Below are 56,373 nucleotides of genomic sequence, written 5' to 3'. Positions count from 1 at the left end.
GTCGATCAGCGCAAGCAGTTGCCGAACTACCTGCTGGACGCGGCCGGCATCTCGATCGAACGCATGCCGATGCTCAATGTGATCTTCGATCGCATGGCGGCATCGTGCACGGACAGCCTGCAGCCGATGGCCGGCACGCCCTGCTACTTCTCGGTCAACGGCATCACCAACGACCGCGTCGGCGACATTATCAAGGACTACGAAGGCAATGCGGTCGCCGCCGTGCTCTATGCCGAGCAGTGGGATTCGCGCGTCATTATCATGCTCGACCGTGACTTCGTGTTCACGATGGTCGAGGCGATGTTCGGCTCCGATGGCGCCGAGCCCCCGCTCGATGTCGAACGCACTTTCTCGAACATCGAGATCCGCCTGGTCCAGGCGCTGTTCGATCGGTTCGCAAAGGCGCTGCAAGCCGCTTTCGCCGGCACCTCCAACGTCACCTTCCGCGTCGAGCGGGTCGAGACGGCGATGGCGTCGCTGGCGATCGGGCGCAGCGGCAACATGTCGATCTGCGCGAACATCATGCTGCAGGCGCTCTATCGCGGCGGCCAGATGTTCCTCATCATACCGCACTCCGCGCTCAACCCGCTCAGGCAAAAGCTTGCCCACGTCGTCGTCAGCGAGGGCGGCGCAGCCGATCCGCGCTGGCGCGAGCAGATGGAGAGCGAAGTTCACCGCACCGAGGTGACGCTGAGCGCTGTGCTCGACGAGAAGATGATCGCCCTCGAGGACGTCGTCAAATTCAAGGTGGGGCAGATCCTGGAGCTCGAGGCCACGCCGCGCACGCTGGCGCGGCTCGAGAGCAACAACCAGGTGCTGTTCTGGTGCCAGATCGGCCAGCTCGATGGCTACTACGCCATGCAGGTGGCAGATCCCGTCGATCAGAAGCGGGAGTTCGTCGATGATATCCTATCTCGTTGATGCGGTGCTGCTGATCGCGCTGGCCTTCACCAGCATGCGGGTGACCCGGATGCACCGCGAGCTCGCGAAGCTGCGCAGCTATCAGGGCGAATTCTCGACCATCGTTCACGAGACCGCCGGCGCCTTCGACACCGTGATTACCGCGGCGCACGATTCCACCGCAAATCTGGGCCGGCTTGCCAATGTGTTGAGCGCGAAGATCGATCAAGCCCACGAGGCGATCGCGGCACTCGATGCACGCACTGGGCTGCAGGGCGCCGTGACCGCGAATGGTCCTGAGGCCAACAAGCATTAGGGCCCGAAGCGGCCGAAGAGTTAGATCGGAGCGTTGCGACGCTCCGGGAGCGGAACTACCAAGAGGCGATACCAGATGGCGCAATCCTTCGACTACGAATCCGCAACCGCATCCGACGATGCCGAGACCTCTCCACTCGAGCGGCTGGCGGAGATTGCCGCCCGCACCGCCGAGGAGACCGGCAAGTTCGCCAATGTGGATGCCATCATGCGCATTCCCGTCACCATGCAGGTGGTGCTGGGATCGGCCACCATCCCGGTGGCGAATCTGATGAAGCTCGGCCGTGGCGCCGTCGTCCCGTTGGATCACCGCGTCGGCGAGCCCGTCGACGTCGTGGTCAACGGCCGCGTCGTTGCCCGCGGCGAAGTGGTCGTCGTCGAGGAAGACAATTCCCGCTTCGGCGTCTCGCTGACCGAGATTGTCGGACCGCTGGGGCAGGGTGATTCCTGACCATGGCGGCACCGGTCGCTCCCATCAAGCAGCGCGGCGTTGCCACGCTGGGCGGAACGGAAAAGGTCGCGGCGCTGCTGCTGGCCATGGGCCGCCAAGCGGCCGCCAGCGTGCTCGCGCAGTTCGAGCCGCAGGACATTCGCATCGTCACCAAGGCCGCGGCCGAGCTGCGGCCGATCACGGCCCAGGAGCTCGAGTCGATCGTTGAGGAGTTCGCCCAGCAATTCTCGATGGGCGCCAACATTCTCGGCACCCTCGGCGGCCTCGAAGCCGTGCTCGGCGACGTGCTTCCGGCCGACCAGGTCACGGCAATCATGTCGGACCTGCTCGGCAATTCGAGCCGATCGGTGTGGGACCGTGTCTCGTCGGTGTCGGAAAACTCGCTGGCGACCTACCTATCGAAGGAGCATCCGCAGACCGCGGCGCTGATCCTGTCCAAGGTCAAACCGTCCTGCGCCGCCAAGGTGATGAGCCAGCTGCCGTCGAGCCTGCGCAACGAATTGATGCGGCGGGTGCTCAGCCTCAAGCCGATCGTCGACGATGCGATGAAGGTCCTCGAGAAGACTCTGCACGAAGACCTGACGCTCAACTTCGCCCGCAACCTCGGCGCGGATACCTACGCCCGCGTCGCCGACATCATCAACAAGATGGAGCGCGGTCATATCGAAGACATGCTGAAGAGCCTGTCGGAGAAGCGGCCGAAATCGGCCGAAGTGCTGAAGGAGCTGCTGTTCACCTTCGACGACGTCATCAATCTGGCGCCGAAGGCGCGCACCATGATCTTCGACCAGGTGCCGACCGATCGCGTCGTCGTGGCGCTGAAGGGCACCGACAAGCATTTCCGCGAGTTGATCCTGTCGGCGGTCGCTTCGCGCGTTCGCCGCGTCGTCGAGTCCGAGCTCGCCATCGGCGAGCCGTCGAACCAGCGCGACGTGCTGGAGGCGCGCCGCGTGATCACCGATCTCGCGCTCGACCTCGCCGAGAAGGGTGAAATCGAGCTCAACCCCGATCAGGAGGACGAGCTGGTCTTCCGCTGACCGCTGAACGGGCATGGCAGAGACATCCGACCAGGAGAGCAAGACAGAAGAGCCGACCGAGAAGAAAGTCCGCGATGCGCTCGAACAGGGCAAGATTCCGGTCTCTCGGGAGGCATCCCTGTTCGCGTCCATCGCGGCGCTGATGGTGATTATGTCTTTCCTGATCGGCCAGGGCGTACAGCAGCTGACCCCGACCTTGAAGAGCTTTCTCGACGAGCCCGATGGCTTCCCTCTCAGCACCGGTGCGGACGCACAGAACCTGCTCACCGTGGTCGGCCTCGAGGCCCTGCGCTTCCTGGTGCCACCGGTCGTGATCCTGGCAGTGTTCGGGCTCGCAGCGTCGCTGCTGCAGAATGCGCCGCGCCTCGTGCTGGAGCGCATTCAGCCCGACTTCTCCCGGATTTCGCCGGCGAGCGGCTGGAGCCGAATCTTCGGAACTCAGGGTCTCGTGGAGTTCGCCAAGTCGATGTTCAAGCTCGTCTCGGTGACATCGGTCGTCTGCTTCGTATTGCGCTCGTCGGAGGCGAGGGCGTTCGAGGCGATGTACACCGATCCGGTCGCGTTGCCCGAGATGATCCTCACCATCGCGATGCGGATCGTGTCGGCGATCTGCATCGCGACGATCGTACTGGTCGCAATCGATCTCGCCTGGGCGCGCTTCCACTGGCGGCGCGAGCTGCGCATGACCAGGCAGGAGATCAAGGACGAGCACAAGCAGGCCGAAGGCGATCCGCTGATCAAGGCGCGCCTGCGTTCGCTCGCGCGCGACCGCTCGCGCCAACGCATGATCGCCTCCGTGCCGCGCGCGACGCTGGTGATCGCGAACCCAACGCATTTCGCGATCGCGTTGCGCTATAACCGCGACGAAAACCCGGCGCCGCTCGTGGTGGCCAAGGGCATAGACGTGATCGCGCTGAAGATTCGCGAGGTCGCCGAGCAAAGCAAGATCCCGGTGATCGAGAACAAGGCGCTCGCCCGCGCGCTCTACGAAGCGGTGCAGGTCGATCAGGTGATCCCGGCCGAATTCTTCCGCCCCGTCGCCGAGATCATCTATTTCCTGCAATCGAAGCAGGCGCCGCGGCCCGCGAAGGTTCAGTAGAATCCCTGGGATGGTGCTCCGCGCAACAGCTTGACGAAAGCTTAACGCTCTAGGGTTCTTTCCAATGAACCAAAATGGGGCCGTCGTGGGACCACTGTTTCTCTTCGAACTCGCATCGTCGCAGGCACGCTGGCTCGAGCTTCGTCAGTCGACCATTGCCACCAACGTTGCCAATGCCAATACGCCGGGCTTCAAGGCGCGCGATGTCGAACCGTTCAACAAGGTGCTCGATGCGGTGCCGGTAAGGCTGGCCACGACCTCGCCCGCCCACATGCAGCTGTCCCCCGCCGAAACCGACACGCGGGCCACCGCCAAGAAGGACAGCTGGGACGTCGTCCACTCCGGAAACTCCGTGAGCCTGGAGCAGGAAATGATCAAGGGTAGCGACGTCAATCGCGACTATTCGATGAATTCGGCGATCGTGCGCTCGTTCAATCGCATGGTCCTGACCAGCGCGAAGACCTGAGGTGAACCGACATGCTTGACCCTCTATCGGCTTCATTGACCGTCGCGAGCTCGGGGCTCGAGGCACAATCGACGCGCATGCGCGTCGTCTCAGAAAACCTCGCCAATGCGACCTCGACCGGGCGCAGCGCGGGGGCCGACCCCTATCAGCGCAAGACCATCACCTTCGATGCCGCGCTCGATCGGGCCTCCGGCACACAGCTGGCGAAAGTCAAGGAAATCGGGGTCGACACCACGCCGTATCGCGTCGAGTACGACCCGGGTCATCCCGCTGCCGACAAGGCCGGCTACGTCAAGATGCCCAACGTCAACATGATGATCGAGATGGCGGACATGCGCGAAGTCAATCGCTCCTATGAGGCCAATCTCCAGGTCGTGAAGCAGGTGAGATCGATGCTCGGCATGACCATCGATCTGCTGAGGAGCTGACAATGCTGGAAGCAATTTCATCCACCGCGATCACCGCAGGGCAGGCGGCCTCTCGCGCCAGCGAGACGCAGACCATCGCGCCTACGGGAACGTCCGCGGTTCAATCCGCCGACGATGTCGGCTTCGATTCCGTGATGAAGCAGGTGACCACGGACGCGATCGGGACGCTGAAGACGGGCGAGGCAGCGTCGATCTCGGCGATGCAAGGCAAGGAATCGACGCGAAGGGTCGTCGAGGCGCTGATGTCGGCCGAGCAGGCCTTGCAGACGGCGGTCGCGGTTCGCGACAAGGTCGTGCAGGCCTACCAGGAAGTCGTTCGGATGTCGATTTGATCTGAAGGAGTGACCTAAGTGAAATCGCTCGCCATCGCGGCAACGGGCATGAATGCCCAGCAGACCAACATCGAAGTCATCGCGAACAATATCGCCAACATCAACACCACGTCGTTCAAGCGCGCGCGTGCGGAATTCACCGATCTGTTCTACCAGATGGACCGCATGCAAGGCGTCGCAAACGTGAACGGCTCGTCGCCGATTCCGGAGGGCGCAAATCTCGGTCTTGGCGTCAAGTCGGCGGCGATCCGCAAGCTGCACATCCAGGGCGCGCTGACGCAGACCGGCAATCCGTATGATCTCGCGATCAATGGCCGGGGCTGGTTTCAGGTGCTGGGCCCGAACAACGAGGTGCAATACACCCGCGCAGGTTCGTTCAACACCAATGCCACCGGCCAGCTGGTGACGATGGACGGCTATCTGCTCGATCCCAACATCACGGTGCCGCAGGGCACGGTGCAGGTCACGGTCAATCAGACCGGGCAGGTGTTCGCCAAGCTGGATACGGAGGTCAATCCGCGCCAGATCGGCCAGCTCAACCTTGCCAATTTCGCCAACGAGGCAGGCCTCGAGCCGCTCGGCAGCAACCTTTATCGCGAGACCACAGCGTCGGGTGCGCCGGTGGTTGGCCTGCCCGGCGATGCCGGTTACGGCAAGATCAACCAGCAATATCTCGAAGCCTCGAACGTCGATCCCGTCAAGGAGATCACCGAATTGATCTCGGCACAGCGCGCCTACGAGATGAATGCCAAGGTCATCCAGGCGTCGGATGACATGGCCCAGACGGTATCGAAGGGTCTCAGTCGCTAGTTCGGTGTGTCCATGTTGAACAGGGTAGGCCTGATCGTACGCGCGTTGGCCGCCGCGCTGCTGGTTCTCGTCTTCACGCGGTGTGCCGCCGCAGACGAGAAGCGGCTTCCCGTGCCGGCGGTATCGATCCGCGCCGGCGAGCTGATCAGGGAGGACATGATCACCGAACGCAACTTTGATCAGAACGCGCTCGGTGTCGCGATGTTCGTCGAAGGGCGTCAGGTCCTCGTCGGCCGGATGGCGCGACGGGCGCTGTTGCCGGGCCAGCCGATCCCCACGAATTCAGTGGAGGATCCCTGGACCATCGCCCGCGGCGCCATGGTGAAGGTGGTTGTCGAAGACTCCGGCTTGTCGATTGTGACGTACGGATCGGCGATGCAATCCGGTGCGCCGGGTTCGCTCATCACCGTGCGAAACACTGACACGGGCGTGATCATCAGGGCCATCGTCCAGCCGGACGGCACTGTCAAGGTTGCTGACGGAACATGACCAGAGTCCTGATCGCGCTCCTGCTGATCTTCTCCGCCGCCGGCGCCCACGCTGCCGTCCGTATCAAGGACATCGCGGACATCAAGGGCCTGCGTGAGAACCAGATCGTAGGCTACGGCCTTGTGATCGGCCTCAACGGCACCGGCGACACTCTGCGCAACGCGCCGTTCACGGAACAATCGTTGCAGTCGATGCTCGAGAACATGGGCATCAATGTCCGCAACGAGACGAGCAGCACGACTAATCAGTCGCGGCCGACGACCCTGCGTACGCGCAATGTCGCAGCCGTGATGGTGACCGCGGACCTGCTGCCTTCGATCGGCCCGGGCGAACGGATGGACGTCACGGTGTCGTCGCTGGGCGATGCGACCTCGCTGCTCGGCGGCACGCTGGTAATGACGTCGCTGCGCGCGGCCGATGGTGCGGTCTACGCGGTGGCGCAAGGTGCGGTCACCGTCGCCGGCTACAGCGTCGGAGGCCAGGCCCAAAACCTCAGCCAGGGCACGCCGACCGCGGGCCGCATTCCGAATGGCGCTCTGGTGGAGCGCGAGGTACAGGGCAGTCTCCACGAGATGGAGTTCCTGGTGCTCGAGCTGAAGAACCCCGATTTCGTCACCGCGACGCGGATCCTCGATGCCGTCAACCGCTATGCCGGTGGACGGTACCGTGCCCAGATCGCCTTTGAGCGCGACTATCGGACGATCGTGCTGTCCAAGCCGCGCTATGTCGGCCCCGTTCGCTTTCTCGCCGAGATCGGAGAGCTCACCGTCGAGCCAGACACGCCGGCGCGGGTTGTGATCAATGAACGTACCGGCACGGTGGTTATCGGGCGCGACGTTCGGATATCGACTGTCGCCGTCACGCACGGCAACCTGACGGTTCGTGTCACCGAACTGCCCGTCGTGTCCCAGCCGGCGCCGTTCTCGCAAGGCCAGACGGTCGTCGTACCCCAGACCGTGGTCGAAGCCAACGAGGCTGGATCGCAGGTGGCGATCCTGAGCGGTGTCGATCTCCAGCGTCTTGTGCGCGGATTGAACCAGATCGGACTGAAACCATCAGGCATCATCGCGATCCTCCAGGCTATCAAGACGGCCGGCGCGCTGCAGGCTGAAGTCATCGTGCAATGATGCATAAGCGTCGTGCAAGCTTGGTCGCTCAATGCTCAGGTCCTGACCGAGAATCGCACGCGCGCCGATGCTGAAGCTGGATCACAAAGCGCAACTCCTTCTGGCGACGGTGTTCGTGCTCGCGAACACATTGCCTGCGTTCGCGCTCGACGAACCGAAGCCGTCAAAGCCGCTCAATCTGCTCTCGTTTGCACGCGCCCGTGCGCCCGGACCGCAGAAGGCGCATGCGCAGGCTACGTCTGTTCCAGGCGATAATTCGCGGGCCACGGCCTGGGCGGCTGAGGATGCAGGGCCTGCAACCACCGGCGCAGTGCCGGAGGCGGCTCCTCCAGCACCGGCTCCCGCACCTCTGCCGACGCGTCCGGCGAAGTCCGGCAGTGTCACGGCGCCGCCGAAACCAGCGCCCGCCCAGGCTGGCGCGCCTCCGGACAACGAAGTGGCGCTATTCTGTAGCAATGTGGCCGATCCCGCCGTCGACGCCAGGCTCGCCTGGCAGCTGAAGGAGCTGGAGAAAGCCGAAAGCCTGCTGCGGGAGCGGATCGCGGAAGTCGAGGCCAAGCGGGTCGAGTACGAGAAGTGGATGGAGTTGCGCGACGACTTCCTGAAGAAGGCCGAAGCAAGCGTCGTCGAGATTTATTCGCGCATGAAGCCCGACGCGGCCGCGACCCAGATCGCCGGCATGGCGGACGAGACTGCCGCGGCGGTTCTCGCAAAGCTGAGCCCGAGGAGCTCGAGCGCAATTTTCAACGAGATGGAGACCGGGCGCGCAGCGCATCTTGCTGACCTGCTCGGTGGAATGCGTCGCGTGGATGACGGGAAGACCAAGTAAATGAAGACGCCGTTCCTCATCCTGTCGCTGTTGCTCCTTGCCGGGTGCTCCCATGATCCCGCGGAGATCCTGACCGGCCCGAAACTGTCGCCCGTGGGCAGCGGATTGAGGACGCCAGCCGAGCCTATTCCGGTGACGCCCCGCATGCGCACGCCCGTCAGTTATCGCTCGACGTGGGACGACGGCACCGATCTCTATCGCGATCCCCGTGCGCGCCGCGTCGGCGACGTCGTGACAGTGATCATTTCGATGCAGGACAAGGCCAAGCTCGACAACAAGACCGGCCGCTCGCGCGATTCGCAGGTCCAGTTCGGGCTGAACTGGCTGATGGACGTCGCGGGATGGCAGGACAAGGGCCAAGCCAACGCCAACCTCAACACCAATACGCAGATCAAAGGCAACGGTCAGATCGACCGCTCCGAAGACATCAAGCTTTCCATCGCGGCCGTCGTCACCGACGTGTTGCCAAACGGAAATATGATGATCAGCGGCTCGCAGGAATTCGGCATCAACACGGAGATGCGCGTGCTCAATGTCGGCGGCATCGTGCGCCCACGGGATATTTCGCGGACCAACACGATCTCCTACGAGAAGATCGCCGAGGCGCGCGTCTCCTATGGCGGCCGTGGAAATCTGTCTGACGTGCAGCAACCAGGATGGGGACACCGGATCTATGATGCCGTGGCACCGTTCTGAGGCTCACGCGTCATGGAAGCAGGGGGCGTCATGCGCCTGATCGCAGCCATCGTCGTGCTGACCCTGGTCGCGATTGGCGCCGGCGCGCTTGCGGGCCTGCATCTGTTCGCTACCGCCGAGCGCGTCGCCGATGCAAAGAAAGGCGCCACCCCGCCGCCGATTGCGTCGAGCTATTCAGGCAGCGCGCGACTCAGAAAGCTGTCGCCGATCGTGACCAATCTTGCGGCGCCGGCCAACAACTGGGCCCGGGTCGAGGCCTCCATGGTGACCGACAGCATGAGTGACGAGGATGCCGGCATCCTCGCTGCCCATATCAGCGAAGACATCGTCACCTATCTGCGGTCAGCTTCGGTGACGCAGTTCGAAGGCACGCGCGGACTTCAGCATTTGCGCGATGACCTGTCCGAACGCGCCAGCATCCGCTCGTCCGGCAAGGTCCGCGAATTGATCATTGAGACGTTGGTGATCCAGTGAAATTGAAAGTCCTGCTGCTCGCGTTGTTGCTGGTTGTGCTGCCCGAAGTGGCATTCGCCCAGATCCCGGATCTCAACTCGCTGTTGCCGCCGGGCAATGGCTCGACCAGCGGCCGCATCATCCAGCTGATGGCGCTGCTGACGGTGCTGTCCGTCGCACCGGGATTGCTCATCATGGTGACGAGCTTCACGCGGTTCGCTGTGGCGCTGTCGTTCCTGCGCGCCGGGCTCGGCCTTCAGACGACGCCTCCGAACCTCGTGCTGATCAGTCTCGCACTGTTCATGACCTTTTACGTCATGGCGCCGACGTTCGATCGTGCCTGGGAGACCGGCGTGCAGCCGCTGATGAAGAACGAGATCTCGGAGGAGGACGCCTATCTGAAGATCAGCGATCCGTTCCGCGAGTTCATGCTGGCACACGTCCGTGACAAGGATCTGCAGACGTTCGAGTCGCTCGCAGCGGAAAGCTTCCGCAAGAAGTTCGACGACAAGCGCGTCGATATGCGCGTCATCATCCCGGCCTTCATGATCTCCGAGCTCCGGCGTTCGTTCGAGATCGGCTTCCTCATCATCCTGCCGTTCCTCGTCATCGACATGATCGTGGCGACGCTGACCATGTCGATGGGCATGATGATGATGCCGCCGTCGATCCTCGCGCTACCGTTCAAGGTGCTGTTTTTCGTGCTGATTGACGGGTGGAATCTGCTTGCCTCGGGATTGGTCCGGTCGTTCTCTTGAGAGCGGTCATCGGTCCACCGGAATCGTTAAGGTTAGTAAAGAGTAATATTAACCATATGATTTTGCTGAAGAATTCAAGCTGGCCTTAATTCGGAAGCAAGATTCGGCGTGTTAGCGAAGCGTCACGGCGGGTTGGACCCCACCCACATTCAGTCCAAAGGCATGATGCCGCCCCTCCGTACCGGTGAAAGCCCGGTATGTCCCCTCGTGAAAATGTAACGCGTACATAAAGGGACATTCGCAATGTCAAGCCTGCTTACGAACTCGACCGCGATGACCGCTCTCCAGACCCTCCGGTCTGTGAGCTCGCAGCTCGCCACCACGCAGACCCGCATCTCCACCGGTCAGCGCGTCTCGACCGCTTCGGACAACGCCGCCTACTGGTCGATCGCAACCTCGATGCGCGCCGACAACGCCGCGCTCTCCGCGGTCTCCGACTCGCTCGGTCTATCGGCCGCGACGGTCGACACCGAATATACAGCTCTGACGTCCGTTGTCGGTGACAGCAATGGCGGCCTCACCAAGCTGCAGTCGCTGCTGGTCGAAGCCAAGACGGCTGGTATCGACCGCACCAAGATCCAGGCGGACGTCACCCAGATCCAGCAGCAGATGCAGGCGACCGCGTCTGCGGCGACCTTCAACGGCGTGAACTGGCTCAGCACCACTACGGCCACCCCGACGACGGTCGATCTGGTGTCGTCGTACTCCCGTGTCGGCGGCACGCCGACCACCGGCGCCATCACCCTGACCGTTGCCAACTACTCGCTCTACACCTCGTCCACCAGCGGCATCCTCGACAAGGTGAGCGGCGGTGCGTCGGTCAACACGATCGACATCAGCACGCTGACTGACTCGGCAGCCGACCAGACCACGCTCGATGGCTACATCGCGCAGGTCACTGGCGCGATCAACTCCGTGGCTTCGGCTGCCGCGAACCTCGGCGCCGTCAAGAACCGTATCTCGACCAACACCGACTTCGTGAAGTCGCTGATGGACTCGGTGACCCGCGGTATCGGCCAGCTCGTCGACGCCGACATGAACCAGGAGTCCACCCGCCTGTCGGCCCTCCAGGTCCAGCAGCAGCTCGGCGTTCAGGCGCTCTCGATCGCCAACAGCAGCAGCCAGAGCATCCTGTCGCTGTTCCGCTAAGACTGACGACGATCTGAGGGGGCCGCGCTTCTCGCGAAGCGCGGCCCTTTCGTTTGACGTGACGTCCAGGGCACGCCGCAACTTTGGCTTCCCTGTTGCGGTGAGGACACAGAGCCACAAGCCTCGCACAAGCTTCGAGCGCTACGGTCGCCGTACGACAGGTTGGGCCCTCAACGCTATTGCGCAGCCCAAAGGCATGACGCCGCCCTGTCGTACCGGTGCAAGTCCGGTATGTCCCCAAAACAACTCGATCTTCAAAGGGACATCAAAATGGGTTCTAGCCTTCTCACCAACTCCGCCGCCATGACCGCGCTGCAGACGCTGCGCAACGTCAGCTCCAGCCTGCAGACCACCGAAAACCGGATCTCGACCGGCCAGCGCGTCGCCACCGCGTCGGACAACGCCGCTTACTGGTCGATCGCAACCTCGATGCGCGCCGACAACGCCGCGCTCTCCGCCGTCTCCGACTCGCTCGGTCTGTCGGCCGCGACCGTCGATACCGAATATACCGCTCTCACCGCGGTCGTCGGTGACAGCACCGGCGGCCTCACTAAGCTGCAAGCGCTGCTGGTCGAAGCCAAGACCGCCGGCATCGACCGCACCAAGATCCAGGCCGACATCACCCAGATCCAGCAGCAGATGAAGGGCACCGCCAATGCGGCAACCTTCAACGGCGTGAACTGGCTGAGCACGACGACGGCGACGCCCGCGACCTTCGACCTGGTGTCGTCGTTCTCCCGCGTCGGTGGCACGCCGACCATCGGCTCGATCACGCTGACGATCTCGAACTACTCGCTCTACACCTCGTCCACCAGCGGCATCCTGGACAAGGTGAGCGCCGGTGCGTCGGTCGACACGATCAGCATCAGCACGTTGACCGACTCGGCGGCCGACCAGACCACGCTCGATGGCTACATCGCGCAGGTCACCACTGCGATCAACTCGGTGGCTTCGGCCGCCGCCGATCTCGGCGCCGTCAAGAACCGCATCGCGACCAATACCGACTTCGTCAAGACCCTGATGGACTCGGTCAACCGCGGTGTCGGCCAGCTCGTCGACGCCGACATGAACGCGGAATCCACCCGCCTGCAGGCGCTGCAGACCCAGCAGCAGCTCGGTGTCCAGGCGCTCTCGATCGCCAACCAGAACAGCCAGAGCATCCTCTCGCTGTTCCGCTAAGTCTGAAAACGATCTGAGCGAGCCGCGCTTCTCGCGAAGCGCGGCTCTTTCATTTCGGGGTACGTTGTTCGCGCGGGAGAAGAATATCGACTTGGCGCCTCGAACTGCCGCTCCAGTCCAGTCCAGTACGGTCACAGCGCCACAAGCTTCGCGCAAACTTCGCGTGCTATCGCCGCCGTTACGACAGGTTGAGCGCGCTTTTCTGCAGCCCAAAGGCATGATGCCGTCCCGTCGTACCGGTGCAAGCCCGGTATGTCCCAACAATTTCAATTCGTTTTCAGGGGACGTCAAAACATGAGTTCTAGCCTTCTCACCAACTCCGCCGCCATGACCGCGCTGCAGACGCTGCGCAACGTCAGCTCCAGCCTGCAGACCACCGAAAACCGGATCTCGACCGGTCAGCGCGTCGCCACCGCGTCGGACAACGCCGCCTACTGGTCGATCGCAACCTCGATGCGCGCCGACAACGCCGCGCTCTCCGCCGTCTCTGACTCGCTCGGTCTGTCGGCCGCGACCGTCGACACCGAATATACCGCGCTGACCGCCGTGGTCGGTGACAGCACCGGCGGCCTCACCAAGCTGCAGTCGCTGCTGGTCGAAGCCAAGACCGCCGGTATCGACCGCACCAAGATCCAGGCCGACATCACCCAGATCCAGCAGCAGATGAAGGGCACGGCCGCGGCGGCGACCTTCAACGGCGTCAACTGGCTGAGCACGACGACGGCGACGCCCGCGACCTTCGACCTGGTGTCGTCGTTCTCGCGCGTCGGTGGAACGCCGACCATCGGCTCCATCACGCTGACGATCTCGAACTATTCGCTCTATACTTCGTCGACCAGCGGCATCCTGGACAAGGTGAGTGCCGGCGCATCGGTCGACACGATCAGCATCAGCACGCTGACCGACTCGGCAGCTGACCAGACCACGCTCGATGGCTACATCACGCAGGTCACTGCCGCGATCAACTCGGTGGCTTCGGCCGCCGCCGACCTCGGCGCTGTCAAGAACCGCCTCGCGACCAACACGGACTTCGTCAAGACCCTGATGGACTCGGTGACCCGAGGCGTGGGCCAGCTCGTCGACGCCGATATGAACGCGGAATCCACCCGCCTGCAGGCGCTGCAGACCCAGCAGCAGCTCGGTGTTCAGGCGCTCTCGATCGCCAACCAGAACAGCCAGAGCATCCTCTCGCTGTTCAAGTAAGCTTCGGCTTCGAAAGGGACCGTGCTCCCCCGGGAGCACGGTCCCGCCGTGATCGGCGGACGTGACGGCACATGATGTGCGCACAATTGATTTCCTGACGTCGGACGTCAAGGCAACGCGCCGTCCGCGTCGGCGCTCGCGCCTCGCCGTCGAATCGGTTGCGGCGTCCGAACTTCCAGTAAAATTGCAACGCCTCGCCCGCGAAGCGACATATTCGCGTGTTCGCGCAACCTTCAGACAAGGTTGGCAGCGGAGTGTCCTCACCATTCGCATTGGTACGAGGTCACATGCTCAGTCGCGCGCAGCTACAGCAGCTGCTCAACAATCTGCTGGAACTTGGGCCGCGACGTCTGATGGCCTTGGGATTGATCGGTTTCGCCGTCCTCGTCACCGTGGTCGGCGGCGCCTATTATCTGAGCCGGCCGGAATTCGAAACGCTTTACACTGGTCTCACGCGCGAAGACGTGACGCGCATCGGGGCCGCGCTGCGCGAGCAGAACATCAGCTTCGACATCAATGCGGCCGGCGATGCCGTGTCGGTGCGACCGAGCCAGACCGCGCAGGCGCGAATGCTGCTCGCCGAGAAGGGACTGCCGACGAGCGCCAATTCCGGTTACGAGCTGTTCGACAAGATCGGTTCGCTCGGGCTCACTTCGTTCATGCAGGAGGTCACCAAGCTGCGGGCACTCGAAGGCGAGATCGCACGCACCGTACAGCTGATGAAGGGCGTCAAGGCGGCGCGGGTGCACATCGTGATGCCGGTGCGCGGTTCGTTCCGCGCGACGCAGCAACCGCCTTCTGCATCGGTCGTGCTGCGCACCGATGGTGCGATCGAGGCGCGGACGGCGCAGTCGATCCGCCACCTCGTCGCGGCCGCCATTCCCGGCATGACGCGCGACAAGGTCACGGTGCTCGATGCCGACGGCTCGATGTTGCTGGCGGAAGAAGACGAAGCCAGTGCCGCACCGACCAAGATGGCAAGCCTTCAGAAGACCGTCGGCGGAATGGTGCAGGAGAACATCCGCAAGGCGTTGACGCCCTATCTGGGACTGGACAATTTCGAGGTCAGCGTCTCGCCGCAGCTCTCGACCGACAAGCGCCAGATCAACGAGACCGTCTACGATCCAGAGACACGCGCCGAGCGTTCCGTACGCAACGTTCGCGAAAACGAGAAGTCATCGAACGCCGACCGCTCGACGCCGACGACCGTCCAGCAAAACCTGCCGGACCAGCAGGTTAACGCAGGCGGCACCAAGAACTCCAGCGAGGACAAGACCCGCCGCGAAGACGTCACCAATTTCGAGGTCTCGTCCAAGACCACGACGACGGTCAGTGACGGCTATTCGGTCAAGAAGCTCTTCATTGCCGTGCTGGTCAACCGGGCGCGGCTGGTCGCCGACCTCGGCGACAAGACCAACCAGGCCATCGTCGACAGCAAGCTCGCCGAGATCAGCCAGCTGGCGGCAACCGCCGGCGGACTGGACAAGGCGCGCGGCGACCAGATCCAGGTGACGGCGGTCGACTTCGTGGAAGGCTCGCGCGATCTGGCGCCGGTTCCGCCGATCAGCTTTGTCGAGATGATGAACAAGCAACTCGGCAGCGTGATCAACGCGGTGACGATCCTGGCCGTCGCTTCCATGCTGGTCTGGTTCGGGCTTCGGCCCGCGGTCAACGGCATCCTGACCCATCGCGCGGCGCAGGAGCAGAGCGAGGCGGCCGAAGCCGCTGAGCTTGAAGCTGCCACGGCCCTCGCCTTGGCCGACAGCCAGGACTCCGAGCTCAACCTTGTCGAGGATCTCGAAGGCAAGATGCAGCGCACGCCGCAGAAGCGGCTGGAGCAGATCGTCCGCCTCGATCAGATGCAGGCGGCAGCAATCCTTAAGGAATGGATGCGACGCGAGGAGGCGGCATGAACGCGGCAATCGGAAAACTGCTGACGCAATTCGACGCCAATGGGCGGACCAAGTTACCGCCGCCTCCGCCGCCCAATATCCAGGATGTGCTGACGAAGAAGGAGGTCCGGCGCGAGCCGCAGCCTCAACCACAGCGTCAGGAACGCCAGGCACAATCGCAGTCGCAACTTCAACCGCCGCCCGCGCCGGAAGCAGCGCCGGTCAACCTTCTCGAAGACGCTTATCGGCGCGGCCATGCTGCAGGTGTTGCGGAGGGCGAAGCCAAGCTCGCCGAAGAGCGAGTCCGCAGCGCGATCCGGCTGGGCGAGGAGCGAGCCAAGTGGTCCGACCAGCAGGCGGTCGCGATCGTCAACGGTTTCGACGCTGCTTGCCGCGAGATCGAGAGCAACATCGCAGGCTCGGTGGCTCGGATATTGCTGCCGTTCCTCGCTGAAGCGGTCCGCGACAAGGCGATCGGATCCCTGGTCGAGCAGATCGCGGCGTTGACTTCGAACTCGCCCGTGTCGGTGTTCCGCGTCATCGGACCCAGCGAGCTCATCGATCTCGTCAGGACACAGCTCAATCTGGCCGGCCGTACCGGCATCGAATACCAGTCCGCCGACACTGTCGAGGTGCGCGTCCTCGCCGATCAGACCACGATCGAGACGCAGATCTCGACCTGGGTCGACCGGCTGAACGAGGCGCGCCGGTAGTTGCACCATGGAAGAAGTCAAGCACGAGCTCGTTATCATCCGCAGGCGGAGCGCCTTCGAAGACGAGAAGGCGCACGGTGGCGTCTGGAAGATCGCCTATGCGGACTTCATGACCGCGATGATGGCGTTCTTTCTGGTGATGTGGCTGATCAACGCGCTGAACCAGGACCAGAAGCAGGTGGTCGCGAGCTATTTCAACCCGATCAAGCTTGCGGAGAACGCGCCCGCGCCGAAGGGCCTGAAAGATCTGTCCAAGAAGGAGCCGACGAATTTCGACGGTCAGGACGGCAAGCGCCAGCCGGCCGGCCCGAACGAGGAGCGTCGCGGCGACTCGCCGACCGCCGAGAAGCCGCCCTTCTACGAAGAGAAGGTCCTGTTCCGCGATCCCTACGCGACGCTCGCCGAAATCGCGGCAAGCTCCAACCAGGCCTCCGGCCAGCGGCGCGCCGGCGCTTTGACCTCTGCGGAAGAGGACGGCCTCAAGGGCGGCGACGCCTATCGTGATCCGTTCGACCCCGGTTATTGGAAGCTTGCGCCCGAGGCGTCGAAGGAAGCTGACAGGATCATGGAGGGCGAGCCGAAGACGAGTGCTTCGGCGCGTGACAATCCGGCCAACACAAATCAGGGCGAGCCGCGCCGTGGCAGGACCGATGATGCCGGCGGCAGCGTGGCTCCCGACGCTCAGGCGTCGTCCACGAGCATGTCGCCGCTGCTGCCGCCGGGGCCGGCCCCATCATCGTCTGCGCGCGACGCGGGCGTGCAGCCGAGCCCGCAAGCGAATGTCCGGGCCAACGCCGCGCCGCAGGCGCGCCCGACCGATGCCTCGAAGGAGCCCGAGGCGCGCGACACCGCCCAGACCCAGCAACCGACCGTGAAGCAGCTTCAGTCCGCGATTGCTGATGCGCTGTCGGACATCAAGGCCGGCGCCGGGCCGGTCGCCGAGGTCCGCCAGGTCGAGGAGGGCCTGCTGATCAGCCTGACCGATGATGCGAGTTTCGGAATGTTCGCGGTCGGCTCGGCCGAGCCGCGGCCTGAGCTGGTCCGCGTCATCGACAAGATCGGCCCGCTCATCGCGAAGCGTCGCGGCATGATCATCGTCCGTGGTCACACCGACAACAGGCCCTACAAATCGGACAATTACGACAATTGGCGGCTGTCCACGGCGCGCGCGCAGATGGCTTACTACATGCTGGTCCGCTCCGGCATCGATGCGCAGCGGATCGAGCATGTCGAAGGATATGCCGACCGGCGGCCAAAACTTCCGAACGATCCTGGGGCCGCGCAAAATCGACGGATCGAGATCCTGATCCGGGAGAAGCATCCTTGACCAGACCGCTGCTCCGCACTGTGCTGTCGATGCTGTTGTCGCTGGCGGCGACCCGTGCCTTTTCCGATCCAGCGCCATCGTCCGGCGAGCCTTATGAGCTCGTCCGCGCGCTGCAGGCGGTACAGGACGGCATCGCCAATGGCGATACCGCGGCGCATGGCAGCCACATCGCACTGATCCGCCAGATTGGTGAGAAATTTCTCGCCGCAGATCCGACCGTGTGGAGCAGCCCACAGAACGGTCAGGCGCTCGTGATCTATCTGCTGTCCGGCGGCGCGCCACAGATCGTCCGCAAGCTGCCGCGCGACAAGATCAACGTCGACAAGGCGCTGTTTGACGGCGCGCTCGCTTATGTCGAGGGACGGCAGGACGAGGCGAGGGAGCTGCTCAAGGATGTCAAGCCGCGGACGATCGCGTCCGGCATGGGCGGGCAGGTGGCGCTGGTCCAGGGCGCGCTGTTCGCCCGGTCCGAGGCCTCGCTCGCGATCGAGCGTCTGGACGATGCACGCCTGCTGCTGCCCGGTACGCTGGTCGAAGAGGCGGCGCTGCGGCGCGAGATCCTTCTGGTCGGGCAGGCCGAGGATTTCGACAAGTTCGAGTTCCTGACGCTGGCCTATATCCGTCATTACCGTAACTCGGTCTATGCAGGCGATTTCTGGCAGCGTTTCTCCACGGGCCTGACGCAATCGAATCTTGCGCTGGACGATCGTCGCTTTGCACGGGTTTCGGCGCTGCTGGAACAGGTCGATCGCGCCAGCCGCCTCAAGCTCTATCTGGTGATCGCGCGCGGGGCGCTGATCCGTGGCAAGCTCGCCGTCGTCAGCCTCGCGGCCGAGCGAGCGCTGACGCTCAGCGCCGACGCCACGCCCGATCGGGAGCGAGCACATTTCTATCGCGGCGCATCCCGCGCGCTCACCGACGAATATGACGGCGGCTTTGCCGAGCTGAAGGCGCTCGACCGGTCGAAGCTGGCGGAGCGCGATGTCCTGCTCCTCAACGCAACCCTCCAGCTCGCGCTCGACATTCGCAAGTCGATCACGGGTCCGGCTGTCGTCATGTCGGCCGACAAGCCGCCGCCGACGCCGGCACGGATCGATCTCGCCTCGTCGAACGCGATGCTCGCGCGTGCGAAGTCGCAGCTCGGCGAACTGGAGCTTCTCACCAGGGATCACCGCCCATGACCAAGCTCAGTGGAACCTCCGGACAACTCTTCGCTGGTCTCGCCGAAAGCCTTGCGCGCGGGGTGACCCGGTCGACGAAAGGCGCGGCAACATCAGGCGCCAAGACCGCCGACGATTCCTCGTTTCACGATCTGCTCCACACCGTCTCGAACATGGCCAAGCGGGCCTTGGACGATCAGGGAGCTGACACGACCGCGAAGGCTGCCCCAGCACGCCCGCGCGTGACCCAGTTGACCGAGCGTGACACGTCGAAGGACGAACCGGTGCATGAACGCACCGAGGAGACCAAATCGTCGAACAAGCATGAGCAGGTCGATCAGGTCGCGAAGTCGGATGTCTCGACCAGATTGGGCCTTCCGGCGATCATGGGGCAGGAGCTTGCCGCCGCGCAGGCGGTGACAGTGCAGACACCACGGCCGTCCGGCGAAAAGAGGGAGGCGTCGACCCGGGACGAGCGTCCCTCGGTGGCGAAGCAAGGTATTGGCGACGCAAAGGCGGCGGCAGACGTCGGCCAATTCACCTCCGCTCCTTCGGCTATGGCACGTTCCGGCGGCGATACGTCCCACGCGCACGGACAGCCAGCCGCAGGCGCACAGGCTGCGGCGATGTCACAGGGAAGCGCCGTTCAGACGAATGCCATACCGGCAACACCGGGCTTCGAAGCCGTCGCAGCGAATGTCGAGCGTGCCGCAAAGTCTGCGGGCCGCGACGCCTTGCCTGAGACGACCAAGGTCACGGTGGTTCAGCAGGAGACCCATCTGCCTCCCGTGGGACAGTTGAGCGCGACCCAGCAGGTCGCAAACGCTGTCGTGTCGGAGCTCAAGGACGCGCCCGCGCCGGCGGCGTCCGCCGCGACAGATCTCGCGGGCGCACAGAACAATTCTCCGGATCGGCCGCTCAAGATCCTCACCGTCAATCTCGAGCCGCCTGATCTCGGCAATGTCACCGTGCGTCTTCGTCTCGTCGGCAACGAGGTGTCGGTTCAGCTTGCCGCCGAACGCAAGGACACCAGCACGATGCTGGATCAGCAGCGCGACCAGATCCGCGACCTGATGCAGTCGGCGGGTTATGTCGCCGACGTCGCGCCGGTGCAGCACGGTTCGCTCGACGGATTCCAGGCCGGGTCGGGCCAGTCGCAGCAGCAACTCTCGGGCCAACAACAGCAATCATCGCAGTCGCAAAGCGCGTTCGGCGGTGCGGGCACGTCGGCCGGTCAGTCCGACAGCGGCCCCAGGCAAGCTCGGCAGAACCAGCAGCCCAACCAGGAGGCACGCCATGACCAGGACGTGGCGCCGCAGTCTCGTCGCGGCCCTGTTTATCTGTGACGTCGGCGCCGCCGCGGCGGCGACGGACACCGTGCGACCTTGCGAGCGCGAGATGGCGCGCGCCTCGCAGCAGCACGGAATTCCGCTCGGCATTCTCTATGCCGTCGGCCTCACCGAGACCGGCCGTCGCGGCGCGCTCTATCCCTACGCGCTCGGTGCCGAAGGCCAGACCGTGTTCGCCAAGGACATGGACGATGCGATCGCGAATTTCGAGGCGATGCGGGCCAGGGGCATCAAGTTGATCGATCTCGGCTGCATGCAGATCAACCATTATTTTCACGGCGACAAGTTCACATCGGTGCGGGCGATGTTCGATCCGGCGAAGAATGTCGACTACGCCGCGCGCTTCCTGAAAGAGCTGAAGCAGCGCGAGGGAAGCTGGACCATGGCGGTCGCCCGCTACAATGCCGGTCCGAACAATCAACCGGCGCAGAAGCGCTACGTCTGCCACATCGTTGCGCATCTCGTCTCCAGCGGCTTCGGCGCGTGGACCGACAAGGCGCGCTCGTTCTGCCAGCCGAAGACGACGTGAGCTGACGAAGCCATCGTATGAAGTTGTGCATCGCCGCCAACCATCAGCCCCGCGCAAGCAAGACCCCCCATTGTAACGACAATCTGCCAAAGGAGCCCACTACATGAGCCTGTATGGTGTTATGCGCACCGGCGTTTCCGGGATGAATGCGCAATCCAACAAGCTGTCGACGGTCTCGGACAACATCGCGAACGTCAACACGGTCGGCTACAAGCGCGCTTCGACGGAATTTTCCTCGCTGATCCTGAAGAGCGGCTCCGGCAACTACGACTCCGGTGCGGTCGAGACCACGGTCCGCTACGCCATCACCGATCCCGGCAATCTTCAGTTCACGACCTCGACGACGGACCTCGCGGTTCAGGGCAACGGCTTCTTCGTCGTGCAGGATGCGAACGGCAACAACTTCCTCACGCGTGCCGGCTCATTTGTGCCCGACAGCACCGGCAATCTCGTCAACACCGCCGGCTTCCAGCTGATGGGCTACAACATCCAGAACGGTGCCGCGCCCAACGTTGCCGCTAACGGCTTCGGCGGTCTCCAGGTTATCAACGTCAACCAGATGGCGCTGCAGGCCTCGCCCTCGACCAAGGCGACCGTGGCCGCCAATCTTGACCCGAGCGCTGCGAATGTCGCTTCCCCGCTTGCTGCAGCTGGTCCGGGCAATTACACCTCGAAAACGTCGATGGTGACCTACGACAACATCGGCAACGCTGTAACGCTCGACGTCTATGCGGCGAAAACTGGCGCGAACACCTGGGACATTGAAGTCTACAACGGCGCCAGCCTGCTGACGGGCGGTCCCTCAGCCGCGACCGCATTCAGCTTCGACGTCACCGCGGCCGGCAAGGGCGCGCTGGCTGCAGCGAGCCCCAAGACGCTCGCGTTCAACGTTCCCGGCGGCTCGGCCTTCACCATGGACCTCTCGGCCATGACCCAGGTCGCCTCCAGCTTCGACTTCAAGGCGACCGTCGATGGCAACGCGCCGTCCGCTGTCGAGAAGGTCAATATCGACAGCAAGGGCGTGGTGACCGCCGTGCTCAAGAACGGCACCCAGCTGCCAAGTTTCCAGGTTGCGCTCGCCACCGTGCCGAGCCCGGATCACCTGACGCCGGAGGTCGGCAATGTCTATTCGCCGAACCTCGAATCCGGAAACGTGCAGGTCGGTCTGGCTGGGCAGGGTGGCCTCGGAACCATCCAGTCCGGCGCTCTCGAAGACTCCAACGTCGATCTTGCGAGCGAGCTGACCGACATGATCTCGGCGCAGCGCGGCTTCACCGCGAACTCGAAGTCGTTCCAGACCGGCGCCGATCTGCTTGACGTCGTCGTCAACCTGAAGCGCTGAGTCCTGCGGCGCCGATCCCGGGCAAGAGAACGTTCAAGAGCACGCCATGTCCCTTACCTCAGCGCTCGACTCCGCCCGCAACTCGCTCATGGCGTCGGGCATCCAGTCGTCGACGATCTCGCGCAATATCGCGGGTGCCGGTTCGACCGGCTATTCGCGCAAGATCACCGAGCTGGATAATCTTCCCGGCGCTGGCGTTTATGTCGCGGCGATCCAGCGCGCCGCCTCTTCGGGCTTGTACAGCAACGTTCTGACCGCGACCTCGGCAGCCGCCACGCAGAGCGCGATCTATACCGGTCTTCAGAAGGTCGCCGCTGCCACGGTGGACGATCCGCAGCTCGACCAGTCACCGACGGCGCAGCTTAATGCGCTGAAGCAGGCGCTGCAGCAATATGCCAACGCGCCTGATAACACCACGCTGGCGCAGGCCGCCGTGACGTCCGCCAAAGACATGGCGACCGCGCTCAACCAGGCGACCCAGACCGTGCAGTCGGTGCGCGAGGGCGCGGACGCCGACATGAAAACGTCGGTCCAGAACATCAAACAGCTGCTCTCCCAGTTCCAGACAGTCAACACTGCGATCGTGAAGGGTACGATCGCCGGTGACGACGTGACCGACTATCTCGACCAGCGCGACAGCATCGTCTCGCAATTGTCGCAGGAGGTCGGCGTCACGATGGCGATCGGCACCAACGGCGATGCTGCCCTCTACGCCGACAGCGGCGCGGTGCTCTTCGACAAGACGGCGCGGGCGGTGACTTTCGCTCCGACCAACGCCTATTCGGCGAGCACAACGGGTAACGCGGTCTTCATCGACGGCGTGCCCGTGACTGGTGCCAATTCGGTGATGCCGATCAAATCAGGCAAGCTCGCCGGCCTCGCCCAATTGCGCGACACCGATACGGTCACCTATCAGAGCCAGCTCGACGAGATCGCGCGCGGCCTGATCAACAGTTTCAAGGAAAGCGACCAATCCGGCGCGGCGCTGCCCGACGTTCCCGGTCTCTTCACTTATCCTGGCTCACCGACGATGCCCGCCAGCGCCACTGTCTCGGTTGGCCTGGCCGGCACGATTTCGGTCGCCGCGTCGGTCGATCCCGCCCAGGGCGGCAACCCGAATCTGCTGCGCGACGGCGCGATCAGCGGAAGCCCGGCCTATAACTATAACACGGCAGGTAACGGCGGCTTTTCGGCCCGGCTTCAGCAGCTCATCGGCAACATGGATGCGTCGCAGCCGTTCGATGCCACAACGCAGGGCAAGCCGAACGGCAGCCTGATCGACTACGCGTCGTCATCGACGAGCTGGATCGAGAACCAGCGCAAGACCGCCAACGACAATTCCCAGTACCAGAACACGTTGCTGGACCGCAGCACGACAGCGCTGTCGAACGTCAACGGCGTCAACATGGACGACGAGATGTCGTTGATGCTCCAGGTCGAGCGTACCTATTCGGCGTCGTCGAAGATCATCTCGACCGTCGACCAAATGTTGCAAGCCTTGCTAGCCGCCGTGGGGAATCCGTGATGATGAGCGCCAACTACATTTCCACCCTCGTGCTACACTCGTCCTTGAGGTATTCGATCACGAACAATCAGGCTGCGCTGAGCAAGGCGTCGACGGAAGCGACCACCGGCCGCTTCGCCGATGTCGGCCTCCAGCTCGGTGCGACGACGGGTGGCGACGTCACCCTGCGGGCGGACCTGAGCTTCGGCGATCAGCTCGTCGACACCAACGGCCTCGTCGGGGGGCGCCTGGACGTGACCCAGGACCGCATCACCCAGCTCAGCACGACCGCAACTGACTTCCTCAAGGACCTGATCGCGGCCCGCAGCACCGACGGTGGCGGGCGGATCATCCTGCCGCCGGCGTCCTCCAATCTCCAGGACCTGATCGGCGCGTTGAACATTTCTTATAACGGCTCGTACCTGTTCTCGGGCATCAACACGCAGAACCAGCCGATCACGGCCTACCAAGCCGGCTCGGCCAGCAAGAACAAAGTCGATGCCGATTTCGTTGCGGCCTTCGGCTTCACGCAATCCTCGGCCAGCGTGAACACCATTACGCCTGCTCAGATGCAGACATTCCTCAACGGCCCGTTCGACGCCGAGTTCGCAAGCCCGGCCTGGAACACCAATTGGTCGTCGGCCACTGACCAGGTCATGCAAAGCCGCATCTCGACGACCGAGATCGCCGATACGTCCGTCAGCGCCAACCAGACCGGTTTTCGCAAGCTCGCCGAGGCCTACACCATGATGGCCGATCTCGGGAACGCGAACCTCGACCAGTCGACGTTCCAGGTGGTGGTGGACAAGGCCATCGGCCTCGTCGGGAGCGCCATCACGGACCTTGCGACGCTCGGCGGCGACGTCGGCACGGTCCAGCAGCGGATCACCAACGCGACCGACAAGCTGAAGACCCAGAAGGACATTCTGAACAATCAGATCGTCGGCATGGAGAAGGTCGATCCGACCGAAGCGTCTGTGCGCGTCAACACGCTGCAGACCCAGATCCAGACGGCACTCGCACTGACCTCGCAGCTCCAAAAGATCAGCCTCATCAACTATCTCTGAGCCCAAGGGCGGTCGCGTTCGCTTTCAGTTTCCTGCAATTTCCTGCGCAGAGTATTACGGATGACTTTTGAAGCCTATGAGACGGTTGTTGAAGACAGCGGCTACGAGGCGCGAGGACGCGAGCGCCAGGCGCTCAGCCTCGGCATCGACCGGCTGGAGCGGCTCCAGAAGGAGCAGCGCTTCAGCATCGAGGATCAGGTCCAGAGCCTGCTCTACGTCCGGCGGCTGTGGACCATCTTCATCGAGGACCTCGCGCATCCGGAGAACGGGCTGCCCGAGCAGCTGCGCGCCGACATCATCTCGATCGGGCTGTGGGTCGTCAAGGAAGCCGATCGCCTTCGCGAGGAACGATCGAACGACGTGATGCAGCTCGTCGAAATCAACCGCCTGATCCGAGACGCGCTTTAATGAAGATCTCCTTGCGGGCCGGCGAACGGGTCTACATCAACGGCGCGGTGCTGCGCGTGGACCGCAAGGTCTCGCTGGAGCTCGTCAATGACGTGATGTTCCTGCTGGAAGGGCAGGTGATGCAGGCCGCCGACGCCACCACGGCGATGCGCCAGCTCTATTTCATCGTTCAGCTCATGCTGATGAATCCGACGGACGTGGCTGCCGCCGCTTCGCTCTATGGGCAGCACCACGCAGCCCTGCTGGCTGTGTGCGAGAACCGCGAGATGCTCGACGGGCTCGCCGCGATCGACGAGATGGTCGGCGGATCCCGCTACTTCGAGGCGCTCAAGCGCATCCGGGCGCTGTTCCCTCTGGAGGAGGCGATCCTGGCCGGCACCACCACCGAATCTCCAATCAAGGCTGCCTGACAGCGGAGAGGCTCATGAACGTTCCCAGCGTGACCGATACCACAAGCACCAATTCGACCAGCTCGACCTCGTCCGGTTCGACGCCGTCGAGCAGCGGTGTCGACTACAACACTTTCCTTCAGCTCCTCATCGCCGAGATGAAGAACCAGGATCCGACCAATCCGACGGATACGTCGCAATATATGAGCCAGTTCGCCCAGCTGTCGACGGTCGAGCAGGCCATGCAAACCAACACGAAGCTGGATTCGCTGCTGTCCTCCCAATCGCTGTCGCAGGCGGACGGGCTGATCGGAAAGAACGTCAGCTTCACCGACTCGACCGGCGCGACTTTCACCGGCAAGGTCGCGTCGATCTCGATCAACAGCAACGGCTCCGTCGCGACCCTCCAGGACGGCACCAAGGTCGCGGTCGGCCCTGGTCTGACGATCAGCAACTAGCCATGAACGAGCGGGACGCCCTCGACCTCGTCCAGGCAGCGATCTGGACCATCCTCGTTGCGTGCGGACCCGCAGTCGGCGCGGCGATGCTGGTCGGCATTGTCATCGCGCTGATCCAGGCCCTGACCCAGATCCAGGAGGCGACGCTGACCTTTGTTCCGAAGATCATCGTCATCCTGGTGGTCGTGGCCATCTCCGGCTCCTTCATCGGCGCCCATCTCTCCACTTTCACGGAGATGGTCTATTCGCGGATCGAGCACGGCTTCTGATCCGCAGGCCAGGCCCGGCCACCACCCTCGCGTAAGCTTTGCGGGGCAGATTGCAGGGCGGACCCTGCCGCCCGGTGACCTATGGCCGATACGTTAGCTGCTAGCCTGCCGAACCCGCGACGCTTTGGTGCGGACGCCTTCTTCGCTGGCGGTATCGTGACCATGCTCACGATCCTGTTCCTGCCGATTCCCCCTGTTCTGATCGACCTCGGCCTCGCCTTCTCGATCGCGCTGGCGGCGCTGATCCTGATGGTCGCGTTGTGGATCCAGCGACCGCTGGATTTTTCCGCCTTCCCGACAGTGCTCCTGATCGCGACGATCCTGCGGCTCGCGCTCAACGTCGCGACCACCCGCCTGATCCTGTCGCGCGGCGGGGAGGGCGAGACCGCTGCCGGCCACGTTGTCGCCGGCTTCTCCAAGTTCGTCATGGGCGGCGACTTCGTCATCGGTCTGATCATCTTCGCGATCCTGGTCACGGTGAATTTCGTCGTGATCACCAAGGGCGCCACGCGTATCGCCGAAGTCGGCGCCCGCTTCACCCTGGATGCCATTCCCGGCAAGCAGATGGCGATCGACGCGGACCTTTCCGCGGGCCTGATCGACGACAAGGAAGCCCAGCGCCGGCGCCGCGAGCTCGAAGAGGAGAGCTCCTTCTTCGGCGCGATGGATGGTGCCTCGAAATTCGTGCGCGGCGATGCCATCGCCGGCCTGATCATCACGGCGATCAACATCTTCGGCGGCATCATCATCGGCGTAACTCATCACGGATTGACCCTGTCGCGCGCCGCTGACGTCTACACAAAACTCTCGGTCGGCGACGGTCTGGTCACGCAGATGCCGGCGCTGATCGTGTCGCTGTCGGCGGGCCTCCTGGTGTCCAAGGGCGGCACCAGGGGCTCCGCCGAGCAGGCGGTGCTGCGGCAGCTCGGTGGCTATCCGCGCGCGGTGTCGGCGGCCTCCTTGATGATGTTCGTGCTTGCCCTGATGCCGGGGCTGCCGATGGCACCGTTCGTGCTGCTGGGCGGCGTCATGGCTTTCGTCGGCTATTCGCTGCCGAAGCGGCAGGCAGCGCGCGAGCGGAAAGAAGACGCGCGCAAGGCGGAAGAGCGCGCCCAGAACGAGGCCAAGGAATCGGTCAAGGAATCGCTCAAGACCGCCGAGATCGAGCTGTCGCTCGGGAGCCATCTGTCGGTTCACCTGCTCGGTTCGCGCAACGAGCTTGCCCATCGCGTCGCCAAGATCCGCAAGAAGTTCGCCAAGCAGTACGGCTTCGTCATTCCCGAGATCAAGCTGTCTGACAATCTGTCGATCGACCCCAAGGGATACCAGATCCGGATCCACGATACGCGCGTCGCCCATGGCGAGCTCCGCATCGGCGAGGTGATGGTGCTGGTGGACAAGGACGGCAAACCGGACGTGCCCGGCGACGAGGTGATCGAACCCGCGTTCGGCATGAAGGCGCTGTGGGTGACGGAAGCCTTCACCGAAGAGGTCAAGCGGCAGGGCTGCAAGCCGGTCGACAATCTGTCGGTCCTGCTCACGCACTTAAGCGAAGTGCTGAGGGCTAACCTATCGCAGCTGCTGTCCTACAAGGACATGCGCGGGCTTCTCGACCGGCTCGAGCCCGAGTACAAGCGCCTGGTCGACGATCTCTGCCCATCGCAGATCTCCTATTCCGGCCTGCTGGCGATCCTGAAGATCCTGCTGGGTGAGCGGGTTTCGATCCGGAACCTGCATCTGATCCTCGAAGCGATCGCCGAGATCGCGCCGCATGTGCGGCGGTCCGAGCAAGTCGCCGAGCACGTGCGGATGCGTCTTGCCCAGCAGATCTGCGGCGACCTCTCCGACAACGGCGTGCTCAACGTCCTTCGCCTCGGCAATCGCTGGGACCTTGCCTTCCATCAGAGTCTGAAGCGCGACGCCAAGGGCGACGTCGTCGAGTTCGATGCCGACCCGCGGCTGATCGAGCAGTTCGCGACCGAAGCCAGCGCCGCGGTCCGGAAGTTCACCGAGGACGGCACCAGCGTGGTGCTGGCGGTCACGCCGGAAGCCAGGCCCTATGTCCGCATGATTCTGGAGCGGGTGTTCCCCACCTTGCCAATCCTGTCGCATGTCGAGGTCGCTCGCAGCGCCGAGATCCGCGCGCTTGGAGCCATTTCGTGATCGGCGGCCTCACCGACAACGTGCTCGCCACGTTCATCGTGTTCTGCCGTATCGGCGCCTGCCTGATGCTGGTGCCCGGCTATTCCAGCGTGAACGTTCCGCCGCAGATCCGCCTGTTCGTTGCCCTGGTCACGACCTTCGCACTGACGCCGATCCTTATCGCCATCCTGAAACCGCTCGTCGACGGCGCCTCGCCGCTGACGCTGGCGCTGCTGATCGGCACAGAGCTTCTGGTCGGCAGCGTCATCGGCCTCGGCGGGCGGGTGTTCTTCCTCGCACTCCAGACCATGCTCACCGTGATGGCGAGCGCGATCGGGCTCAGCAGCATCCCGGGCACGCCTGTCGGCGACACCGATCCGGCGCCGCCCGTGGTGCCGCTGATCATGGCCGCCGTCACCACGCTGTTCTTTCTGACCGACCAGCACTGGCAGGTGTTGCGCGGGCTGATGAACTCCTACGACGTCTGGCATCCCGGCGAGAAGCTGACCAGCGAGATGGCCCTGAACCAGCTGGTGAGCCGTCTCGCCGACGCGTTCGTGCTGACGCTGCGGATCACCAGCCCCTTCATCGTTTATTCCGTCATCGTCAATTTCTCGGTCGGTCTCATCAACAAGCTGACCCCGGCTATACCGGTGTATTTCGTCTCGGTGCCATTCGTCCTGTTCGGTGGTTTTCTGCTACTTTACCTGACCAGCGACGAACTGCTGGCGCAGTTCATGCTCGGCCTGTCGTCATGGCTGGCGGGATGACGAAACATGACCTCGCGCGCCGACAAGCTCAGTCGCATTGTCTCGCTGGTGAAGCTTCAGCTCCGGCTGTCCGAATGGCAGCTCGCGCAAATGCGCCAGGAGGAGCAGGCCATGCAAGATGAACAGGCATGGCTGGTGGGGACCTTGAACGAAGGCAAGGCGCCGGCGGGCTCGTCGAGCGATTCGATTGCACGGCGCCTCAACAGGACGAGCGTAGGCGCTCGCGCCGTGCAGGAGCGCGCTGCGATGCAGCTCGACAAGGTCCGCTCGGAGACCCGGCGCGTGAAGCAGCTCGAGGACGTCGCCAAGGCGGCGCTCGCCGACAAGCTGCGCGACGCCGAGAAGCGCTCGCTCGAAGACATGGTGGGAACACACGCCGCCGCGCGCGATCTGACGCCGCGGCCAGCCAGGCGGACCAAGACATGATTGTGACACCGACATCCGACCTCGTTCTCGATGTCCTCGATGCCGCCGATCCGGTTGCGCAGCGGACGGCGACTGCGAAGCTCGAGTCGCTGAAATCGTCGGACGCCGATTTTGCTGCGACGATGGATGCGGCGGCCAGCAAGGCGGCCGATCAAGCCGCGACGAGGGTGGCCGAGGCGCAATCGGGCGTGGTGAACGGACCGCCGGTGCAGGTGATCAAGAAGCCGGGCCCGGACGAGGTCTATCGCAAGTTCGAGGCATTCGTCCTCCAGACCTTCGTCGAGACGATGCTGCCGAAGGAGTCGGAGGAGGTGTTTGGCAAGGGCACCGCGGGCGGCATCTGGAAATCGATGCTGGCCGAGCAGCTCGGCGCCCAGCTGGCGAAGGGCAAGGGGATCGGAATTGCCAAGCAACTCGCCTCTGCGCATCCGGTAGGCCCGGAGGTCGCGGGCAAGTCGGGCTGATGAATCTGGGACATGGGTGACGAAATTTGAGGGGTGAATTTGCTATGCAGGTAGAACAAGGCGCGACGACCCAGGTGATGGAGCAGCCGGTCGTTGAGCAACACGTCCTGGACATCGAGGCCGTGACGGAGGCTGAGCCGCGCGACGTTCTGTTGCCGGCGCTCCTGCCTGATGTCGGCAGCGGCATGACGCCCGACGATGCCGATGCGGCAAGGTTGGAGGCGATGCGGTCCGAAGAGGTCGCCGGATTGCTGGTCGCCATTCGCCGGCTCGAAGACATCATCGAGGAGGAGACCACTGCGCTCGCGACGGGGCAGAAGGTCGATTTCGACGATTTCAGCGCGCGCAAGAGCCGGAGCATGCTGGAATTCGTCCGGCTGATGCGGGCGCGGATGCATCTCGGCCGAGAAATCGAAATCACCGAGGAGATCCAGCGGCTGCGCGAGAAACTCGAGCGAAACCGCTCTCTGCTCGAGATGCACTATGACGCCGTGCGCGAGGTCGCGAGCATCATCGTCAGGGCGATCAAGGAGGCTGAATCCGACGGCACGTACACCGGTCGCGCAGCGCAGGACGGAAAATGATCAAGCTGGTGCTGGCCGGGCTCTGGGTATGCATCCTTACCGCGGGCACGAGCTACGGCGTTGCCTATTGGAAGGAAAATGGCAGCCTGCTGCCCGCGAAGGACGAATATCTCGACGGACTGCAATACCAGAAGACGCGGGCGCTGAGCGTGCCCATGGTCGAGGGCGGCGCCGTGCAGGGCTACATCGTCGCGCGCTTCGTCTACACCGTCGAGGCGAAGACTATGCACCAGCTGACCGTCCCGCCGGAGCCGTTCGTCGTCGACGAGGCCTTCCGCAGGATCTACGCTGACGACAAGCTCGATTTCAGGAAGCTTGCCCGTTACGATCTCTCCGGCCTCACCTCGGTGATCAAGCAGCGCGTCAACGAGCGCATGCAGGCCGACGTCGTCCAGGACGTCCTGGTCGAGGACTTCAACTACGTCTCCAAGGAAGAATTCCAGAAGAAGCCGTAGTGCGCTGGTCCGCGAAGTCGCGCCGGCAGCACGACATCTCTGCCGTTAAAAGCAAACCGGCCCCTGCGGGAGCGTCCCGCAGGGGCCGGTGGTCGTTTGTGAGCCGGGCTCGCTGCTTCAGTTGCCGGCCGGGTAGGCCGCCGGGGCGGCATGGGCCCGGTTCAGGAGGATGCCGACTTCGTCGAGCTCCTGCATCGGCTCGTCGATGGTCTCATTGGCCGGGATGTTGAGCCGGTATCCGACATAGCGGCGGGCCACGATCGCATCGAAACCGAGGCGGTCGCGGAGCTTCTTGCGCAGCTTGCTGACGTGACTCTCGATCACGCTCTCGTCGAAGGTGGATTCAAAGATGCCATAGACCGCGTTGAAGATCTGCGTCTTGGTGATCCACTTGCCGTGGTTGCTGACCATATATTCGAGAATGCGCAGTTCGCGGCGGGGCAGCGTCAAGGCGTGGCCCGCGATCTCGGGGTCACGTCCGTTGAAGAAGACCTGGATCCTGGTCTCGCAGGGCCTCGGCAACTCGCCCACCCGGCGGCGAGCGATCGCGGCCGTTCGGGCGAGGATCTCACGCAGATGGATCGGAACGTGGACGACGTCGTCCACGCCGGATTCGAACAGCTCCAGCGTGTTCTTGAGCATCTTCTGGCCACTCATGGCGATGATCGGAGCCGTAGACCGCTTGCGCATCGCCCGTGGAAGGCTTCCGCGGGCATCGCAGTCCCCCAGAAGGAAGGCATCGACGGCTGCCAGGTCCGATTCACTCGCGGATTGCAGCCAGTCCCAGAATTCTCCGGAGGAGAAGCCGATCGACGATACGCCTTCGCGAACGAGCCCTCCTACGTAGCTGTTCGTGACGCTCTCGCGATCATCAACGATAATATACATCAGTCTTTCGCCCCTGTTTCGCACTTGCTGTGGCCGGGAGGTTTGTTGTGATGCCCCGGCTCGGCAGCCATGCTGTTTGACGATATTCCCTCCCGCGAACCGTTATTGTGGTTTCGATATTCGCGGGCAGCCCTACGCATTCAGTGCCCACGTGTGTGGGCCTGCTACTTCGACTCGATACTGAACGCTTACTGCGTGAAGCCCGGCGGGTGTCTTACGGATCACCTTGCGGGGCGGATTGAGACCGCGACCTGGTACAGTTGCGTTACGTTGCTCACCGCGTCCGAACGCCACTGAACTCAGTCGATCTCCTCGCCAACGGGCGAGAATCACTTGAGACAGACCGTAACAATTGCCGATTTCCGATCAAGCGTGCGGAACAAAGCGTTTGCTACGTGTGCTTGATGCTGTTGGTTTGTTTCCAGTTGTTTCTTTGTATGTTCGAACGTATCAGTTGATTTGAATTCCGAACCAGTTTTGCACCGTGGCGGTTATAAAGTTCCTATGCCCGTATAAATAAAGCCATTTTGAGTCGTGTCACCGCGCCATCGTACCGAGGATTTTCAACCCCGGATTGACTCTCTTGGTCGTGCACTCGCGTGCGACAATTCGACTCACGTATGGCGGCGCGACTCCAGCTTGGCAAAATCTTGGCGAGTGTGTGTCTTTCGAGTCGCACTTTTGACTCACGCATGATGCGTCAGGCTCGCGCGTGCATCACGCGCGACGAAAGATTTCCGATGCGCACGTTTCAGGCAAGCTTCGCCAACTAGCTTCGTTCGACGGATCGAAACGAACGGAGCATTTTCAAATGTTGTCCGATGGAAAAACGCGTCCCGCTGAAGCGGCGGATTTGACCGCTGCGGCGAAGCCTGCTCCGGAAACACGCGATACAAAGCCCAATAGTAATGCGCGCGCGGCCAAGCCCGCGGCAGGGGCGAAGCCTGCATCAGTGTCGAGCGACGAAGCCGCAGCGAAAGAGGCGCTCGAGGGATTGAAGCGCATTCGTGCCAAGGCGCGCCTTGATAAGATGGCAATACCGAAACCTGCGCCGGTGGTGATCAAGCCGGCGGTGATCGTGGCCAAGTCGCCGCCGCCGCGCCCCACATGGGTCGCGCCGCTCGCGACATTGGCGGTTGCCGCCATTCTGGTGGTTTGCGCGTGCACCGGCGTCATCGCCTATCTCACGACGCAGCCGGGCCAGACCAATGTCGCGGCCAATGCGGAGATCAGGAATCTGCGCGACACGGTCGCCCAGCTGCGCAAGCAATTGTCCGGCGTATCGGAGAATCTCGATGGCCTGCGCACCGCGGTCGATCAGTCGAGCAAGGCAACCAGCGATCGTTTCGGCCGGTTTGCCGAGAATCTGGATCGTATCGAGCGGGTCAGCTCGTCTTCGACGGCGAAGCTCGACCGGCTTGCTCAGGCCCAAATCCAGGCGCCGGTGCAAGTCGCCGCGCAGCCGTCGCCAGCGATGCCGGTGATGGCGTCGGTTGCCGCGCCGGAGACCACGGGCTCGGTGGCTCCGGTCGAGCGGAGCTCAGCGCCGCGGAAGGTTGTCAAGGGCTGGTCGGTCCGCCAGGCCTATGAGGGCATTGCGATCTTGCAGGGCCCGAACGGCGTCGTCGAGGCCGTGCTCGGCCAGCAGGTCCCAAATCTCGGTCGGATCGAGGAGATCAGGAACGAGAACGGCCGTCTCGTGGTGGAAACCAGCGGCGGGGGTGTCGTCTATTCGGCGCGCAAGTAAGCGGCGGACGCTTCTATTGTCGGTGATGCTCGAAGCTGGTGCATAGCAGCTCGATCTCGGCCTCGGCGATCGAGGCACGAAACAGCCGGCAGGTGAACTCGACTGTCGACTTGTTCTCGGAAGCGGTGCGATCCTCCCGCAGGAAGATGCATCGCTTGCAGACGTCGGTATGATGCCTCTGTTCGGCGGCATCCGCCTGATCGAGCACGTGTCGCAACGTGTCGCGAAAGCGGAGCTTGCTGTCGTCATCGAGGACGGCGAAGGCGTCGGCCAAGCCGTTGACCGCATCGCGCGCAAGAAACTTCTTGCCCTGCTGCGTCACGCTCAGCATGACCGAGCGCTTGTCCTTGGACGAGCGTGTTCGCTCCACGTAACCGAGACGTTCGAGCTCGCCGATGATGAACGAGGCGGTGCCGCGCGTCGTACCGATATAGCTTGCCAGCGCCGAAGGCGTCCGTGAGAACCGGTTCGCACGGGAGAGGAAACGCAGCGCCATCCACTCGCGATCGCGCATGCCATGCTTGGTGCCTTCAAACCACAGGATCCGCGCCACCTGTCCCAACAATTCAATCGCTTCGCGAGCCAAATTCATTTCAATGCCAGATCGGATAAAGCTTTATTCAATTGAGCGTTCGAGGGCGCAATCGCTGCAGGTCAGAATGAGCGTTGATTCGCGCGAGACGAATGACATGCCGCGCTTGGTTCTCTCCGTTCTGGAGATGGAACATTCGCGAGTGGAACTAGATCGTCACAAAGAAAGTTCGAGTAAACTGCAAGGCTCGACTGATCTGAAAATTTCAGTCAAATAGCGCGGGCCCGCTGTCTTCGGGCAACATCATGTGTCGCTGCGGCCACGATCGCGCCCGTTTTTTGCATTGAAACGTTTCGAATTGCGCGAAGCTGCACACAATGTGCAACTCGGGACGGGACGGTGCGGGGCGCGAGAACCCCTTTTTTCGGTTAATGGATGTTGCGACGCAATGCGGCTACCCGGTTAAATCGGGCACACAATCGTACCGGGAAATTCACAAGTGTCGTTAGGAACAGAGCAAATCGAACCGTTCAGCGTTAGACGCGCCGCGCTGGCTGCCACTGTCGGCAACATGCTCGAGTTCTACGACTTCATCACGTACAGCTTCTTCGCGATCCAGATTGGCCACACCTTTTTCCCAACCGGCAGCGAGTACGGCAGCCTGATGTTGTCATTGGCGACCTTCGGCGCGGGCTTCTTGACGCGGCCGATCGGCGGCATCGTGCTTGGGATCTATTCCGACCGGGTCGGCCGGCGGCCGGCCATGCTGCTGAGCTTCGCGCTGATGGGGGTTGCGATCCTGACCATCACGTTCACGCCGTCCTACAATTCGATCGGGCTTGCTGCGCCGGTCATCGTGATCGCGGCCCGCTTGGTGCAGGGTTTTGCACTCGGCGGCGAGGTCGGGCCCACCACCGCCTATCTGATCGAGATCGCGCCGCCTGAACATCGGGCGCTGGTGGTGGCATGGCAGCCGGCGAGCCAGGAGATCGCGGCGACGGCAGGCGCCCTGGTCGGTGTGATCCTCAGCAAGACCATGGCACCGGAGATGCTCGACCTCTATGGCTGGCGGGTGGCCTTTCTGATCGGCGCGGTCTGCCTGCCGTTCGGCGTCTGGATGCGTCGGACCTTGCCGGAGACCATCCCGCAGGCGGAAGCCGGAATCGTGGCGAAGGAAAGCACGGGCCAGCTCTCGCTGGCCCGCCGTCACATCGGCCTGATCATGCTGGCGCTGATGGTTCTGGCCAGCGGCACGATCTCGACCTATGTCACGCAATACATGACGACCTATGCGCAGAACACGCTGCATGTCTCGTCGACCCTGGCGTTTGCGGTTTCGCTCGTCAGCAACGGCATTCAGTTCGTGGGCGCGCTGGTTGGCGGCGGGCTGGCTGATCGTCTCGGCCGCAAACCGGTGATGATCTGGCCGCAGCTCGCAGCGCTGCTGCTGACCTATCCGGTCTTCCTTTGGATCGTCCATGTGCCCGGCACATTGTCGCTGCTGGCTGGCTTCGGCCTGCTCTCCGTCATCGGCTCGCTGCCGTTCACGGCCTTCTATGCGACGTTCTCCGAGGCGCTGCCTCAGAACATCCGTGGCGGCGTATTCGCTACCGTCTATGCGGTTGCGATCGCAAGCTTTGGCGGCACGGCGCAACTCGTGGTCACCTGGTTGCTCCATGTCACCGGAGATCCGCTGGCGCCGGCCTGGTACCTGCTGCTCGCGGGGATCGTCGGGCTTGTGGCGATGAGCCTGATGCCCGAGACCGCGCCGGCGAAGACCCGGAGAACCTGACCGGGCGAAAGCTCGCAGGCTGGTGATTTGCGTTTCGGCGGCAATTGTCGGCGAATGCGTCGCCTGAAGGATCAGGGCAAGATACTAGGGCAAGGCATCAGGAAGGATCGACCAATGAGCATTGAAACCACCATGGCGGCCGACGTGGTCGGGTTGACGAAAGTCGCCCCGGTCTCGCGTCGCGGATTCATGAGCGCCACCGCGGCCGTCGCCGCCGGCTACACGCTTGCGGCAGGTCCCGTCCGCGCCGAGGTGATCACGACCGACACCAGCGGCCTCCAGGCCGGCGACGCCAAGATCAAGGTCGGTTCCGAGGAGATGCCGGCCTATTTTGCGCGGCCCACCGGCAACACCAAGGCGCCGGTGATCATCGTCGCGATGGAGATCTTTGGCCTGCACGAATACATCAAGGATGTGACGCGGCGCCTCGCCAAGCTCGGCGCCTTTGCGGTTGCGCCCGACTATTACTTCCGCAAGGGCACGGACCTCACCAAGATCACCGACATCAAAGACTTGCTGCCGGTCGTCAACGCCAAGCCGGACGCCGAGCTGTTGTCCGATCTCGATGCGACGGTGGCCTGGGCGGGATCGCAGGGCGGCGACACTGCCAAGCTCGGCATCATCGGATTCTGCCGCGGTGGCCGCACGGTTTGGGAATATGCCGCCCATAGTGGCACGCTCAAGGCCGGCGTCGCCTTCTACGGTCCGCCGGTCGATGCGCCCAATCCGCTGTGGCCGAAGAGCCCGATGCAGCTTGCGCCCGAGATGAAGGCGCCGGTGCTCGGCCTCTATGGCGGCGCCGACACCGGCATTCCGGTCGCCCAGGTCGAGCAGCTCAAGGCCGCGCTCGCGGAGAACAAGAAGACGGCCGAGTTCAAGATCTATCCGGAAGCGCCGCACGGCTTCCATGCCGACTATCGCGGCAGCTATCGCAAGGAAGCGGCGGAAGATGCCTGGGCGCAGGCGCAAGCCTGGTTCAAGAAATATGGCGTCCTGAGCTGACGCCGAATTCGAAGAGGGCGGCCGATTGGCCGCCCTCTTACTTTCGCAATTCGTCATCGCGCCACAGCGCATCGAGGCCGTGCCGATAGGTCGGATAGGCCAGCGTGACGCCGAGCTGGCGCTTCAGTTTCGCATTGGAGACGCGGGCGCTGCTGGCATAGAAGCTGCGCGCCATTGCCGACATGTCGGCCGTTGCGAACGCTTCTTCGGCCGGCGGTGCAATGCCCATCAGCTGCGCGGCATAGGCGATCACGTCCTGCGGCGGTGCGGGCTCGTCGTCGCAGATGTTCCAGGTGCCGCCATTTCTGTGGTTGATCGCGGCCATGATGGCGCTCGCGATGTCATCGACATGGATGCGGTTGAAGACCTGGCCGGGCTTGATGATGCGCCGGGCGGTGCCGCCATGCAGCGTCACCAGCGCGTTGCGGCCAGGTCCGTAGATGCCGGCAAGCCGTAGGATCGCAACATTGCCGTGCACCGTCTCCGTCCAGGCCTGCTCCGCCGCGACGCGCATCCGCGCGCGATCGAGGGAAGATTGCGGCGGCGTGCTCTCGTCGACCCATCCGCCGGCGTGATCGCCATAGACGCCGATGGTGGAGAGATAGATGACCTTGCGGCAGCCCTCCGCCAGCACATCGCCGAACGCCGCGAGTGCGGGGTCGCCGCTGCTGCCGGGCGGGATGCAGACGAGCAGGATATCGGCCTCGCGGATGAGGTCGACCGTCGCGTCAGCGGGGCGGCTGCCGGCAAAGCCATGCAGCTCGATGCCGACGAGGTCGTCTCGCGTGGCCGGATCGCGCACCGTGCCGGCGACATGCGAGAAGTTGCCGCTGAACCTGCGGATGAAGTGCCGGGCGCTATAGCCGAGGCCGAGGATAAAGAGCCGCATGCGTCTTCCGTGGTCCGAGTTCCGTTCGCGCGAGCCCGCGCGTCCTCGCTCATAAGAGATTTTTGGGTCCGGCAAAAGATATTGCGATTTTACGCGACCGCCGGTGCAGGCGATGCTCATCCGTTCACGGGAGGCGTCGACCATGCAGGCGGAAGCGATCGCTCCAGCGGGCGCAGCAGAACTGATCCGGAACGCGGTCGCGCTGATCTTCGATGTCGACGGGACGCTTGCCGAGACCGAGGAACTGCACCGGCGCGCCTTCAACCACGCCTTCGCCCGTCATGGTCTCGACTGGCACTGGGACCGTGCCGCCTACCGCGATCTGCTGCGGGTGACCGGCGGTAAGGAGCGCATCCGCGCCTTCCACGCCAGGCAACAGGTCGCCTCGCCCTTGTCGGACGCCGATATCGCCGAGCTTCACCGCATCAAGACCGCGCATTACGCCGAGCTGATCGAAACCGGCTGCTGCCCCTTAAGGCCCGGCGTGGCGGAGCTGCTCACGGCTGCAAAGGCGCGTAGGCAGCAGATCGCGATTGCGACGACGACCTCGCACGGCAATATCGATGCGCTGCTGTCGCGTGCGCTGGGGGCGGGCTGGGCTCTTGATTTCGAGGCGATCGTTGCCGGCGATGATGTCAGGCACAAGAAGCCGGCGCCGGATGTCTATCTCGAGGTCCAGGCGCGGCTGAGGCTGGCGCCTTCGGATTGCGTCGCGATCGAGGATTCCGCCAACGGGCTGGTCGCGGCCTCGCGAGCCCACATTCCCGTACTCATCACGCGCAGCATCTACTTCAGGGATGATGATTTCAGCGCGGCGCGGTTCGTGCTGGACGAGCTGTCGGAACTCACCGACGAACACGACACTGAAAAACAACCCCATGCACAGTACATCACGCCGGCGTGAAGGTTGCCGTCAGTGCACCCGGTGGCTTGCTCTATCGTCCTCAGCCTGCTCGACAATCTGTGCGATCGGGCTCGACTGGTGATGCACCATGCGCCAGTCGTCACCGACGCGGCGAAAATGGTTGGCGGCGGCCAGCGCGGTTCCGTCGACGATCTCGATGCAGAGCACGCGGGCGCTGTCGCCGTCGACGATCGCCTGCGGCTCGGCGCAGACGATCTGCGGCCTCTCAGGGTTTTGCAGGATGTCGCGCCAGCTTCCGATCACCGTGGCGTGGCCGACGATCGCGGGCCAGCCAGGATGAATGCAGGAAATGGCATCGTCATCCGCCCACATCCGCTTCATGCCGTCAAAATCGCCCGTCGAAAAGGCGGCGTAGAAAGCCGCGTTCGCGGCGATGACCTTGTTGTCCTTTGCCATATCTCTCGGGTGGGGCAATGGGAGGCAAAAATCAAGCGCGACTTCAGTCCGACTTTGAACGCAGCGCAACATCGCTGCCCACTTTCTGGTCACGCCGAAATCTGCGTCTCCACCGCGCGCCGCGCACCTTCCGCGTAGAGACGTCCGAGCGCTGCGGTCACAGCCTCGCGCAGGCGCGGCTCGCCACCAAGCGGCCCGAACACTTTTGTGACGCCGAGCAACGCGGGTGCAAGCCGTTCCGCGACGGGACCTGCCTCGCGCGCCAGCGCCGCCAGCTCGGCGGCGAGGGGATCGCGCACGTCGATGGTGCGACCCTGCTCGTCGGACGCGGTGACGTAGCGCATCCAGCCGGCCACCGCGAGCGCATGCGTCGCGATCGGCAGGTTTTTGGCGAGACGATCCTGCATCGCCCCGAGCAGGCGCTGAGGCAGTTTTTGCGAACCGTCCATCGCGATCTGCCAGGTGCGGTGATGCAGCGCCGGATTGGCAAAACGCTTGAGCAGTGAGGCGCGATAGGCGGAAAGATCGGTGCCTTCTGGCATCGTCAACGTCACCGCGGCGTCTTCCATCATTTGTGCGGCGAGGCGTGCGAAATGCGGATCCTGCATGGTGTCGGCGATGGTCTCGTACCCGGCGAGGTAACCGAGATAGGCGAGCGCTGAATGGCTGGCATTGAGCAGCCGCAGCTTCATCAGCTCGAACGGCTTGACGTCGCTGACGAGCTCGACGCCCGCTGCGGCGAGATCAGGCCGGCCTGCGGCAAAGCGATCCTCGACCACCCATTGCGTGAACGGCTCGGTCATCACGGGCCAGGCGTCACGCATCCCGAGCGCCGTAGCGACCGCGTCACGATCGGCATTGGTTGTCTCGGGCACGATGCGGTCGACCATGGTGCAGGGGAAGGTGACCGTATCAGCGATCCATTGACTGAGCTCCTTTGAGCGGAGCGCGGCGAATTGCGTCACGATCCGCTGCACGGTTTGGCCGTTGGCGGCGAGATTGTCGCAGCACAGCACGGTGAAGGGTGCAATGCCCAGCACTCGCCGGCGGGCCAGCGCCGCCACGATGAAGCCCGGCGCCGAGCGCGGCGCGTCGAGATTGTTGAGGTCGTGCACGACATCGGCATGGCGCTCGTCGAGATCGCCTGACTGAGGCGTGTGGCAATAGCCCTTTTCGGTCACCGTCAGCGAGACGATGCGAATGGCGGGATCGGCCATCCGCTCGACCAGCGCGACCGGCTTCTCGCGCGCGACGACGCTGTCCAGCAGCGCCCCGACGACGCGATGCGCGGTGCCTTCGGCGGCGCGCACGGCGACCGTGTAGAGATGATCCTGCGGGGCGAGGGCGTCGCGCGTATCGGGGCTGCGCAGGCTCGCGCCGACGATGCCCCAAGAGCTGACCGATGAGTTGCTACCCGCGGCAAGGCAATCGTCGATGACGACGGCCTGATGGGCGCGATGAAACGCGCCCAGACCAAGATGCACGATGCCTGGCGTGATCAGCGAACGGTCATAGGCCGGGCGACGGATGGCCGATGGTAACAGGTCGAGATTGGCGTGGCCAAGCCGCATGGTCATCTCCCCTCTGTTTGGCCGCTGCTTGACATGGCGGCCGTATCAGGTCAATTGGTAAGGCCAATTATCCAACAACGGCGGGCGGCCGGGCAACAAGCCTTCCCGGCGAGCCCCTTCGGGGAGGCCAGCGTGCCGCTGGAAGCTGTGGAGGCGAGACGGCTTTACCGCCAGGTCGCCGATCAATTGCGAAGCCTGATCGACAGCGGCGAGTACGCGGTCGGCAGCCGCTTGCCGACCGAGCGCGATCTCGCCGAGCAGCTCAAGATCTCGCGGCCGACAGTGCGCGAGGCCCTGATTGCCCTTGAAGTGGAGGGGCGCGTTCGCATTCGCGTCGGCTCCGGCATCTATGTGACCGAGCCCGTCGACGCCGCGCCGGTGCCCTCGGCCGTCCTCGAGGGGCCGTTCGAGCTGCTGCGCGCCCGCGAATTCCTCGAAAGCGCCATCGCCGAGCAGGCCGCCCGCGTGGCGACCAGCGACGATGTCGCCCGCATCGACGCGGCCCTTGTCGCAATGGCTGACGTCGAGCATCCCAGCGAAGCCTCGATGGTCCACGACCGCGCCTTCCATGTCGCGATCGCCGAATGCCTCGGCAACGCCGTGCTGGTGCGCGTGGTCGGCGAGATGTTCGACCAGCGGCTCAATCCCTACTTCACGCAGCTTGCGCATTATTTCGAAAACCCCGGCACCTGGCTCGCGGCGCTGAGCGAGCATCGCGCCGTGCGCGACGCCATCGCGGCGCGCCGGCCAATGTCGGCTCACGACGCCATGCGCGATCATCTCGCGCATTCGCAGGAGCGCTTTGCGCAGAGCTTTGGTGCCGAGGCATCAGCAGGAACGCCATCGGCGCGGAAGCGGGCGGCGCGATCCGAAGGTCAGCCGGCGAAGCCAAAACGACCGTCTGGCGTGCAGCCCAAGAGCGGCAGCGCGCGGCGACGATGAGATGGCTCGTCTCATTTTCGGGGCGGGTGAACGAAGCTGCAGACACGATGGGATTTGACTGATGACCTCGACCTCACTCGCTGCAACCCTGTTCGGCCCCGAAGATCTGCGCATGATCGAGCATCCGCTCGACAAGCTCGCCGACGGCATGGTGCGCATCCGCTTCGGTGCCGGCGGCATCTGCGGTTCGGACATGCATTACTTCCGCCACGCCCGGACCGGCGATTTTGTGGTGAAGTCGCCGCTGGTGCTCGGTCACGAGATCTCGGGCGAGGTCGTCGAGATCGCGGGCTCGGCCGCGAACCTGAAGGTCGGCGACCGCGTTGCCGTCAATCCGTCGCGCTGGTGCGGCCATTGCGTCGCCTGCCGCGAGGGCCGGCAGAATCTGTGCGAGAATATCTACTTCATGGGCTCGGCTTCGAAGACGCCGCACATGCAGGGCGGCTTTGCCAACTATTTCGACGCGGTCCCCGCGCAGTGCGTGAAGATTCCCGATCACGTTTCCTATCAGGCTGCAGCTCTCGCCGAGCCGCTTGCGGTCTGCCTGCACGCCGTCGCGCGCGCCGGCAACATCCAGGGCAAGCGCGGGATCATCTTTGGGGCCGGCCCGATCGGGCTTCTGACCATGCTGGCCGCCCGCCGCGCCGGCATGACCGACGTCACGGTGGCCGACATCGCGCCGGCGCCGCTGGCCTTTGCGACCAGGCTCGGTGCGTCCCATGTCGAGAACGTCTCAGGCGGCGAAGAGGGCCTGAAGGCACAGGCCGCGTCACGTCCGTATGACGTTGCCTTCGAAGTCTCCGGCACCGCCGCGGGCCTTGCCAGTGCCATCGGCATCGTCAGGCGCGGTGGCGTCGTGGTGCAGATCGGCAATCTGCCAGGCGGCCAGATTCCGACGCCGTCGAATGCGGTGATGGCCAAGGAGATCGACCTGCGCGGCTCGTTCCGCTTCGGGCTCGAATTCATGACCGCGGTGGAACTGATCGGCACGGGCAGCGTCGACGTGCTGGCGCTGGTCACCGCCGAGCGACCGCTCTCGACCGCGCCCGATGCCCTGCGGCTGGCGCTCGACCGCTCGCAGAGCGTCAAGGTCGTGTTGACAGCGAACTAATCCGGGAGAATTTCGATGATGCTCGAGGGATGGCGCTGGTACGGTCCCAACGATCCCGTATCCCTGGACGATGTCAGGCAGGCTGGCGCGAGCGACATCGTTTCGGCACTGCATCAGGTGCCGATCGGCGAGGCCTGGACGCGCAAGGCGGTCGAGGAGCGCAAGAACTTCATCGAGAACGGCCAGCCCGACCGCTCGCAATTGACGTGGTCGGTGGTCGAATCCATTCCAATTCCTGACGACGTCAAGCGGCTCGGGGCTAAGGCGACCAAATCCATCGACGCCTGGATCGCGAGCCTGGAGGCGGTGGCCGCCTGCGGCATCAAGATCATCTGCTACAATTTCATGCCCGTGGTCGACTGGTGCCGCACCGATCTCGAATGGGAGCTGCCGAATGGTGCCCGCGCCCTGCGCTTTGATCAGGACCGGTTTGCGGCGTTCGAGCTGCATATCCTGAAGCGCCCGGCGGCGCCGCAGGAATATTCACCTGCGCAGCAGGCGCGCGCAAAAGCGCTGTTCGACAAGATGAGCCAGGCCGATATCGACTATCTCATCATGGTCATTGCCAGCGCGCTGCCCGGCTCGACCACCGAGCCGCTGACCATTCCGCAATTCCGCGACAAGCTGGATGCCTATCGCGACATCACGCCAAAGATCCTGCGGCAGCATCTCGCCGAATTCCTCACCCGCGTCGCGCCGGTCGCCGAGCAACTCGGCGTCTCGCTGACGCTGCACCCGGACGATCCGCCGCGACCACTGTTCGGCCTGCCCCGGATCGCCTCGACTGCCGAGGATTATCAGGCGCTGTTCGACGCCGTTCCGTCCAGGGCCAATGGCATCTGTCTGTGCACGGGATCGCTCGGCGTGCGCGCGGAGAACAACCTGCCTGAGATGGCCGAACGCTTCGGCCCGCGCATCGCCTTTGCCCATCTGCGTGCGACCCGGCGCGAGGCGGATGGGCTGTCGTTCCACGAGTCCGATCATCTCGATGGCGACGTCGATATGATTGCGGTGCTGAAGGCCCTCCTGAAGGAGAACGCGCGGCGCCCAGCCGATCAGAGGATCGTGTTTCGCCCCGACCACGGCCACCGCATGCTGGACGATCTCGTTGCGACCAAACGCACCAATCCCGGCTACACCGCAATCGGCCGCCTTCGCGGTCTTGCTGAGCTGCGCGGCGCGATCAGGGCGATCGGGCATCGGTGAACTTCGCCTCTCCCCGCGTGTGGGGAGAGGAATGCGCGCTGAAAGCGCGGATTCCGGGTGAGGGGGACTCTCCGCGAGTCCATCTCTCACCATGATTGCGGAAGCAGCCCCTCACCCCAACCCTCTCAGGGCGAGCGGAGCTCGTCCCGGCCCCGTAAGAACGGGGAGAGGAAGAATGTAGGCCGCGGACCCATAAACGCGGCGGCTTGATGCGACGAAAGCAGCGTCCGCTTTGCCCCCTATAGCGACAAGTTCGTGCGGTAGCGCAATATGTTGCGATGGGCCAGAAGCGGACCTTCACCTGCTCAATCGATGACGTGGTCGGCGCTTGCAACAAGCGCAGGAGGCACCGTTATTCCCAACTGTTTCGCTGCCTTGAGATTGATGGACAACTCGAACTTGGAAGTCTGGTAGAAAGGGATATCTCCCGGCTTTGTCCCTTTGAGTATCGCATCGATGTTGTTTGCCGCGCGCTTGTACAGTTCGATCAAGTCGAAGGAATAAGCCATCAACCCGCCAGCCTCAACGGGCTCAAAAAACGTAAACATCGAAGGAAGCCTGAATTCGCCGACCAATCTTGCAATGAGCGTGCTGTTTCGCAAAACGTCGGCCGAGTCGACCACCATGATTGCATTTGCGCCATCGTGGGCGGCGCTCTCGATTGCCGAGCGGTAGTCTGCTTCACTCGCGCCAAATGCGACCAAAGACACAACGAGAGGCACGCCCATCTTCTCGGCTGCCGCGCGGATTGCGGGGCCTGCGATGGCACGGGGACCTTCCCATTGAAAGCGAAGAGCAAGACAGCTCAGTTTCGAGATGGCGGGAAACATCTCGCGCAATAATGCTATCCGCTTCTCATGGATGGACGGTCCGGTGTCGATGCTGACGCCCGTGAAATTACTCCCCGGGTGGGCTAGACTCTGCGCAATCTCCAACGCGACCGGGTCAGCGGTCAACGCTACCACCGGAATACGCGATGTTGCCAGTTTGAAGCTGACCGCACCCGGACCGACCGTGTAGATGACATCGGGATGTCTTTGAACAATTGCCGTCACCAGAACGTCGAGGCCGGACGTGTTCTGATCTCTCCCGTAACCCTCGACCGTGAGGTTTTGTCCCTCGACCCACCCCAGCCGCCGAAGCTCTTCGAACAAGACCCTATAATACCGGTTCTCGCTATGCTCATGCATGAGCGTGCTCGACTCTGACGGGCTGAAGATTGCCAGAAGCTTGCTATTGCTTTGCTGTCCTCGAGCCACAAGTGGCCATGCCAGCCCGCCCCCAAGTGTCGCGATGAACTCACGTCGCCGCATTAGATCACCTCGAAGTCAGAAGTCACTGTCTAGCGTATCACGTCGCACTGGTTCGAGCGCCGGAAACGTCGTTACCGATCGACGATGCATGTCCAAGAGGATCAAAGCGTCGGTCTAGGTCTCGGCTGTAAACTTCCGGACTCCCCTATCGCGGCACCGCGTCAACGGTAGCGATGGCCAGACTCGGACATAAGTGACGCTACTCAATCACCTCGTCGGAGCGGGCAAGAAGCCCTGCCGGTACGGTAACGCCGAGAGCCTTCGCCGTGTTAAGATTGGCTGCCAACCATAATTTGGTTGGAAATTCGATGGGCAGGTCACCGCATCGAACACCCCTGAGGATTTTGTCTACAAAATAGCCGAGGCGACGATAACACCAGCGCAAATCGACTCCGTAGCTGACGAGGCCGCCGTGAATAACGTGCTCGCGATATCCGAAGACGGTCGGTAGCCGCTTTTCAAGGGCAATGGCCCCGATCTGCTCGCACCTGACAAGGAGCAGATTAGTCTGAAGGACAACGACGACATCGACCTTTTCGTTCGCCAACGCAGCGAGCGCCCCCGGAATGTCGTTCGGCGTATTGGCTTCGGCTTCGACGACGCTGAAGCCTAAAGATTGGCAGGCCGCCCTCAAGTCCCCGACTTGAGGCGGGCCCTTGGGATCGTTCATGTTGGTAAGCAGTCCAACGCACCGTGCCGTTGGCGCGATTTCTCGTGCGAGTTCAATTTGCTTGGTTGGCAATCCGGCGATGTAGGGCTCAATGCCCGTTACGTTTCCTCCTGGGCGAGCATCGCTGGCAATCAAGCCGAGATAAGCCGCGTCCGCGAGCGCGCCACAGACAATCGGTATCGTCGACGTCGCCTTTCGGGCTTCGACGGCTTGCAATGTCGCCGGCGCGGCGATGATATCGGGTTTGACCAGAGCCACCATCTCTTCCATGGTTGCTACTCGGTCAGTAAACATGTCAAATCGCTTTATGACATCAACGTTTCGACCTTGCTCGTAGCCGAACTCCGAGAGCCCCTTAACAAAATTGCCAAACGTCAAGTCCAATATGAGTTGAGGTACGTTTGCGCCTGCGGGCGTACCTGCAGGCGGAGCGCCCGCCCACGCAATGAGCGGACGTTTTGGCACAGACTGCGCGCTTGAGCCGCGACCAAACATTGTTGATGCGGCTGCGCCAATAAGGCCGAAACGCCCGATGAACTCCCGCCGTCGCATGTCCGCTCCCAAGCTCAGGTGATGGCATCGTAGCGGTTTAGTCCGGCACATTGATAGTCATTAAAGCTATTGCCGCAGTGCACAGCCAGGTTCTCAGTTGGGTCATGAGCGACGTTTTGGCTCGGTTTACGTTAGGCCCGGTCTACCCCTGACAGCCGACACATCCTCAGCCGTGGGCTGCGGCAGCGATAAGCAAACAGCGGGCATGCAGAACTGATTGTCTCGTCCAGCCCGGCACCGCGCAAGGATGAGGGCTCTTCGCTTAGGATCGGCCCGATATGTAAGAGTTTGCAATGCGAGAAATTTCGTCGCACTCAGCATCTAAGATGCTCGTGTCCAAACAAATGGCTGGCCCCGAAATACTGTAGCGGGTCACCCACCCGAAGAGCCTACCGGCCGGCCGCATAAGAATCGTTTGCCTGAATTTGGGCTCTATCACAAGCTCGATTCCGGTTGCGCTCCTTGATCTGCTGGGAATGTACGGCGACACCGACTGGATCACGTTCCAGGGTATGGCTGTGGACGTTAGTCGCTCGTCCCTGAACCCCGTCTCGTCGATCGAAACGACGACTTGGCCCCTCGCGGTTAGCAACAGATAAGAAAACGCAAGGGCTGCACATGCCATCGCTGCAGCCACAATGTAGCTGGTCACGGTGAACCAGTTTTGGCTCCTCATCTGGGCGGCAACAAACCAAAGCATCACTGCAAGGCCGCCGCAGAAGCCCACGCGACTCAGCAACGCAAGAACCGAATAGTGAGCGTTGAGTCTTAGGTTGACCATCTCAGGTCCTCTGTGGCGCACCAGCGAAAAGGGACTGCCTGTCCAACCTCGAACCTACCTTTCCCCTGCGCAGCGTAGCAATCCAGAATCTCTCCGCGGAACGACTCTGGATTGCTTCCGCCTTCGCCAAGGCTTCGGCGGACAAGTCGCTGCGCTCGCAATGACGTCGAGAGAGCGGTCCCCCTACACCGCAATCGGCCGCCTGCGCGGCCTTGCTGAGTTGCGCGGCGCGATCCGGGCGATCATGCATTAAAGACGGTTGCGCCGGGCCGCCATAGCGGGCGTTATTGCGCTTCTCAATGTGAGAAGTGAAATCCCATGCGCGTCTTTTCCGCCGCCCTTGCCACCGAGACGAACACCTTTGCGCCGATGCCGACGGGCGTGTCGGCGTTTCACGAGCGCGCCTATTATCCGGCGGGGAAGCATCCCGATGCGATGCAGATGCATGGCGGCCCGCTCTGGGCCGCGCGGGAGGTCGGGCCGTCGCGCGGCTGGACGCTGATCGAGGGTCTGGTGGCGGCAGCCGTGCCGAACGGCATCGTGACGCGCGCAGCCTATGAAAGTCTCCGCGACCAGCTCCTCGGGGATCTCAAGGCGGCGCTTCCCGTCGACATGGTTCTGCTCGGCATGCACGGCGCCATGGTCGCCGACGGCTATGACGATTGCGAAGGGGACCTCCTGGCGCGCGTCCGGCAGATCGTGGGACCGGATACGGTCGTTGGCGGCACGCTCGATCCGCACACCCATCTCAGCGACGCGATGGTCGGGAATGCCGACCTCCTGATCTGCTGGAAGGAGTATCCGCACACGGACATCCTGGAGCGGGCGCGGGAGCTCGTCGAATTCTGCGCGGCGCTGGCCGAGAAGCGCCTCGAGCTGCGCGTCGCTGTTATCGACACCGGGATGATCGCGTCGCTGCACACCACGCGTGAGCCGGGCAAGAGTTTTGTGAACCGCGTGCGCGCACTCGAGGGCAGGGACGGCATCGTCTCCATCTCCCCCGTGCACGGCTTTGCATCGGGCGACGTGCCTGACATGGGCACCAAGGTGCTGGTCTACAGCGATGCCTCGGTCGATCCGGACGGCGCACGGGGACAAGACGTGGCGCAGCGCCTGGCACGCGAGCTGTGCGACCTGCGCGAGGCGCTGAACGAGCGGCCGACCGGGATCGATGCTGCGATCGACGCCGCGCTCGCCTCGAACGGCACGGTGGTGCTCGGCGATGGCAGCGACAATCCGGGCGGCGGCGCACCCGGCGATTCGACCTATATCCTGCGGCGGCTCATCGATCGCAACGTCGCGAGCGCTTGTCTCGGGCCGCTGTGGGATCCGGGCGCGGTCCGGATCGCCTTCGATGCCGGCGTCGGTGCGCGCCTGGCCTTGCGCATCGGCGGCAAGATCGGGCCATTGTCGGGCGATCCTGTCGACGCCGTCTGGGAGATCCGCGCGCTCAAGCCGGACATGGTCATGACGGGACTTGCGGGAACGCCGGCGAAGCTCGGCGACTGCGCGCTGATCGCCTCTGACGGCGTCGAGGTCGTGCTCTCGACCTACCGCTGCCAGGCCTTCGGCGTCGACCTCTTCACCCAGCTCGGGCTCGATCCCGCGCAGCGCAAGATCGTCGTCGTCAAGTCATCGCAGCATTTCCGCGCGTCCTTCGAGCCGATTGCCACGCGCGTCATCATGGTCGACGCGCCCGGCGTCGTGGCCCGCGACATCACTTCGCTGCCATACCGCAAGATCCGGCGCCCGAAATGGCCGCTGGATGCGAGCTGAAGGACGGCGCCGAGAGTACCCGGCGGGCCATCCTAATCTCATCGCGCTTCAGGCGAGAAAGTCGCTGCGGTCCGCGAGCGGACCACCAGCCGGTTGCTCTCAATAGCACGCCGCCATCGCGCCGAGCTCGGGATAGAGCTTGTCGATCGCCGCGATCTCGCTGCGCATCTGTTCGATGATCCAGTCGCGGATCTCGGCGGCGATGGGGCGCATCGGGCGGTTGCGCGGCGGCAGGAATTCGCAGATGCGGCGCGTGGTGGTGAGCCTGTCGGAGGCCGGCACCAGCGCGCCGGTCAAAAGCCAGTGCGAGGCGACCGTGAGCCAGCCGAGCGCGATGCCCTGGCCGAGCAGGGCGGCCTGCACCACGACGGCATAATCGGTGAAGCTCAGCCCCTTGGCCGCGCCGCGGCGTCCGGTGAGCAGCGATGCGTAATCCGCGGCCCAGTCGCCCGGCGTCTCGGCGAGGCGAATGATGGTGTTGCCTTCGGCGGGATCGGTCTCGCCGAGATAGGCAGGGCTGCACATCGGCAGCATCACCTCCTTCATCACCAGCATGCCGCCTGAGGACGGCTCGTCGCGATCGCGAAAGCGCATGCCGAGATCGACATTCTCGACCGCGCCGCGCAGCGCGCCGGAGATGAGCTGGAAGCGCAGATCGACTTGCGGAAACTGCTTCTGCAGCTTGTCGATGCGCGGCATCAGCCAATGCGTTGTGAAGGCGGAGGAGACCGATAGCGTCACCGTCTCGGTGCCCTTGCGGCGCCGCTCGATCTCGGTGAGCCCGGTCTCGATGCTGCGAAAGCCTTCGAGCACGCGGCGATAGAGTAATTCGCCTTCCTCGGTGAGCACCGCGCGGCCCGCTTTGCGGTCGAACAGGCGGACCCCGAGATGCTCCTCGAATTGCCCGAGCATGCGGCTCACCGCCGGCTGCGTCACGTTCAATTCGGCGGCGGCAGCCGTGAAGCTGCCATTGCGCGCCGCCGCGTCGAAGACGAACAGGGCGTTGCTGGAGGGCAGCATGCGGCGGAGCTCAGGCATAACGTCATGTTATGAGGCGCGTGAGAATTTGGCAATTGCCGGATTTTAGCAAGTCTGGTGTCATTGACCTGACAGCCTAAACACAGGGCCTGTGAGAGCAGATTTGGTGCGGTGCACGCCGCGCCTCCGAATGCTCCAAAACCCTGTCTATAAAGCAGGCTTATGGCGTGCAGTGAGGCACGCCATTGCGGGATTGCGCGAGGTCGATCGTTGGACAAACGAGCGGAAAGCGTCGAGATCAGGTCGGCCAGCAAGGCCTATGGTGCCGTTCGCGCCCTCGACGATGTGTCCCTCAATGTCGGCGCCGGCGAGTTCGTCTCGCTGCTCGGTCCCTCCGGTTCCGGCAAGACCACGCTGCTTGGAATCTTGGGCGGCTTCATCCTGCCGACCTCGGGCACGATTCTCTTCGGTGGCCGCGACGTCACCTACATGGCGCCGCACAAGCGCGACATCGGCGTGGTGTTCCAGAACTACGCGCTGTTCCCGCATATGAGCGTCGGCGAGAACGTCGCCTTCCCCCTGCGCGCACGCCGCCTGCCGAAAGCGAGCTGGCCTGACAAGGTGCGCGCGGCGCTCAGCATGGTCGGCCTTGCCGGCTACGAGGAACGCGGCATCGCGCAGCTCTCCGGCGGCCAGCGCCAGCGCGTGGCCCTGGCGCGCGCCATGATCTTCGAGCCGCGCCTGATCCTGATGGACGAGCCGCTCTCGGCGCTCGACAAGCAGCTGCGCGAGACCATGCAGATCGAGCTGCGCACGCTGCACAAGCGCATCGGCGCGACCATCATATACGTCACCCATGACCAGCGCGAGGCGCTGACCATGAGCGACCGCGTCGCCGTGATGAAGGACGGAAGGCTGATCCAGATCGACGAGCCGGCGCGCCTGCACGACCACCCCGCCGATTCCTTCGTCGCCAGTTTCATCGGCGAAGCGACGATGCTGCCGGTACGCCGCGTCGACGCCACAAGCGTCGCGCTCGGCAACGCGCTGCTGCGCAGTGCCCGCGCCATTCCCAATGGCGACGCACTGATGCTCGCCGTACACAGCGAAAAGCTGCTGATCGACGACGGCGCACAGGATGCCGCCTGCAACCGGCTGACCGGAACGGTCACCGACATCGTCTATCAGGGCGAGAGCCTGCGCATCTTCCTGGCGCTCGCCGACGGGATCGCGCTCAGCCTGCGCCAGCCCAGCTATCACCAGGCCTATGGCCGCATTCCGCCGCTCGGCGGCAGCCTCACCGTCACTCTCCACCCCGAGGACACCATCGTCGTGCCCCGGGTGGACTGAAGCCTTGTTGCAACCTGAGAGAAGAAGCACATGTCGACCCAAGCCGCGTTCAGCAATTTCAAGGTTCTCACCTTCGACGTCGTCGGCACCTTGATCGATTTCGAGACCGGCGTGCTCAACGCGGTGCGCAAGATCTCGGGCAAGACCCCCGCCGAGCTTGGCGACGAGCAGATCTTCGAGCCATACAAGCGCGGCCGCGACAAGCATTACGAGCGCTCCAGCGAAGTCATGTTCCACGTCTATCGCCATCTCGCCACCGAGCTCGGGCTGCCGGCGGATGATGCGTCCTGCGAAATGTTCCAGCTCTCGGTGCTGCGCTGGGGGCCGTTCTCGGATTCGGTCGAGGCGCTGAAGCGCCTGCGCACGAAATTCCGCCTGGTGGCGATGACCAATGCCGACCGCGTTGCGCTGTCAGCTTACGCGCATGCGCTCGGCAATCCCTTCGACGACACCGTCTGCGCCGACGACACCGGCGTGGCAAAGCCGAACCCGGAATTCTTCGCCTATAACAAGGGACGGCAGTCGGCTTTCGGCTACAAGCAGTCCGACATCCTGCACGTGGCGCAGAGCCAGTACCACGACATCGGGATCGCGCGGAAACTCGGCTACAAGGTGTGCTGGATCGAGCGCCGCCAGGGCATCGCTGGTTTCGGCGGTACGCCCGCGGTCGAAACGCTGACCAAGCCGGACTTCCACTTTCCGACGTTGAAGGCGTTGGCTGACGCCGCTATCGGGCCGGCGTAAGAGATGAGTGCCGGCATGACAGGGGACTGGCGCACATTGCCATCGGCCAACTCGTTGTGGGAAGCCACAGCGGAGCCGGCGCGCGCCTTTCCGGTGCTGTCCGGCGAGCACAAGGCGGATGTGGTGATCATCGGCGCGGGCTATACGGGCCTCTCCGCCGCGCACCACATCGCCAAGAGCGGGCTCGCGCCTGTTGTGCTTGAGGCCGTCAGGCCGGGCTGGGGCGCGAGTGGCCGCAACGGCGGTGTGATCACCGCAAAGTTTCGCCTGTCGTTCCGCGAGATCGACGCCGCGCATGGCCGCGCCATGGCCAGGCGCATGTACGAGATCGCGCATGAATCGACCGACATGGTCGAAGAGCTGGTCTCTGAATACGGCATTGCCAGTGCCAACCTGACCCGCACCGGCCAGGTCAAGGCCGCGCATAACGAGACGACGCTGAAGGCTGCGATCGACGAAGCCATCTGGATGACGAGCGAGATGGGCTCGGCCGAGGTCCGTATCCTCGACAAGCACGGCGTGCGCGAGGAGACCGGCTCCGACATCTTCGTGGGCGGCGTGCTCAATCCCGGCTCGGGCGGCATCCATCCGCTGAATTACCTGCGCGGTCTCGCCGACGGCGTGGGGCGCCGCGGCGTTCCCATCTTCCAGGAATCGCCGGTGATCAGGCTCAGGCGCGATGGCGACGGCATCGTTGCCGAAACGCCACAAGGCGCGGTGCGCGCCAAACAGGCGATCATCGCCACCAACAGCTATTCCGATCTGACCAATGCGACTGCGCGTCTCCAGCGCACGCTGATCCCGTTCCGCAGCGCCCTCATTGCGACCGAGCAGTTGCCGCGCAATCTCGCGGGGCAACTGATGCCGACGGGACGCACCTACACTGAGACCAAGCGCATGATGCGCTGGTTCCGCATGGTCGACAATCGCGTCATCTTTGGCGGCCGTGGCGCCTTCGGCAAGCAGGACTCGCAAGCCGCCTTCGACGCGCTGCGCGGGGCGATGGTCGGCATCTTCCCTGATTTGGCCGACGTTCCGCTCGAATACAAATGGTCGGGCCTCGTCGCGATGACGCTGGACTCGGTGCCGCATATCGGCCGGATCGACGATCGCACGCTGGTCTCGATGGGCTACAACGGTGCGGGCGTTGCGATGTCGAGCCTGATGGGCCGCTATCTCGCCGCCTTCGCACGCGGCGAGACGCCCGACGTCGGACTGCTCGACGTCAGCCGCATGAAGGCCATTCCGTTCTATCCGCTGCGCGAGCCCGCCGTGCGCATGGTCGCCGGCTGGTACCAATTTCTCGATGCGATCGGTCGGTGAGATCACTTTGAAGGAGGCGAGGATGATGACGAAGCAGAGTTTTGGATTTGGGTGTGCGTTGTTGAGCGCAATCGGATTGGTCACTTCGGCAAGCGCGGCCGAGCAGATCACCTTCGTCTCGCAAGGCGGCGCCTATCAAGAGGCGCAGACGGTGGCGATCCTCGATCCCTCTGCCAAGAAGCTCGGCATCACCATCAACCAGGATTCCATTCCCGACGCCTGGCCCGCGATCAAGACCCAGGTCGGCAGCGGCAAGCCGATCTGGGACGTCGTCGATACTCCGACCGGCAACTGCCTGCGTGGCGGCGAGCAGGGGCTGATCGAGAAGCTCGACTTCTCGAAGATTCCAAACGGCGGGGCGATGCCGGAGTCTTATCGCAGTCCCTATTCGGTCTCCTATGAGTTCTATTCCAGCGTACTGTCCTACAGCCAAAAGACGTTTCCGAAGGACGCGCCGAACAGTTGGGCCGATTTCTGGGACGTGAAGAAATTCCCGGGCCGCCGTGCACTGCGCAACCATCCCTTCGCGACGCTGGAGGCGGCGCTGATGGCCGACGGTGTTGCGCCCGACAAGCTCTATCCGCTCGATGTCGACCGCGCCTTCAAGAAGCTGGAGGAAATCAAGCCTGCCATCACGGTGTGGTGGACCTCTGGCGCGCAGTCGGCGCAGCTGCTCAATGACGGCGAGGTCGACATGGAGATGGCCTGGAATGGCCGCGTCAGCGCCGTCGCCAAGGAAGGCGCCAAGGTCGCCTTCACCTACAACCAGGGCATTTTGCAGAGCACCTCGCTCTGCATCCTCAAGGGCGCGCCGAACCTCGACACTGCCGTCAAGTTCCTCAACGAGGCCGTCGATCCCGTACACCAGGCCAATCTGCCGCTGCAAATCGATTATGGTCCGGGCAATCCCAAGGCGTTCGAGACCAACGTGATCAAGCCCGAGCGCGCCGCGCAATTGCCGAGCGAACCGGCCAATGCGGCGAAGCAGGCGTTGATGTCCTACGCCTGGTGGTCCTCGCCCGCGGGTGAAGCTGCCGAGAAGCGCTGGGCGTCGTTCATGCAGAAGTAGGCGAGGTCAGCCTTGGCGACTTCCGTGCCAGATCCATCGCAAAAGCATCAGCGCCGCGAACACGGCCTGATGCTCGCGCTGGTGTCGCCCGCGCTGCTGGTGATCCTGGCTCTGATCGTGCTGCCGGTCGGCTGGCTGGCCTGGCAGTCGATCTACCATGATGGTTTTACCCTGGAGAATTATCGCCGCGTCTTCACCGAGGACATCTACTGGCGCAGCTTCGCGCTGACCTTCGAGATCAGCCTCGCAGTGACGGTGATCGCACTGCTGCTGGGCTATCCCGTAGCCTATCTGGCCAATTCGGTGCCGAAGGGCTGGAGCATCCTGATCCTGTCGCTGGTGGTGCTGCCGTTCTGGACCTCAGTGCTGGTGCGGGCCTATGCGTGGCTGGCGCTGCTCCAGCGCACCGGCGTGATCAACCAATTCCTGCGCTATCTCGACGTGATCTCCGAGCCGCTGGCGCTGGTCCACAACACGTTCGGCACGGTGGTCGCAACCGTGCACATCCTGCTGCCATTCATGGTGCTGCCGCTCTACGCCACCATGCAGAAGATCCCGGGCGATCTCATGCAGGCTGGCGCCAGCCTGGGCGCGAGTCCGTCGCTGACATTCTTCCGCGTGTTCCTGCCACTGTCGCTGCCCGGCGTGCTCGCCGGCTGCACCATGGTGTTCGTGCTCTGCCTCGGCTTCTACATCACGCCGGAATTGCTGGGCGGCGGCCGCACCGTGATGGTGTCGATGCTGGTGAGCCGCAATGTCGAGCTCTACAACCAGTTCGGGGCGGCGAGCGCGGTTGCGGTGGTTCTGCTCCTCGGCGTGCTCGCGATCTTCTTCGTCGTCAGCCGGTTCATCTCGCTCGATCGCGTGTTGGGGCAGAAATGACACGCATCTCGCCCGCTCGGATTGCCCTCTATGTGATCAGCGCGCTGGTGCTGCTCTATCTGATCCTGCCTGTGCTGATCATCGCGCCGATCTCGTTCTCCAGCGCGCGCTTCCTGACCTTCCCGCCGCCGTCGTTCTCGACGCGCTGGTACCAGCAGTATTTCTCGAATCCCGCCTGGATGCAGGCGACGCGCGTGACGCTGACGGTGGCGCTGTTCACCGTGGTGATCGCAACGCCGTGCGGTGTCGCCGCTGCCTACGCCATCAGCCAGTCGAAATTGCGCATCACGCGGATCATCCACATGGCATTGCTGCTGCCGCTGGTGGTGCCTGTTATCATCACCGCGATCGGCATCTTCTTCGTCTATGCCAAGGTCGGCCTGGTCGCGACCATGCCCGGCCTCGTGCTGGCCAACGTGATGCTGGGCTTGCCTTACGTCGTCATCTCGGTGCTCGCGGGTATGCAAAGCTTCGATCCCGCGCAGGAGATGGTGGCGCGCAGCCTCGGCATGAACCGGCTGCGCAGCTTCTTCGCGGTGACGCTGCCGCAGATCAAGTCCAGCGTGGTTGCGGGGGGCATCTTCGCCTTCATCTCGGCGATGGATGAGACCATCGTCGCTCTGTTCATCTCCGGTGGCCAATACCAGCCGCTGACCAAGCGCATGTTCACCGCGCTCCGCGACGAGATCGATCCCACGATCGCGGCGATCTCGACACTGATGACGGCGGTGTCGTTCCTGCTGGTGCTCGCGGCGAGTGCGCGGCAGAAGAGGAGCGGGTGAGGGCTCCATTCTCGGTGTCATCGCCCGCGAAGGCGGGCGATCCAGTATTCCAGAGACAGTTGTAGTCGAACCGAGCGGCCGCGGCGTACTGGATGCCCCGGTCAAGTGTTTAGTCCGGAGACATGGCTGACACCTGTTCGGACACATCACTGACAGGTTGGCCATTGGTCAAGTCGATTGATG

General features: G+C 63.5%; 59 protein-coding genes (1 of these 59 only partly in view). 51 read left to right on the top strand and 8 right to left on the bottom strand.

Annotated elements, in window-relative coordinates:
* The 37 genes from L6637_RS26895 to L6637_RS26715 form a co-directional block, all read left to right on the top strand.
* A protein-coding gene (locus L6637_RS26895) for a flagellar motor switch protein FliM (protein WP_237862759.1) crosses the window boundary here: on the top strand, positions 1-921 show its 3' portion. It extends 21 nt beyond the left edge of the window; the window shows 921 of its 942 coding nt (coding positions 22-942); the start codon falls outside the window, past its left edge; it ends in the stop codon at positions 919-921.
* Positions 902-1,216, top strand: coding sequence for a hypothetical protein (locus L6637_RS26890; RefSeq protein ID WP_237862758.1), 315 nt, complete (start codon positions 902-904; stop codon positions 1,214-1,216). The genes L6637_RS26895 and L6637_RS26890 overlap by 20 nt, the downstream gene beginning before the upstream one ends.
* Positions 1,217-1,291: 75 nt before the next feature.
* Positions 1,292-1,666: a flagellar motor switch protein FliN gene (gene fliN / locus L6637_RS26885; protein WP_237862757.1), complete on the top strand. Its 375-nt coding sequence runs from the start codon at positions 1,292-1,294 to the stop codon at positions 1,664-1,666.
* Positions 1,667-1,668: 2 nt separating this feature from the next.
* Positions 1,669-2,703, top strand: a complete 1,035-nt coding sequence (locus tag L6637_RS26880; RefSeq protein ID WP_237872434.1) for a flagellar motor switch protein FliG — start codon at positions 1,669-1,671, stop codon at positions 2,701-2,703.
* A gap of 13 nt (positions 2,704-2,716) precedes the next feature.
* Positions 2,717-3,802 (top strand): flagellar biosynthesis protein FlhB, encoded by a 1,086-nt coding sequence (gene flhB / locus L6637_RS26875; protein ID WP_237872432.1) that lies wholly within the window; start codon positions 2,717-2,719, stop codon positions 3,800-3,802.
* Positions 3,803-3,866: 64 nt separating this feature from the next.
* On the top strand, positions 3,867-4,268 hold the full coding sequence (gene flgB / locus L6637_RS26870; protein WP_237862755.1) for a flagellar basal body rod protein FlgB: 402 nt from the start codon (positions 3,867-3,869) through the stop codon (positions 4,266-4,268).
* Positions 4,269-4,279: 11 nt separating this feature from the next.
* Positions 4,280-4,696, top strand: coding sequence for a flagellar basal body rod protein FlgC (gene flgC, locus L6637_RS26865; RefSeq protein WP_237862754.1), 417 nt, complete (start codon positions 4,280-4,282; stop codon positions 4,694-4,696).
* 2 nt (positions 4,697-4,698) lie between these two features.
* Positions 4,699-5,028: a flagellar hook-basal body complex protein FliE gene (gene fliE, locus L6637_RS26860; protein WP_237872430.1), complete on the top strand. Its 330-nt coding sequence runs from the start codon at positions 4,699-4,701 to the stop codon at positions 5,026-5,028.
* Positions 5,029-5,046: 18 nt separating this feature from the next.
* Positions 5,047-5,838: a flagellar basal-body rod protein FlgG gene (gene flgG / locus L6637_RS26855; protein WP_237862752.1), complete on the top strand. Its 792-nt coding sequence runs from the start codon at positions 5,047-5,049 to the stop codon at positions 5,836-5,838.
* Between the two features lie 12 nt (positions 5,839-5,850).
* A complete protein-coding gene (flgA, locus tag L6637_RS26850) occupies positions 5,851-6,327 on the top strand; it encodes a flagellar basal body P-ring formation chaperone FlgA (protein WP_237862750.1) in 477 nt (158 codons plus the stop codon).
* Positions 6,324-7,454 (top strand): flagellar basal body P-ring protein FlgI, encoded by a 1,131-nt coding sequence (gene flgI / locus L6637_RS26845; RefSeq protein WP_237862748.1) that lies wholly within the window; start codon positions 6,324-6,326, stop codon positions 7,452-7,454. The genes flgA and flgI overlap by 4 nt, the downstream gene beginning before the upstream one ends.
* A 67-nt stretch (positions 7,455-7,521) precedes the next feature.
* Positions 7,522-8,283 carry a MotE family protein gene (locus tag L6637_RS26840; RefSeq protein WP_237862743.1) on the top strand — a complete coding sequence of 254 codons (762 nt, stop codon included), beginning with the start codon at positions 7,522-7,524 and terminating at the stop codon, positions 8,281-8,283.
* A complete protein-coding gene (gene flgH / locus L6637_RS26835) occupies positions 8,284-8,979 on the top strand; it encodes a flagellar basal body L-ring protein FlgH (RefSeq protein WP_237862742.1) in 696 nt (231 codons plus the stop codon).
* A 30-nt stretch (positions 8,980-9,009) separates the two neighbouring features.
* Positions 9,010-9,453 carry a flagellar basal body-associated FliL family protein gene (locus tag L6637_RS26830; protein WP_237872428.1) on the top strand — a complete coding sequence of 148 codons (444 nt, stop codon included), beginning with the start codon at positions 9,010-9,012 and terminating at the stop codon, positions 9,451-9,453.
* Positions 9,450-10,190 (top strand): flagellar type III secretion system pore protein FliP, encoded by a 741-nt coding sequence (gene fliP / locus L6637_RS26825; RefSeq protein WP_237862738.1) that lies wholly within the window; start codon positions 9,450-9,452, stop codon positions 10,188-10,190. Before L6637_RS26830 ends, fliP begins: the two co-directional genes overlap by 4 nt.
* A gap of 243 nt (positions 10,191-10,433) precedes the next feature.
* Complete coding sequence (locus L6637_RS26820) at positions 10,434-11,339, top strand: flagellin N-terminal helical domain-containing protein (RefSeq protein ID WP_237862737.1); 906 nt, start codon at positions 10,434-10,436, stop codon at positions 11,337-11,339.
* Positions 11,340-11,609: 270 nt separating this feature from the next.
* Positions 11,610-12,518: a flagellin N-terminal helical domain-containing protein gene (locus L6637_RS26815; RefSeq protein WP_237862735.1), complete on the top strand. Its 909-nt coding sequence runs from the start codon at positions 11,610-11,612 to the stop codon at positions 12,516-12,518.
* 294 nt (positions 12,519-12,812) lie between these two features.
* On the top strand, positions 12,813-13,721 hold the full coding sequence (locus L6637_RS26810; protein ID WP_237862733.1) for a flagellin N-terminal helical domain-containing protein: 909 nt from the start codon (positions 12,813-12,815) through the stop codon (positions 13,719-13,721).
* A 287-nt stretch (positions 13,722-14,008) separates the two neighbouring features.
* Complete coding sequence (gene fliF, locus L6637_RS26805) at positions 14,009-15,634, top strand: flagellar basal-body MS-ring/collar protein FliF (protein WP_237872427.1); 1,626 nt, start codon at positions 14,009-14,011, stop codon at positions 15,632-15,634.
* On the top strand, positions 15,631-16,326 hold the full coding sequence (locus L6637_RS26800; protein WP_237872425.1) for a hypothetical protein: 696 nt from the start codon (positions 15,631-15,633) through the stop codon (positions 16,324-16,326). Before fliF ends, L6637_RS26800 begins: the two co-directional genes overlap by 4 nt.
* Positions 16,327-16,333: 7 nt before the next feature.
* Positions 16,334-17,653, top strand: a complete 1,320-nt coding sequence (locus L6637_RS26795; RefSeq protein WP_237872423.1) for a MotB family protein — start codon at positions 16,334-16,336, stop codon at positions 17,651-17,653.
* Entirely contained in the window at positions 17,650-18,834 is a 1,185-nt protein-coding gene (locus tag L6637_RS26790) for a chemotaxis protein (protein ID WP_237872421.1), read from the top strand. The genes L6637_RS26795 and L6637_RS26790 overlap by 4 nt, the downstream gene beginning before the upstream one ends.
* The gene (gene fliK, locus L6637_RS26785; RefSeq protein WP_237872419.1) at positions 18,831-20,159 is read left to right on the top strand and encodes a flagellar hook-length control protein FliK; all 1,329 of its coding nucleotides are present in this window, start codon (positions 18,831-18,833) and stop codon (positions 20,157-20,159) included. The genes L6637_RS26790 and fliK overlap by 4 nt, the downstream gene beginning before the upstream one ends.
* Complete coding sequence (locus L6637_RS26780; protein ID WP_237862725.1) at positions 20,110-20,691, top strand: transglycosylase SLT domain-containing protein; 582 nt, start codon at positions 20,110-20,112, stop codon at positions 20,689-20,691. The genes fliK and L6637_RS26780 overlap by 50 nt, the downstream gene beginning before the upstream one ends.
* A 103-nt stretch (positions 20,692-20,794) precedes the next feature.
* On the top strand, positions 20,795-22,033 hold the full coding sequence (locus L6637_RS26775; protein WP_237872417.1) for a flagellar hook protein FlgE: 1,239 nt from the start codon (positions 20,795-20,797) through the stop codon (positions 22,031-22,033).
* A gap of 46 nt (positions 22,034-22,079) precedes the next feature.
* Positions 22,080-23,558 carry a flagellar hook-associated protein FlgK gene (flgK, locus tag L6637_RS26770; protein ID WP_237872415.1) on the top strand — a complete coding sequence of 493 codons (1,479 nt, stop codon included), beginning with the start codon at positions 22,080-22,082 and terminating at the stop codon, positions 23,556-23,558.
* A complete protein-coding gene (locus L6637_RS26765; RefSeq protein ID WP_237862722.1) occupies positions 23,558-24,604 on the top strand; it encodes a flagellar hook-associated family protein in 1,047 nt (348 codons plus the stop codon). The genes flgK and L6637_RS26765 overlap by 1 nt, the downstream gene beginning before the upstream one ends.
* Positions 24,605-24,664: 60 nt before the next feature.
* Positions 24,665-25,012, top strand: a complete 348-nt coding sequence (gene flaF, locus L6637_RS26760) for a flagellar biosynthesis regulator FlaF (RefSeq protein WP_237862721.1) — start codon at positions 24,665-24,667, stop codon at positions 25,010-25,012.
* Positions 25,012-25,422: a flagellar biosynthesis repressor FlbT gene (flbT, locus tag L6637_RS26755; protein WP_237862720.1), complete on the top strand. Its 411-nt coding sequence runs from the start codon at positions 25,012-25,014 to the stop codon at positions 25,420-25,422. The genes flaF and flbT overlap by 1 nt, the downstream gene beginning before the upstream one ends.
* 14 nt (positions 25,423-25,436) lie before the next feature.
* On the top strand, positions 25,437-25,859 hold the full coding sequence (gene flgD / locus L6637_RS26750) for a flagellar hook assembly protein FlgD (protein ID WP_237862719.1): 423 nt from the start codon (positions 25,437-25,439) through the stop codon (positions 25,857-25,859).
* Positions 25,860-25,861: 2 nt separating this feature from the next.
* Positions 25,862-26,128, top strand: a complete 267-nt coding sequence (fliQ, locus tag L6637_RS26745) for a flagellar biosynthesis protein FliQ (RefSeq protein WP_220004841.1) — start codon at positions 25,862-25,864, stop codon at positions 26,126-26,128.
* Positions 26,129-26,209: 81 nt separating this feature from the next.
* Complete coding sequence (gene flhA, locus L6637_RS26740; protein ID WP_237872413.1) at positions 26,210-28,291, top strand: flagellar biosynthesis protein FlhA; 2,082 nt, start codon at positions 26,210-26,212, stop codon at positions 28,289-28,291.
* Positions 28,288-29,040 (top strand): flagellar biosynthesis protein FliR, encoded by a 753-nt coding sequence (gene fliR, locus L6637_RS26735; RefSeq protein WP_237862717.1) that lies wholly within the window; start codon positions 28,288-28,290, stop codon positions 29,038-29,040. The genes flhA and fliR overlap by 4 nt, the downstream gene beginning before the upstream one ends.
* 6 nt (positions 29,041-29,046) lie before the next feature.
* Positions 29,047-29,466, top strand: coding sequence for a hypothetical protein (locus L6637_RS26730; protein ID WP_237862715.1), 420 nt, complete (start codon positions 29,047-29,049; stop codon positions 29,464-29,466).
* Positions 29,463-29,930: a rod-binding protein gene (locus L6637_RS26725; protein ID WP_237872411.1), complete on the top strand. Its 468-nt coding sequence runs from the start codon at positions 29,463-29,465 to the stop codon at positions 29,928-29,930. Before L6637_RS26730 ends, L6637_RS26725 begins: the two co-directional genes overlap by 4 nt.
* A 44-nt stretch (positions 29,931-29,974) precedes the next feature.
* Positions 29,975-30,514, top strand: a complete 540-nt coding sequence (locus L6637_RS26720; protein WP_237862713.1) for a flagellar biosynthesis protein FlgN — start codon at positions 29,975-29,977, stop codon at positions 30,512-30,514.
* The gene (locus L6637_RS26715; protein WP_237872409.1) at positions 30,511-30,969 is read left to right on the top strand and encodes a hypothetical protein; all 459 of its coding nucleotides are present in this window, start codon (positions 30,511-30,513) and stop codon (positions 30,967-30,969) included. The genes L6637_RS26720 and L6637_RS26715 overlap by 4 nt, the downstream gene beginning before the upstream one ends.
* 117 nt (positions 30,970-31,086) lie before the next feature.
* Here the strand turns inward: L6637_RS26715 and L6637_RS26710 are convergent, their stop codons facing one another.
* Positions 31,087-31,857 carry a response regulator transcription factor gene (locus L6637_RS26710; RefSeq protein ID WP_220004834.1) on the bottom strand — a complete coding sequence of 257 codons (771 nt, stop codon included), beginning with the start codon at positions 31,855-31,857 and terminating at the stop codon, positions 31,087-31,089.
* Between the two features lie 811 nt (positions 31,858-32,668).
* Here L6637_RS26710 and L6637_RS26705 point away from each other — a divergent pair.
* Positions 32,669-33,604 (top strand): hypothetical protein, encoded by a 936-nt coding sequence (locus L6637_RS26705; protein ID WP_237872407.1) that lies wholly within the window; start codon positions 32,669-32,671, stop codon positions 33,602-33,604.
* Between the two features lie 13 nt (positions 33,605-33,617).
* On the opposite strand, the gene L6637_RS26700 is transcribed toward L6637_RS26705, so the two are convergent.
* Positions 33,618-34,196: a MarR family winged helix-turn-helix transcriptional regulator gene (locus tag L6637_RS26700; RefSeq protein WP_237872405.1), complete on the bottom strand. Its 579-nt coding sequence runs from the start codon at positions 34,194-34,196 to the stop codon at positions 33,618-33,620.
* Between the two features lie 511 nt (positions 34,197-34,707).
* Between L6637_RS26700 and L6637_RS26695 the strand changes: the two genes are divergently transcribed.
* Positions 34,708-35,928, top strand: coding sequence for an MFS transporter (locus tag L6637_RS26695; RefSeq protein ID WP_237872645.1), 1,221 nt, complete (start codon positions 34,708-34,710; stop codon positions 35,926-35,928).
* A gap of 114 nt (positions 35,929-36,042) precedes the next feature.
* Positions 36,043-36,930, top strand: a complete 888-nt coding sequence (locus L6637_RS26690) for a dienelactone hydrolase family protein (RefSeq protein WP_237872403.1) — start codon at positions 36,043-36,045, stop codon at positions 36,928-36,930.
* 37 nt (positions 36,931-36,967) lie between these two features.
* On the opposite strand, the gene L6637_RS26685 is transcribed toward L6637_RS26690, so the two are convergent.
* Positions 36,968-37,819 carry an SDR family oxidoreductase gene (locus L6637_RS26685; protein ID WP_237872401.1) on the bottom strand — a complete coding sequence of 284 codons (852 nt, stop codon included), beginning with the start codon at positions 37,817-37,819 and terminating at the stop codon, positions 36,968-36,970.
* Positions 37,820-37,961: 142 nt separating this feature from the next.
* On the opposite strand from L6637_RS26685, the gene L6637_RS26680 reads away from it, so the two are divergent.
* On the top strand, positions 37,962-38,723 hold the full coding sequence (locus L6637_RS26680; RefSeq protein WP_377803184.1) for an HAD family hydrolase: 762 nt from the start codon (positions 37,962-37,964) through the stop codon (positions 38,721-38,723).
* A 9-nt stretch (positions 38,724-38,732) separates the two neighbouring features.
* Here the strand turns inward: L6637_RS26680 and L6637_RS26675 are convergent, their stop codons facing one another.
* Complete coding sequence (locus L6637_RS26675; protein WP_128950075.1) at positions 38,733-39,140, bottom strand: nuclear transport factor 2 family protein; 408 nt, start codon at positions 39,138-39,140, stop codon at positions 38,733-38,735.
* An 89-nt stretch (positions 39,141-39,229) separates the two neighbouring features.
* Complete coding sequence (locus tag L6637_RS26670) at positions 39,230-40,711, bottom strand: mannitol dehydrogenase family protein (protein WP_237872397.1); 1,482 nt, start codon at positions 40,709-40,711, stop codon at positions 39,230-39,232.
* A gap of 132 nt (positions 40,712-40,843) precedes the next feature.
* Here L6637_RS26670 and L6637_RS26665 point away from each other — a divergent pair, with 132 nt between their 5' ends.
* The 3 genes from L6637_RS26665 to uxuA all read left to right on the top strand — a co-directional run bounded on the left by L6637_RS26665 (position 40,844) and on the right by uxuA (position 43,970).
* Positions 40,844-41,653: a FadR/GntR family transcriptional regulator gene (locus L6637_RS26665; RefSeq protein WP_237872395.1), complete on the top strand. Its 810-nt coding sequence runs from the start codon at positions 40,844-40,846 to the stop codon at positions 41,651-41,653.
* Between the two features lie 61 nt (positions 41,654-41,714).
* Entirely contained in the window at positions 41,715-42,764 is a 1,050-nt protein-coding gene (locus tag L6637_RS26660; protein WP_237872393.1) for an L-idonate 5-dehydrogenase, read from the top strand.
* Positions 42,765-42,779: 15 nt separating this feature from the next.
* Positions 42,780-43,970: a mannonate dehydratase gene (uxuA, locus tag L6637_RS26655; protein ID WP_237872391.1), complete on the top strand. Its 1,191-nt coding sequence runs from the start codon at positions 42,780-42,782 to the stop codon at positions 43,968-43,970.
* 305 nt (positions 43,971-44,275) lie between these two features.
* Here the strand turns inward: uxuA and L6637_RS26650 are convergent, their stop codons facing one another.
* Both L6637_RS26650 and L6637_RS26645 read right to left on the bottom strand, forming a co-directional pair.
* Complete coding sequence (locus L6637_RS26650) at positions 44,276-45,160, bottom strand: ABC transporter substrate-binding protein (protein ID WP_237872390.1); 885 nt, start codon at positions 45,158-45,160, stop codon at positions 44,276-44,278.
* A gap of 322 nt (positions 45,161-45,482) precedes the next feature.
* Complete coding sequence (locus L6637_RS26645; RefSeq protein ID WP_237872388.1) at positions 45,483-46,505, bottom strand: ABC transporter substrate-binding protein; 1,023 nt, start codon at positions 46,503-46,505, stop codon at positions 45,483-45,485.
* Between the two features lie 1,099 nt (positions 46,506-47,604).
* Between L6637_RS26645 and L6637_RS26640 the strand changes: the two genes are divergently transcribed.
* A complete protein-coding gene (locus tag L6637_RS26640; protein ID WP_237872386.1) occupies positions 47,605-49,062 on the top strand; it encodes a M81 family metallopeptidase in 1,458 nt (485 codons plus the stop codon).
* Between the two features lie 99 nt (positions 49,063-49,161).
* Here the strand turns inward: L6637_RS26640 and L6637_RS26635 are convergent, their stop codons facing one another.
* Positions 49,162-50,100 carry a LysR family transcriptional regulator gene (locus tag L6637_RS26635; RefSeq protein WP_237872384.1) on the bottom strand — a complete coding sequence of 313 codons (939 nt, stop codon included), beginning with the start codon at positions 50,098-50,100 and terminating at the stop codon, positions 49,162-49,164.
* A gap of 210 nt (positions 50,101-50,310) precedes the next feature.
* Here L6637_RS26635 and L6637_RS26630 point away from each other — a divergent pair, with 210 nt between their 5' ends.
* The 6 genes from L6637_RS26630 to L6637_RS26605 all read left to right on the top strand — a co-directional run bounded on the left by L6637_RS26630 (position 50,311) and on the right by L6637_RS26605 (position 56,190).
* Complete coding sequence (locus L6637_RS26630; RefSeq protein ID WP_237872381.1) at positions 50,311-51,390, top strand: ABC transporter ATP-binding protein; 1,080 nt, start codon at positions 50,311-50,313, stop codon at positions 51,388-51,390.
* Positions 51,391-51,420: 30 nt separating this feature from the next.
* Entirely contained in the window at positions 51,421-52,134 is a 714-nt protein-coding gene (locus L6637_RS26625) for an HAD family hydrolase (RefSeq protein ID WP_237872379.1), read from the top strand.
* A 15-nt stretch (positions 52,135-52,149) separates the two neighbouring features.
* Complete coding sequence (locus L6637_RS26620) at positions 52,150-53,457, top strand: NAD(P)/FAD-dependent oxidoreductase (RefSeq protein WP_237872376.1); 1,308 nt, start codon at positions 52,150-52,152, stop codon at positions 53,455-53,457.
* Positions 53,458-53,479: 22 nt separating this feature from the next.
* Positions 53,480-54,526 (top strand): ABC transporter substrate-binding protein, encoded by a 1,047-nt coding sequence (locus L6637_RS26615; RefSeq protein ID WP_237862695.1) that lies wholly within the window; start codon positions 53,480-53,482, stop codon positions 54,524-54,526.
* Between the two features lie 69 nt (positions 54,527-54,595).
* Complete coding sequence (locus L6637_RS26610) at positions 54,596-55,408, top strand: ABC transporter permease (protein ID WP_237872643.1); 813 nt, start codon at positions 54,596-54,598, stop codon at positions 55,406-55,408.
* Positions 55,405-56,190: an ABC transporter permease gene (locus tag L6637_RS26605; RefSeq protein WP_237872374.1), complete on the top strand. Its 786-nt coding sequence runs from the start codon at positions 55,405-55,407 to the stop codon at positions 56,188-56,190. The genes L6637_RS26610 and L6637_RS26605 overlap by 4 nt, the downstream gene beginning before the upstream one ends.
* The last annotated feature ends 183 nt before the right edge of the window (positions 56,191-56,373 follow it).

The sequence above is a fragment of the Bradyrhizobium zhengyangense genome (assembly GCF_022012435.1).
Classification (GTDB): domain Bacteria; phylum Pseudomonadota; class Alphaproteobacteria; order Rhizobiales; family Xanthobacteraceae; genus Bradyrhizobium; species Bradyrhizobium zhengyangense.
This window is presented reverse-complemented; position numbering and strand designations above follow the sequence as displayed.

Coding starts and splice junctions, on each gene's coding strand:
- L6637_RS26680 (WP_377803184.1), top strand. CDS start 37,962: ATGCAGGCGGAAGCGATCGCTCCAGCGGGCGCAGCAGAACTGATCCGG.
- flhB (WP_237872432.1), top strand. CDS start 2,717: ATGGCAGAGACATCCGACCAGGAGAGCAAGACAGAAGAGCCGACCGAG.
- L6637_RS26670 (WP_237872397.1), bottom strand. CDS start 40,711: ATGCGGCTTGGCCACGCCAATCTCGACCTGTTACCATCGGCCATCCGT.
- fliQ (WP_220004841.1), top strand. CDS start 25,862: ATGAACGAGCGGGACGCCCTCGACCTCGTCCAGGCAGCGATCTGGACC.
- flhA (WP_237872413.1), top strand. CDS start 26,210: ATGGCCGATACGTTAGCTGCTAGCCTGCCGAACCCGCGACGCTTTGGT.
- fliK (WP_237872419.1), top strand. CDS start 18,831: ATGACCAAGCTCAGTGGAACCTCCGGACAACTCTTCGCTGGTCTCGCC.
- L6637_RS26650 (WP_237872390.1), bottom strand. CDS start 45,160: ATGCATGAGCATAGCGAGAACCGGTATTATAGGGTCTTGTTCGAAGAG.
- L6637_RS26690 (WP_237872403.1), top strand. CDS start 36,043: ATGAGCATTGAAACCACCATGGCGGCCGACGTGGTCGGGTTGACGAAA.
- L6637_RS26780 (WP_237862725.1), top strand. CDS start 20,110: ATGACCAGGACGTGGCGCCGCAGTCTCGTCGCGGCCCTGTTTATCTGT.
- L6637_RS26810 (WP_237862733.1), top strand. CDS start 12,813: ATGAGTTCTAGCCTTCTCACCAACTCCGCCGCCATGACCGCGCTGCAG.
- L6637_RS26815 (WP_237862735.1), top strand. CDS start 11,610: ATGGGTTCTAGCCTTCTCACCAACTCCGCCGCCATGACCGCGCTGCAG.
- L6637_RS26840 (WP_237862743.1), top strand. CDS start 7,522: ATGCTGAAGCTGGATCACAAAGCGCAACTCCTTCTGGCGACGGTGTTC.
- L6637_RS26820 (WP_237862737.1), top strand. CDS start 10,434: ATGTCAAGCCTGCTTACGAACTCGACCGCGATGACCGCTCTCCAGACC.
- L6637_RS26635 (WP_237872384.1), bottom strand. CDS start 50,100: ATGCCTGAGCTCCGCCGCATGCTGCCCTCCAGCAACGCCCTGTTCGTC.
- fliN (WP_237862757.1), top strand. CDS start 1,292: ATGGCGCAATCCTTCGACTACGAATCCGCAACCGCATCCGACGATGCC.
- flgC (WP_237862754.1), top strand. CDS start 4,280: ATGCTTGACCCTCTATCGGCTTCATTGACCGTCGCGAGCTCGGGGCTC.
- L6637_RS26715 (WP_237872409.1), top strand. CDS start 30,511: ATGATCAAGCTGGTGCTGGCCGGGCTCTGGGTATGCATCCTTACCGCG.
- flbT (WP_237862720.1), top strand. CDS start 25,012: ATGAAGATCTCCTTGCGGGCCGGCGAACGGGTCTACATCAACGGCGCG.
- L6637_RS26645 (WP_237872388.1), bottom strand. CDS start 46,505: ATGCGACGGCGGGAGTTCATCGGGCGTTTCGGCCTTATTGGCGCAGCC.
- flgB (WP_237862755.1), top strand. CDS start 3,867: ATGAACCAAAATGGGGCCGTCGTGGGACCACTGTTTCTCTTCGAACTC.
- flgI (WP_237862748.1), top strand. CDS start 6,324: ATGACCAGAGTCCTGATCGCGCTCCTGCTGATCTTCTCCGCCGCCGGC.
- L6637_RS26660 (WP_237872393.1), top strand. CDS start 41,715: ATGACCTCGACCTCACTCGCTGCAACCCTGTTCGGCCCCGAAGATCTG.
- flgD (WP_237862719.1), top strand. CDS start 25,437: ATGAACGTTCCCAGCGTGACCGATACCACAAGCACCAATTCGACCAGC.
- L6637_RS26625 (WP_237872379.1), top strand. CDS start 51,421: ATGTCGACCCAAGCCGCGTTCAGCAATTTCAAGGTTCTCACCTTCGAC.
- L6637_RS26800 (WP_237872425.1), top strand. CDS start 15,631: ATGAACGCGGCAATCGGAAAACTGCTGACGCAATTCGACGCCAATGGG.
- L6637_RS26795 (WP_237872423.1), top strand. CDS start 16,334: ATGGAAGAAGTCAAGCACGAGCTCGTTATCATCCGCAGGCGGAGCGCC.
- L6637_RS26700 (WP_237872405.1), bottom strand. CDS start 34,196: ATGAATTTGGCTCGCGAAGCGATTGAATTGTTGGGACAGGTGGCGCGG.
- L6637_RS26725 (WP_237872411.1), top strand. CDS start 29,463: ATGATTGTGACACCGACATCCGACCTCGTTCTCGATGTCCTCGATGCC.
- L6637_RS26705 (WP_237872407.1), top strand. CDS start 32,669: ATGTTGTCCGATGGAAAAACGCGTCCCGCTGAAGCGGCGGATTTGACC.
- L6637_RS26890 (WP_237862758.1), top strand. CDS start 902: ATGATATCCTATCTCGTTGATGCGGTGCTGCTGATCGCGCTGGCCTTC.
- L6637_RS26730 (WP_237862715.1), top strand. CDS start 29,047: ATGACCTCGCGCGCCGACAAGCTCAGTCGCATTGTCTCGCTGGTGAAG.
- flaF (WP_237862721.1), top strand. CDS start 24,665: ATGACTTTTGAAGCCTATGAGACGGTTGTTGAAGACAGCGGCTACGAG.
- L6637_RS26830 (WP_237872428.1), top strand. CDS start 9,010: ATGCGCCTGATCGCAGCCATCGTCGTGCTGACCCTGGTCGCGATTGGC.
- L6637_RS26615 (WP_237862695.1), top strand. CDS start 53,480: ATGATGACGAAGCAGAGTTTTGGATTTGGGTGTGCGTTGTTGAGCGCA.
- L6637_RS26880 (WP_237872434.1), top strand. CDS start 1,669: ATGGCGGCACCGGTCGCTCCCATCAAGCAGCGCGGCGTTGCCACGCTG.
- flgK (WP_237872415.1), top strand. CDS start 22,080: ATGTCCCTTACCTCAGCGCTCGACTCCGCCCGCAACTCGCTCATGGCG.
- L6637_RS26775 (WP_237872417.1), top strand. CDS start 20,795: ATGAGCCTGTATGGTGTTATGCGCACCGGCGTTTCCGGGATGAATGCG.
- L6637_RS26620 (WP_237872376.1), top strand. CDS start 52,150: ATGACAGGGGACTGGCGCACATTGCCATCGGCCAACTCGTTGTGGGAA.
- flgA (WP_237862750.1), top strand. CDS start 5,851: ATGTTGAACAGGGTAGGCCTGATCGTACGCGCGTTGGCCGCCGCGCTG.
- uxuA (WP_237872391.1), top strand. CDS start 42,780: ATGATGCTCGAGGGATGGCGCTGGTACGGTCCCAACGATCCCGTATCC.
- L6637_RS26695 (WP_237872645.1), top strand. CDS start 34,708: ATGCTCGAGTTCTACGACTTCATCACGTACAGCTTCTTCGCGATCCAG.
- L6637_RS26640 (WP_237872386.1), top strand. CDS start 47,605: ATGCGCGTCTTTTCCGCCGCCCTTGCCACCGAGACGAACACCTTTGCG.
- L6637_RS26675 (WP_128950075.1), bottom strand. CDS start 39,140: ATGGCAAAGGACAACAAGGTCATCGCCGCGAACGCGGCTTTCTACGCC.
- fliE (WP_237872430.1), top strand. CDS start 4,699: ATGCTGGAAGCAATTTCATCCACCGCGATCACCGCAGGGCAGGCGGCC.
- L6637_RS26605 (WP_237872374.1), top strand. CDS start 55,405: ATGACACGCATCTCGCCCGCTCGGATTGCCCTCTATGTGATCAGCGCG.
- L6637_RS26710 (WP_220004834.1), bottom strand. CDS start 31,857: ATGTATATTATCGTTGATGATCGCGAGAGCGTCACGAACAGCTACGTA.
- fliF (WP_237872427.1), top strand. CDS start 14,009: ATGCTCAGTCGCGCGCAGCTACAGCAGCTGCTCAACAATCTGCTGGAA.
- L6637_RS26765 (WP_237862722.1), top strand. CDS start 23,558: ATGATGAGCGCCAACTACATTTCCACCCTCGTGCTACACTCGTCCTTG.
- L6637_RS26610 (WP_237872643.1), top strand. CDS start 54,596: ATGCTCGCGCTGGTGTCGCCCGCGCTGCTGGTGATCCTGGCTCTGATC.
- L6637_RS26685 (WP_237872401.1), bottom strand. CDS start 37,819: ATGCGGCTCTTTATCCTCGGCCTCGGCTATAGCGCCCGGCACTTCATC.
- flgH (WP_237862742.1), top strand. CDS start 8,284: ATGAAGACGCCGTTCCTCATCCTGTCGCTGTTGCTCCTTGCCGGGTGC.
- L6637_RS26720 (WP_237862713.1), top strand. CDS start 29,975: ATGCAGGTAGAACAAGGCGCGACGACCCAGGTGATGGAGCAGCCGGTC.